This window comes from Acetobacterium sp. (assembly GCF_039830195.1).
GTDB lineage: Bacteria > Bacillota > Clostridia > Eubacteriales > Eubacteriaceae > Acetobacterium.
Genome location: NZ_JBDODG010000034.1, coordinates 1 through 57,671, shown reverse-complemented (window position 1 = coordinate 57,671; position 57,671 = coordinate 1). Strand labels below are relative to the sequence as shown.

At 46.5% G+C, this 57,671-nt stretch carries 54 protein-coding genes, 1 tRNA gene and 1 other RNA gene; 47 read left to right on the top strand and 9 right to left on the bottom strand.

Going from position 1 to position 57,671, the window contains the following annotated elements; translation table 11 throughout:
- Positions 1–181 precede the first annotated feature (181 nt).
- From ABGU93_RS10585 to ABGU93_RS10455, 27 genes are all read left to right on the top strand, one after another.
- Positions 182–1,939 (top strand): GGDEF domain-containing protein, encoded by a 1,758-nt coding sequence (locus ABGU93_RS10585; protein ID WP_347413427.1) that lies wholly within the window; start codon positions 182–184, stop codon positions 1,937–1,939.
- 132 nt (positions 1,940–2,071) lie between these two features.
- Positions 2,072–3,049, top strand: a complete 978-nt coding sequence (locus ABGU93_RS10580) for a DUF523 and DUF1722 domain-containing protein (RefSeq protein WP_347413426.1) — start codon at positions 2,072–2,074, stop codon at positions 3,047–3,049.
- 91 nt (positions 3,050–3,140) lie between these two features.
- On the top strand, positions 3,141–3,440 hold the full coding sequence (locus ABGU93_RS10575; protein WP_347413425.1) for a cupin domain-containing protein: 300 nt from the start codon (positions 3,141–3,143) through the stop codon (positions 3,438–3,440).
- A gap of 73 nt (positions 3,441–3,513) precedes the next feature.
- On the top strand, positions 3,514–4,197 hold the full coding sequence (locus tag ABGU93_RS10570; protein WP_347413424.1) for a CDGSH iron-sulfur domain-containing protein: 684 nt from the start codon (positions 3,514–3,516) through the stop codon (positions 4,195–4,197).
- Positions 4,166–4,318, top strand: coding sequence for a hypothetical protein (locus ABGU93_RS10565; protein WP_347413423.1), 153 nt, complete (start codon positions 4,166–4,168; stop codon positions 4,316–4,318). The genes ABGU93_RS10570 and ABGU93_RS10565 overlap by 32 nt, the downstream gene beginning before the upstream one ends.
- 49 nt (positions 4,319–4,367) lie before the next feature.
- Positions 4,368–6,773 carry an HD domain-containing phosphohydrolase gene (locus ABGU93_RS10560; protein WP_347413422.1) on the top strand — a complete coding sequence of 802 codons (2,406 nt, stop codon included), beginning with the start codon at positions 4,368–4,370 and terminating at the stop codon, positions 6,771–6,773.
- 359 nt (positions 6,774–7,132) lie between these two features.
- Positions 7,133–8,392 carry a UV DNA damage repair endonuclease UvsE gene (gene uvsE / locus ABGU93_RS10555; protein ID WP_347413421.1) on the top strand — a complete coding sequence of 420 codons (1,260 nt, stop codon included), beginning with the start codon at positions 7,133–7,135 and terminating at the stop codon, positions 8,390–8,392.
- 70 nt (positions 8,393–8,462) lie between these two features.
- A complete protein-coding gene (locus ABGU93_RS10550; RefSeq protein WP_347413420.1) occupies positions 8,463–9,464 on the top strand; it encodes a diguanylate cyclase in 1,002 nt (333 codons plus the stop codon).
- Between the two features lie 37 nt (positions 9,465–9,501).
- Entirely contained in the window at positions 9,502–11,433 is a 1,932-nt protein-coding gene (locus ABGU93_RS10545; protein ID WP_347413419.1) for an HD domain-containing phosphohydrolase, read from the top strand.
- 49 nt (positions 11,434–11,482) lie between these two features.
- Entirely contained in the window at positions 11,483–12,316 is an 834-nt protein-coding gene (locus tag ABGU93_RS10540; RefSeq protein WP_347413418.1) for a CheR family methyltransferase, read from the top strand.
- A gap of 136 nt (positions 12,317–12,452) precedes the next feature.
- Entirely contained in the window at positions 12,453–15,446 is a 2,994-nt protein-coding gene (locus ABGU93_RS10535) for a response regulator (RefSeq protein ID WP_347413417.1), read from the top strand.
- Between the two features lie 117 nt (positions 15,447–15,563).
- Positions 15,564–16,133: a carbonic anhydrase gene (locus ABGU93_RS10530; protein WP_347413416.1), complete on the top strand. Its 570-nt coding sequence runs from the start codon at positions 15,564–15,566 to the stop codon at positions 16,131–16,133.
- An 81-nt stretch (positions 16,134–16,214) separates the two neighbouring features.
- Positions 16,215–17,480: a serpin family protein gene (locus tag ABGU93_RS10525; protein WP_347413415.1), complete on the top strand. Its 1,266-nt coding sequence runs from the start codon at positions 16,215–16,217 to the stop codon at positions 17,478–17,480.
- Positions 17,481–17,666: 186 nt separating this feature from the next.
- Positions 17,667–18,215: a TetR/AcrR family transcriptional regulator gene (locus ABGU93_RS10520; RefSeq protein ID WP_347413414.1), complete on the top strand. Its 549-nt coding sequence runs from the start codon at positions 17,667–17,669 to the stop codon at positions 18,213–18,215.
- A 9-nt stretch (positions 18,216–18,224) separates the two neighbouring features.
- Positions 18,225–20,285, top strand: a complete 2,061-nt coding sequence (locus ABGU93_RS10515; protein WP_347413413.1) for a proton-conducting transporter membrane subunit — start codon at positions 18,225–18,227, stop codon at positions 20,283–20,285.
- Positions 20,286–20,298: 13 nt separating this feature from the next.
- Entirely contained in the window at positions 20,299–21,249 is a 951-nt protein-coding gene (locus ABGU93_RS10510) for an NADH-quinone oxidoreductase subunit H (RefSeq protein ID WP_347413412.1), read from the top strand.
- A 2-nt stretch (positions 21,250–21,251) separates the two neighbouring features.
- Positions 21,252–21,908 (top strand): hydrogenase, encoded by a 657-nt coding sequence (locus ABGU93_RS10505; RefSeq protein ID WP_347413411.1) that lies wholly within the window; start codon positions 21,252–21,254, stop codon positions 21,906–21,908.
- 4 nt (positions 21,909–21,912) lie between these two features.
- Positions 21,913–23,385, top strand: a complete 1,473-nt coding sequence (locus ABGU93_RS10500; protein WP_347413410.1) for a hydrogenase 4 subunit F — start codon at positions 21,913–21,915, stop codon at positions 23,383–23,385.
- Positions 23,386–23,389: 4 nt separating this feature from the next.
- The gene (locus ABGU93_RS10495) at positions 23,390–24,973 is read left to right on the top strand and encodes an NADH-quinone oxidoreductase subunit C (protein WP_347413409.1); all 1,584 of its coding nucleotides are present in this window, start codon (positions 23,390–23,392) and stop codon (positions 24,971–24,973) included.
- A 9-nt stretch (positions 24,974–24,982) separates the two neighbouring features.
- Positions 24,983–25,771 (top strand): NADH-quinone oxidoreductase subunit NuoB, encoded by a 789-nt coding sequence (gene nuoB, locus ABGU93_RS10490; protein ID WP_347413408.1) that lies wholly within the window; start codon positions 24,983–24,985, stop codon positions 25,769–25,771.
- A 191-nt stretch (positions 25,772–25,962) separates the two neighbouring features.
- Entirely contained in the window at positions 25,963–26,793 is an 831-nt protein-coding gene (locus ABGU93_RS10485; protein ID WP_347413407.1) for an undecaprenyl-diphosphate phosphatase, read from the top strand.
- 39 nt (positions 26,794–26,832) lie between these two features.
- Positions 26,833–27,657 (top strand): nitroreductase family protein, encoded by an 825-nt coding sequence (locus tag ABGU93_RS10480; RefSeq protein ID WP_347413406.1) that lies wholly within the window; start codon positions 26,833–26,835, stop codon positions 27,655–27,657.
- Between the two features lie 45 nt (positions 27,658–27,702).
- Positions 27,703–28,320, top strand: coding sequence for an ATP-binding cassette domain-containing protein (locus ABGU93_RS10475; RefSeq protein WP_347413405.1), 618 nt, complete (start codon positions 27,703–27,705; stop codon positions 28,318–28,320).
- Complete coding sequence (locus ABGU93_RS10470) at positions 28,320–29,093, top strand: ABC transporter permease (RefSeq protein WP_347413404.1); 774 nt, start codon at positions 28,320–28,322, stop codon at positions 29,091–29,093. The genes ABGU93_RS10475 and ABGU93_RS10470 overlap by 1 nt, the downstream gene beginning before the upstream one ends.
- A gap of 109 nt (positions 29,094–29,202) precedes the next feature.
- Complete coding sequence (mtnK, locus tag ABGU93_RS10465) at positions 29,203–30,489, top strand: S-methyl-5-thioribose kinase (protein WP_347413403.1); 1,287 nt, start codon at positions 29,203–29,205, stop codon at positions 30,487–30,489.
- 139 nt (positions 30,490–30,628) lie between these two features.
- Positions 30,629–31,048, top strand: a complete 420-nt coding sequence (locus ABGU93_RS10460; protein ID WP_347413402.1) for a hypothetical protein — start codon at positions 30,629–30,631, stop codon at positions 31,046–31,048.
- A gap of 29 nt (positions 31,049–31,077) precedes the next feature.
- Complete coding sequence (locus ABGU93_RS10455) at positions 31,078–31,506, top strand: hypothetical protein (RefSeq protein WP_347413401.1); 429 nt, start codon at positions 31,078–31,080, stop codon at positions 31,504–31,506.
- Positions 31,507–31,548: 42 nt separating this feature from the next.
- Here the strand turns inward: ABGU93_RS10455 and metA are convergent, their stop codons facing one another.
- Both metA and ABGU93_RS10445 read right to left on the bottom strand, forming a co-directional pair.
- Positions 31,549–32,469, bottom strand: a complete 921-nt coding sequence (gene metA, locus ABGU93_RS10450) for a homoserine O-succinyltransferase (protein WP_347413400.1) — start codon at positions 32,467–32,469, stop codon at positions 31,549–31,551.
- 30 nt (positions 32,470–32,499) lie between these two features.
- On the bottom strand, positions 32,500–33,783 hold the full coding sequence (locus tag ABGU93_RS10445; protein WP_347413399.1) for an O-acetylhomoserine aminocarboxypropyltransferase/cysteine synthase: 1,284 nt from the start codon (positions 33,781–33,783) through the stop codon (positions 32,500–32,502).
- A 596-nt stretch (positions 33,784–34,379) separates the two neighbouring features.
- On the opposite strand from ABGU93_RS10445, the gene aroF reads away from it, so the two are divergent.
- The 16 genes from aroF (at position 34,380) to ABGU93_RS10365 (ending at position 47,615) form a co-directional block, all read left to right on the top strand.
- On the top strand, positions 34,380–35,390 hold the full coding sequence (aroF, locus tag ABGU93_RS10440; protein ID WP_347413398.1) for a 3-deoxy-7-phosphoheptulonate synthase: 1,011 nt from the start codon (positions 34,380–34,382) through the stop codon (positions 35,388–35,390).
- Positions 35,390–36,283 (top strand): prephenate dehydrogenase, encoded by an 894-nt coding sequence (locus ABGU93_RS10435; RefSeq protein ID WP_347413397.1) that lies wholly within the window; start codon positions 35,390–35,392, stop codon positions 36,281–36,283. Before aroF ends, ABGU93_RS10435 begins: the two co-directional genes overlap by 1 nt.
- Positions 36,284–36,488: 205 nt before the next feature.
- Positions 36,489–37,070, top strand: a complete 582-nt coding sequence (locus ABGU93_RS10430; RefSeq protein ID WP_347413396.1) for an FUSC family protein — start codon at positions 36,489–36,491, stop codon at positions 37,068–37,070.
- Between the two features lie 320 nt (positions 37,071–37,390).
- Positions 37,391–37,978 (top strand): aminodeoxychorismate/anthranilate synthase component II, encoded by a 588-nt coding sequence (locus ABGU93_RS10425; RefSeq protein WP_347413395.1) that lies wholly within the window; start codon positions 37,391–37,393, stop codon positions 37,976–37,978.
- The gene (pabB, locus tag ABGU93_RS10420; protein WP_347413394.1) at positions 37,972–39,342 is read left to right on the top strand and encodes an aminodeoxychorismate synthase component I; all 1,371 of its coding nucleotides are present in this window, start codon (positions 37,972–37,974) and stop codon (positions 39,340–39,342) included. Before ABGU93_RS10425 ends, pabB begins: the two co-directional genes overlap by 7 nt.
- Before the next feature lies 1 nt (position 39,343).
- Complete coding sequence (locus ABGU93_RS10415) at positions 39,344–40,153, top strand: aminotransferase class IV (RefSeq protein ID WP_347413393.1); 810 nt, start codon at positions 39,344–39,346, stop codon at positions 40,151–40,153.
- A gap of 276 nt (positions 40,154–40,429) precedes the next feature.
- A complete protein-coding gene (locus ABGU93_RS10410) occupies positions 40,430–41,008 on the top strand; it encodes an HDIG domain-containing metalloprotein (RefSeq protein ID WP_347413392.1) in 579 nt (192 codons plus the stop codon).
- The gene (locus ABGU93_RS10405; protein ID WP_347413391.1) at positions 40,998–42,332 is read left to right on the top strand and encodes an HD domain-containing protein; all 1,335 of its coding nucleotides are present in this window, start codon (positions 40,998–41,000) and stop codon (positions 42,330–42,332) included. The genes ABGU93_RS10410 and ABGU93_RS10405 overlap by 11 nt, the downstream gene beginning before the upstream one ends.
- Positions 42,326–43,108 carry a TatD family hydrolase gene (locus ABGU93_RS10400; RefSeq protein ID WP_347413390.1) on the top strand — a complete coding sequence of 261 codons (783 nt, stop codon included), beginning with the start codon at positions 42,326–42,328 and terminating at the stop codon, positions 43,106–43,108. Before ABGU93_RS10405 ends, ABGU93_RS10400 begins: the two co-directional genes overlap by 7 nt.
- Positions 43,109–43,201: 93 nt before the next feature.
- Positions 43,202–43,276, top strand: a tRNA-Gln gene (locus ABGU93_RS10395).
- Positions 43,277–43,383: 107 nt separating this feature from the next.
- Positions 43,384–43,593: a (Fe-S)-binding protein gene (locus ABGU93_RS10390; RefSeq protein ID WP_347413389.1), complete on the top strand. Its 210-nt coding sequence runs from the start codon at positions 43,384–43,386 to the stop codon at positions 43,591–43,593.
- Positions 43,594–43,726: 133 nt separating this feature from the next.
- On the top strand, positions 43,727–44,413 hold the full coding sequence (locus tag ABGU93_RS10385) for a 4'-phosphopantetheinyl transferase superfamily protein (protein WP_347413388.1): 687 nt from the start codon (positions 43,727–43,729) through the stop codon (positions 44,411–44,413).
- A gap of 11 nt (positions 44,414–44,424) precedes the next feature.
- On the top strand, positions 44,425–45,018 hold the full coding sequence (locus ABGU93_RS10380) for a chromate transporter (RefSeq protein ID WP_347413387.1): 594 nt from the start codon (positions 44,425–44,427) through the stop codon (positions 45,016–45,018).
- Positions 45,018–45,599, top strand: coding sequence for a chromate transporter (locus ABGU93_RS10375; protein WP_347413386.1), 582 nt, complete (start codon positions 45,018–45,020; stop codon positions 45,597–45,599). The genes ABGU93_RS10380 and ABGU93_RS10375 overlap by 1 nt, the downstream gene beginning before the upstream one ends.
- 212 nt (positions 45,600–45,811) lie before the next feature.
- Positions 45,812–46,720 (top strand): FMN-binding protein, encoded by a 909-nt coding sequence (locus ABGU93_RS10370; RefSeq protein WP_347413385.1) that lies wholly within the window; start codon positions 45,812–45,814, stop codon positions 46,718–46,720.
- A 391-nt stretch (positions 46,721–47,111) separates the two neighbouring features.
- The gene (locus tag ABGU93_RS10365) at positions 47,112–47,615 is read left to right on the top strand and encodes a GNAT family protein (protein ID WP_347413384.1); all 504 of its coding nucleotides are present in this window, start codon (positions 47,112–47,114) and stop codon (positions 47,613–47,615) included.
- A gap of 56 nt (positions 47,616–47,671) precedes the next feature.
- Here the strand turns inward: ABGU93_RS10365 and ABGU93_RS10360 are convergent, their stop codons facing one another.
- From ABGU93_RS10360 to ABGU93_RS10330, 7 genes are all read right to left on the bottom strand, one after another.
- A complete protein-coding gene (locus ABGU93_RS10360) occupies positions 47,672–47,884 on the bottom strand; it encodes a 4Fe-4S binding protein (RefSeq protein ID WP_347413383.1) in 213 nt (70 codons plus the stop codon).
- Positions 47,877–49,892: an aldehyde ferredoxin oxidoreductase C-terminal domain-containing protein gene (locus tag ABGU93_RS10355; RefSeq protein WP_347413382.1), complete on the bottom strand. Its 2,016-nt coding sequence runs from the start codon at positions 49,890–49,892 to the stop codon at positions 47,877–47,879. Before ABGU93_RS10355 ends, ABGU93_RS10360 begins: the two co-directional genes overlap by 8 nt.
- Positions 49,889–50,122 (bottom strand): MoaD/ThiS family protein, encoded by a 234-nt coding sequence (locus tag ABGU93_RS10350; protein ID WP_347413381.1) that lies wholly within the window; start codon positions 50,120–50,122, stop codon positions 49,889–49,891. Before ABGU93_RS10350 ends, ABGU93_RS10355 begins: the two co-directional genes overlap by 4 nt.
- The gene (locus ABGU93_RS10345; RefSeq protein WP_347413380.1) at positions 50,122–51,357 is read right to left on the bottom strand and encodes an iron-containing alcohol dehydrogenase; all 1,236 of its coding nucleotides are present in this window, start codon (positions 51,355–51,357) and stop codon (positions 50,122–50,124) included. The genes ABGU93_RS10350 and ABGU93_RS10345 overlap by 1 nt, the downstream gene beginning before the upstream one ends.
- Positions 51,358–51,627: 270 nt before the next feature.
- Positions 51,628–52,062 carry a desulfoferrodoxin family protein gene (locus tag ABGU93_RS10340; RefSeq protein WP_347413379.1) on the bottom strand — a complete coding sequence of 145 codons (435 nt, stop codon included), beginning with the start codon at positions 52,060–52,062 and terminating at the stop codon, positions 51,628–51,630.
- A gap of 29 nt (positions 52,063–52,091) precedes the next feature.
- Positions 52,092–52,943, bottom strand: a complete 852-nt coding sequence (locus tag ABGU93_RS10335; RefSeq protein WP_347413378.1) for a 2-oxoacid:ferredoxin oxidoreductase subunit beta — start codon at positions 52,941–52,943, stop codon at positions 52,092–52,094.
- 1 nt (position 52,944) lies between these two features.
- Positions 52,945–54,621, bottom strand: coding sequence for a 2-oxoacid:acceptor oxidoreductase subunit alpha (locus ABGU93_RS10330; RefSeq protein WP_347413377.1), 1,677 nt, complete (start codon positions 54,619–54,621; stop codon positions 52,945–52,947).
- A gap of 138 nt (positions 54,622–54,759) precedes the next feature.
- Here ABGU93_RS10330 and ffs point away from each other — a divergent pair.
- The 4 genes from ffs (at position 54,760) to ABGU93_RS10310 (ending at position 57,552) form a co-directional block, all read left to right on the top strand.
- An RNA gene (gene ffs, locus ABGU93_RS10325) (signal recognition particle sRNA large type) lies at positions 54,760–55,025 on the top strand.
- Positions 55,026–55,254: 229 nt separating this feature from the next.
- Positions 55,255–56,394 (top strand): 1-propanol dehydrogenase PduQ, encoded by a 1,140-nt coding sequence (locus ABGU93_RS10320; protein WP_347413376.1) that lies wholly within the window; start codon positions 55,255–55,257, stop codon positions 56,392–56,394.
- A gap of 133 nt (positions 56,395–56,527) precedes the next feature.
- Complete coding sequence (locus ABGU93_RS10315; protein WP_347413488.1) at positions 56,528–57,004, top strand: permease; 477 nt, start codon at positions 56,528–56,530, stop codon at positions 57,002–57,004.
- The gene (locus ABGU93_RS10310; RefSeq protein ID WP_347413375.1) at positions 57,001–57,552 is read left to right on the top strand and encodes a permease; all 552 of its coding nucleotides are present in this window, start codon (positions 57,001–57,003) and stop codon (positions 57,550–57,552) included. The genes ABGU93_RS10315 and ABGU93_RS10310 overlap by 4 nt, the downstream gene beginning before the upstream one ends.
- Positions 57,553–57,671 lie beyond the last annotated feature (119 nt).

Below are 57,671 nucleotides of genomic sequence, written 5' to 3'. Positions count from 1 at the left end.
AACAGTTGAATTTGGATCTGTAAACATTGCGGTGGCTTGAAATATTGTACTCAAATAAAGGGATTGTCTATACTAAGTACCCGCGTCCGATGAAAATTAACGCAAATTTTACACGTTGATAATATTAATCATTGTCTCCCTTAGTTATAATTTGTGACATTACCAACAGGGAGGAATGTGCTTGAATATCAATCATAATAATGAAGAAGAGCGGTTGAGAGGGGAGCTCTTAGAAATACTTTATCAGAAAAAAATAAAGACCGTTTTTCAGCCCATCGTTTCATTGCTGGATGGAACCGTCCATGGTTATGAGGCGCTCAGCCGGGGACCGGTTGATTCGCTGCTCCATGCACCGGATATGCTGTTTAAATGTGCGCAAAAATTTAATAAACTCTGGGAGTTGGAATTTCTTTGCCGTTCAAAGGCCTTTGAAGCGGCTTTTAAAATAGAAAGTGAATTCAAACTTTTTTTAAATGTTAATCCGAATATCATGCAGGACGTCAAATTCAGAAAAGGATTTACCCGGGAGTATCTGGAAAAATTTGCCATTGATCCCAAACGGATTATCTTTGAAATTACTGAGAGCGAGGCCATTAATCATCTTGCTGATTTTATCAAAACCATTGACAATTACAAGGAACAGGATTATCGGATCGCCATTGATGATGCCGGCGCGGGTTATTCAGGACTTAATTTAATTTCGGATATTCATCCCAATTATATTAAGCTGGACATGAAACTGATCCGGGATATCGACAAAGATATGACCAAACAATCGCTGGTAAGATGCTTAAACGAGTTTTCCGAATATACCGAAACTTCGCTGATTGCCGAAGGGATCGAGACAAAAGAAGAATTGCTGACACTGATCGACATCGGCGTTCAGTATGGACAGGGATATTTCATTCAAAAACCCAATGGAATTCTAAATTCAATCTCAAAGGATGTGGTTGAAATCGTCATGGAAGAGAATGCCAATAAAAGAAAACTGCTGGATAACCGGGTGCTGGATGACCGCATTGAGTCCATCTGCAAAATGGAGAAAACCATCACGCCGGATATCCTCGTTTCTGAGGTTCATGAAATGTTTAAAGAAAATGAAAGGCTGTCCGGGTTTTGTGTGGTGGAAGACCGGATTCCGATTGGGGTGATTACCCGAAATGCCCTTTATAAAAGGATTAGCGGACAATATGGGTATATTCTTTATGCCAATAAACCGGTTCGCAATATTATGGCGACGGATTTTATGCTGGTGGATTACCTGGCTACCATTGATGTCGTCGGCAAGAATGCTATGCAACGGGATTTCGATAAAATTTATGACTTTATTGTCGTTACCCGCCAGGATCAGTTTCAGGGAACGGTGACGGTCAAAAACCTGATGGAAAAATTGATCGAAATTGAATTTGTCTATGCCAAGCATCTGAATCCGCTGTCCGAACTGCCTGGCAATCTGATGATTGAACAACAGCTGGAAAAGGCACTCAAATCCAAAGATAAACGAACCATTCTTTATTTCGATCTGGACAATTTTAAAGCTTACAATGATCTTTACGGGTTTGAAAATGGGGATCGGGTGTTAAAGGAGTTTGCTGAAATCTTAAAAACCCGGATCCCGCCCGAACATTTCATTGGTCATATTGGCGGCGACGATTTTATTGCCATTGTTCCCAAGAAGAAAACCGAACAATTGTGCAGTAGTATCATTAATACTTTTAATGACGCCGTAGTAAAATATTATCATAAAGAAGATATAGACAAAGGCTATATCACCTCCAAGGACCGGAAAGATGTGGAGGAGAACTTTCCTTTTCTCTCGGTTTCAATTGCCGGGGTGGCCAGCGACCACAGTAAAACCATCTTTGAATTGGCGGAAACCGCGGCAAAAATAAAAAAGAAATGCAAGAAAAAACTGGGCAGTAACTACCTGTTGAATTAATTTTGCAAACAAAAAAACAGATGCGCATGGCGTGTCTTTTTTTGTTTGGGAGCGGTTGCCGGGGCCCGGCTGATTGAAGCTTTCCGAAAATGGGTAAGAAGGTTACAAATCAAGTAAGCGAGGAGAGCGAAAATGAATCAAGAATTAAGACCCCAGGTTGTGGTCAGTAAATGTATGGGCTTTGATGCCTGCCGCTATAATGGTCAGACCCTGCCCGATAAGTTTGTCGAAAAACTGAAAGATTATGTGGATTATGTTCCGGTTTGTGCTGAGGTGGAAATTGGCTTGGGGGTACCTCGCAACCCGATTCGCCTGGTGATGGAAAACGAGCAGATTGTTTTGTATCAACCGGCATCGGACACCGAATATACCAAGGAAATGATCGCTTTCAGTCACGATTTTTTTGACAGTCTGAAAGAGGTGGATGGTTTTATCTTAAAAGGACGCTCACCGTCTTGTGGAACCAAGGACGTTAAGGTTTATCTGGGCAAGTCTAAAACCACCGGTTCGATCAAAGGGCAGGGCATCTTTGCCACGCAGGTTTTTAAACGGTATCCCTACCTGGCGATTGAAGAAGAGGGTCGGCTAACCAATTTTAGAATACGGGAGCATTTTCTGGCCAAACTTTATACGCTGTGTCGCTTTCGCCAGGTGGAAAAAGCTGGAACCATGGCAGCACTGGTTAAATTTCAGGCCATTCATAAATATTTGCTGATGGCTTATAGCCAGAAGGAACAAAAAATACTGGGGCGCATTGTGGCCAATCATGAAAAGCTGATCGTTGAGATGGTCATCTACAACTATAAAGAGCATCTGGGCATTGCTTTTTCTAGAATTCCCCGGTATAGTAACTATATTAATGTGATGATGCATATTTTTGGTTATTTTTCGGAACATCTTTCCAGTGGCGAAAAGACTTTTATTCTGGACAGTTTTGAAAAATATCGAAACGGAAAAATTCCGCTGAGTGTTCCCATTAATATCCTAAAATCATATGTCATTAAATATAACGACCCCTACCTGTTGGAACAGAGTATCTGGGACCCCTTTCCGGAAGAACTGATGGACATCAGTGATTCTGGTCAAATGGAAGATCTGATCAGCAAATAAATGAAATTTTCTTTGGTTGAAACGTTTCAAATTTATAAGCAGAACTTTTTTCCAGTCCAATTCTATGATATGATTTATCAATGAGGTAAAAATGAATATTTATGAAATGCCCAAGTTACCGATAGATGACGAAGTGATATCGGTTCTGGCCCAGAATGAAAGGGTCCGGATCGAACGGATCATCAGTACCGGTCAGCAATCTGACTGGTATGATCAGGAAGAAAGTGAATATGTGATTTTGTTGGAGGGAAGAGCGCAACTGGCTTTTGAAGAAGGCCGGACAATTACGCTGGAAAAAGGCGATACGCTGCTAATCCCGCCCCACCAGAAGCATCGCGTCACCCATACCTCGGCCGAGCCGCCCTGTATTTGGCTGTGCGTCTTTTATTGAGAATAACGGTAAGGTCAATAACCTAAACTGCAAAAATAGATTCAATACGATCGGATAAGCACGGAGATTGATAATGGAGAAAGAAATAATCGGAAAAATTAAAATTCTAAAAGATGGGCCCTATGTGGTTACCGGGAATATCAAGCTGTCAGAGAAAATTATCGCTTCCCAGGGCAAGGGCTATGTTTATCGGGTCGGGCGAAACCTTCCCCAGGCCAAAACCTATACCCTATGTCGGTGCGGAAAGTCAAAAAATCCGCCGTTTTGTGATGGTGAGCATACAAAATGTGATTTTCATGGCGAAGAGACGGCGTCGAAAGCTGATTTTGAAGATCGCGCCGAGTTTCTTATCGGAGCGGATCTGGATATGATGGATGATCATCGCTGTGCCTTTGCCAGATTCTGTCACCGCAACGATGGTACTGCCTGGGAGTTGATTAGACAGTCAGATGATCCCAAACTCAAAGAAGAAGCCATTAAAGCGGCTAACGAATGTCCGGCCGGTCGTTTAGTGGCGGTCGAAAAAAACGGAACCGCCATCGAACCCGATTATACCCCGGAGATTGTTATTCTTCAGGATCCTGAGCGGGGGGTGAGCTGCGGTATCTTTGTCAAGGGCGGTATTCCGCTGCAATCGGCAGATGGCAGTTTGTACGAAAGTCGCAATCGGATGGTTTTATGTCGCTGTGGCGAATCGGTTAACAAGCCCTTTTGTGACGCCACCCATGTTCACATCAAATATCTGGATGATCAATAAGCCGGGGACGGAAATACCCGGTACCGTTAAAAATTCATACCAGACAAAGGTTCGCTTAACCTTTGTCTGGTATGATGTTATTTCAGCCAAGAATAGTTTAGTTGTATATAGTATGGGTTGATCTGTGAGGGGGCATAATTTAGCGGCTGCTCTCCGGAATGAGGAAGTGTATGAACCTTCAAAATGTTTTGTTGAATTTTATCGTGTATGCATTGCCAATCCTGGCTATTATTTACATTTTTGTGGGAATCAAGCTTGTAAAACAAAAAGTGGATGGACGGTTTAACTATTTTTCCGTACTGATGTTTTCCGCGGCCATTTATGCATTTGGTTATTTTCTTTCGCTCAATTCCCAAAATATCGAAATGATGATCTTTGCCCGGAACTTTGAGAATCTGGGCGTCATCTTTATTCCCACATTTGGGATATTATTTGTTGCTCAATTTGTAAAAAGAAAAATATCAGAGCAGATAAAATATTTATTAGTTGCCGCCTCCGGTTTCTTATGGATCCTTTATATCACCAATCCGATTCATTATTTAGCTTTCCATTGGGTGAAATTGACAAAGGTTAACGGCTTTTCGGTAGCCAGTACCTCAAAAAACATCGGGTATTACCTGATTCTAGCTTACTATGCAATTTTTATTTTATTTTCAACGATTGAATTGGTAAAAGGGCTTAAAAAATCAAAGTCCCCGAGTCTGAAAAAGAGCTATCGCTTTGTGCTCTTATCACAACAAGCATCCTGGATTGCGGTGTTCGTGATTCTCAGCGGTTATGACAAATTTATTGACCCCACCCCAATCGTGATTCTGTTTATTTTAGCCATGATTGGGATGAATGAAGTTAAAAATGATCTGTTTGAGCTGGAAATCAATCGCTGGAAACAAACTTTCTGGAATATTGGTGAGGTGGCATTTTTAATTAATGCCGATCATGAAATTATTTGCATGAATCCGGCAGCAAAACTGTTTTTTGACGAGCAAAAACAAAGTGTTTCAGAAATATTAAAGATTCTTGATCGGGGCGATCACAAGCGCAGTCCGGTAAAGATCAGGGCTGATGAAGCGGCGCACTGGTTTTATGTGAATAAAAATGATTTTGATCTCAAGCGAAAGCTGGTCAGTTATATGTTGGTGGACTTTACCGATCGCCACCAGGCTGAAATAGCCTTAAAAGAAAGTGAAGAACGACACCGGTTGCTGATTACGCAAATGGCGCAGGGGTTGGCGGTGCATGAGGTACTCTTTGATCAATCTGGAAATCCGGTGGATTTTCGGTATCTGGATGCCAATGACAGTTATGAGAAGTTAGTTGGTTTGAAACGGGCAGATATCATCGGCAAAACAGCCCTGGAAGTCGCTCCGGAAATGGATAAAAGCTGGATCGAAAAATATGGACAGGTGGCAATGACAGGGCAGCCGATCCATTTTGAGTTTTATGATGAGCATGTGGATAGATACTTTGAAATAGTTGCCTATTCACCCAGATTCAAACAATTTGCGACCATTATTTCGGAAGTATCGGAACGAAAAAAAGCAGAACAGGAAATTCTTTATCTAAGTTACCATGATTATCTTACCGGCCTTCACAATCGACGGTTTTATGAAGAAGAATTGGGACGACTGGACATCCCCGTTAATTTACCTATTACCCTGATTATGGCGGATGTCAATGGCCTGAAACTCATTAACGATTCCTTTGGCCATGCGATGGGCGATAAACTATTAAAAAAATCGGCTCGGCTGATTACTGAAGCCGTTCCTGAAAGCAGCATTGTTGCCCGGTTGGGCGGGGATGAATTTATCGTGATTCTGCCGCAGACCGATATTTTTCAAGCCGTTGAGGTAATTAATAACCTGAAAGCCAAAACAGCAAATGAAAAAATTGGCGCTTTTGAAATTTCAATCTCCTATGGCTATGAAATCAAGGAAATGGAAGATCAGGATATTCAGGAAATCTATAAGCGGGCAGAAGACGATATGTATCGGCATAAACTCTATGAAAGTGCCAGCATCAAGAATAAAACCATTGAACTGATTATGAATACCCTTTATGAAAAGAGCAGCCGGGAAATGCTTCATTCCCGACGGGTGAGTGAGATTTGCAAGACCATTGCTGTTGAAATGGAGCTGAGCAAGGATGCCGTCAATCAAATTGGGGCGGCCGGTTTGATGCATGATATTGGGAAAATGGGTATTGATGAAAAAATTCTCAACAAAGAAGGGCTCCTTAATTTTGAGGAATGGCAGGAAATCCAGCGCCATCCTGAAATTGGTTATCGGATTTTGAGTTCATCCAATGAATTTTCTGAGATGTCCAAATATGTTTATGAACACCATGAAAGATGGGATGGGAAAGGTTATCCCAAAAAACTGAAACAGGAAGAGATATCCATTCAGGCAAGAATTATCGGCGTGGCGGATGCCTATGACGCGATGACCTGTGATCGCACCTACCGTAAAGGACTGAGTCGGACGGAAGCCATTCGCGAGCTGAGAAAGAATGCCGGAACCCAGTTTGATCCCGAAGTAACACGCATCTTTGTGGAAAAGGTTCTGGGTGAAGAGGTTTGAATGCCCCCCCCGCAATAAGAACCGAGCATTTAATGAAAAACGTTCGAAAAAAGATTAATAACTAATCCTGTCGGGAATTGTCCGACCAGCTGAAGGAGTCTGAAATCAGGCTCTTTTTTGTTTGGAAAATTAACCGGGATGTCATTGATTTTACGACCAATTCGCTGTATCTTCAGATTCATTTCTGATATAATGAACAAAACCATTGGGTATTTCGTATCGAGCTGATTTTATGCGTGTAACATAAGGGGATGTTGGATGGAGATTTGTGATAATGGTTATTTTTTAAGGCACTGATGATCAGGTCGTAAGCGAAAAAAGTGATTAAATTGTGTGAATGGATAGGAAAGAAGGTTGTTATGAGGATAGGATATGCATGTTTAACGGTAGGGGTGCTGAATACTGAACTGAAAACGTGCTTACTTAAAAATGCGTCCGATGAAAAATTGACTGAATTGATCAAGCATAATTTGAACGCGCTTGAAAATATGATTGATTACAATATTGACAATAAGGTTGAATTGTTTAGAATCAGTTCAGCACTGATTCCTTTTGGATCAAATCCGGTTAACCGGATTATCTGGTGGGAAGTGTTTGAAAAGCAGTTAAAAAAGATTGGAAAGAAAATTGCCAAAAGCGGGATGCGGGTTTCCATGCATCCGGGACAGTACACGGTGTTAAACTCTGCAGATGAAAATATCGTGACAAACGCCATCGCTGACCTGAATTATCACGCCCGTATCATGGACAGCCTGGGGCTGGGTCCGGAAAATAAGATTATCCTCCACGTGGGTGGGGTTTATAACGATAAGAAACAGGCAGTTAAACGGTTTCTGAAAAATTACGAACGGTTGGATGAAACCGTCAAGAAACGACTCGTCATTGAAAATGATGATAAATCCTATACCATTAAAGATGTGCTGATCATTGGGAAAGCTCTGGATATACCAGTGGTCTTTGATAATCTTCATCACCAGGTGAATTCCGGTGATGAAGATCAGCCGGATTGTTATTGGATTGATATCTGTAAAACCACCTGGAAAAGCCAGGATGGCAAGCAGAAGATTCATTACTCCCAACAAAACCCGGAAAAAAAAGCGGGATCTCATTCCAAAATCATCGGGATTAGCGAATTTATGGCCTTCTATCAGGAATTGCACGACAGGGATCTGGATATTATGCTGGAAGTCAAAGACAAGAACCTGTCAGCGATTAAATGCATTAATTGTACAACCACGAAAAAAGAAATCAATCGATTGGAACATGAGTGGAGCAAGTATAAATATGCCGTGTTGGAAAGATCACCTTTGGATTATCTGGAGATTCGCAAACTGCTTAACAATAAAGACAGCTACCCGAGTATGGAGTTTTATAATCTAATCGAAACGTCTTTTCAAAAAGAACCGACGATCGGGAACTCGATTAATGTGGCGCAGCATATTTGGGGATATTTCCGAACGCTTGCATTACCCAGCGAAAAGAAGTATTTTTTAAAACTCCTGAATCAATATGAAAAAGGAGAGGCTTCCATCAAAAAGGTGAAGAAAAATTTGTGGAAAATGACCGTTAAATACGAACAGACCTACCTGTTGGACTCATACTATTATGTTATTATTTGATTAAAATGAAGTGGATGGGATTATTGAAGTTGTTTTTCAATAAACAATCAGAAAGTGGTTAGGAAAGATCATGGTAAATGTCGAAATCAGAGAATTGATTAAATATCTGAAAAATATTGTTGCGGACGAGAAGCCAGAGAATGATGTTTTAGAAAAATATGGGAAAGATCCCGATTTTGTTGAGCTCGATGGGATGGTGCGGGGCATTCGAAGTGCCTGCAAAAAGCATTTTGAAATGATTTTTGACTTATTTCCGGATCCGACCATTATTACCACCATGGAAGACGGGAAATTATTTGCCTATAACCGGGCCTTTTTAAAAATGATTCGGACCAGGGGAAAGACCATCATTGATGAATCTTTTAATATCCACGATTTATATTTCGAACTGGATAAACGAGACCAGTTAATCGCCGAATTGAAACGAACCGGTGTCAGTGAGAATATGGAAATCATGGTGAATGACGAGAATAATGAAATGTTTGTTGGTCTGGTTTCAGCCCAGGCCATTAATATTGACGGCGAACCCCATATCTTAAGCGTGATCCGGGACATTACGCAAATCAAGCGATTAGAAGAGGAAATTGCCAAGTTGTCGATCATGGATAAGCTGACCCAGGTATTTAATCGGCCAAAACTGGATGATTTTCTACAATGCGAACTGGAACGGTCCGAACGGACAAAGGCTACCTTTGCAATTATTCTGGTGGATGTCGATTCACTCCGAAGTATCAATGAGTCCTACGGAAATCCGGTGGGTGACGACCTGCTCGTGGCAGTCGCTGCGATGCTTCAAAACAATGTTCGGGTGACTGATATTGTCGGAAGATGGAGCGGTGAAGAATTTTTAATTATTCTTCCGGATACCGATGAAAAGGGTGCCGTTACACTGGCAGAAAAAATCAAGACGATCGTTGAAAATACAAATTTTAAGATAGTTGGGAAATTGACCGCCAGCTTTGGGGTATCCGCCTATCGCAAAGATTTGCTACCGGCAACTCTAATTTCCCGGGCGCTTGCGGCCCGAAATCGGGCCAAAGAAAAGGGCCAAAACCGGGTTGAATGTCAGTAATGAAAGATATGAAGGAAAAATGAGAACGAGGTGACCTGTGGAAACGAGACAATTAAAGATTTTAGTGATTGATGACAACCGGGATAATGTGATTGTCTTAAAAGCCATGATCCATGATGCCTTTCCGGAGGCTCTTGTTTTGATGGCTTTTGATGGTAACAGCGGATTTGAAATGGCCGTATCCGAAGAACCGGATATTATTTTTATGGATATTATTATGCCGGGGATGGATGGTTTTGATGTGTGCCGAAAATTAAAAGCCAGAGTCGATCTGGCCGATATCCCGGTGATTTTTGTGACGGCCTCCCGGGGCGATCGGGAACATCGGATCCTCGCCCTGGAATGCGGCGGAGAGGGCTTTCTTTCCAAACCCATCGATGAACAGGAGTTGATTTCTCAAATCAGGGCCATGGAAAAGATCAGATGGGCCAATATTCAAAAACGCAATGAAAATAAGCGGCTTAACATCCGGGTCAGAAAACAGACCGAGGCATTAAAGGCAGCTCATGCCCGGACCCTCAAACTGCTGAAATCCCTGGAGAAGGAAAATGAAGCCCGGAAAAAAAGCGAAAAAGCCCTGGTTGAAGCTCAGAAGCTGGCTCATTTGGGGAGTTATGAGTTTGATTTTGAAAATGATAACGTCAATTGCTCCGAAGAAGTTCTGAATATCTTTGGGGTTGCGTCCATCGCAGCCGTGAATACCAAAGAACGGCTTCTCAAATTTATTCATCCGGATGATATTCCTGGCGTTCTGGAAAATATCGAAAGGGTCATGGCCGAAAAAGCCACGGCCGATTTTATTTACCGGATCCTCCGTCAGGCTGGTGAAGAGCGAATAATCAATATGCGGATGATTCCTCAATTTGACGAAAATAAAAAGCATATCGCTAATTTTGGGACGATTCAGGACATCACCCGAATCAGAAAGACCGAAGAGGAAATCCGTTATCTGAGCTATCATGATTATCTGACCGGCCTGTTTAACCGGCGCTTTTATGAAGAGGTTCTGATTAAACTGGATACTGAAGAAAATTACCCCTTAACCCTGGTCATGGCCGATGTCAATGGTTTAAAAATGATCAATGACTCCTTTGGTCATGCTGTCGGCGATCAACTTTTACAGAAAGCTTCAAATGTCATTAAAAGCGGCTGTCGGGAAAATGATGTGATTGCCCGACTGGGCGGCGATGAATTTGTGATAATTTTGGCCCGAACCGACGCGGAAACAGCAGCACTGATTATCAAAAGACTGGAAATGTTGGCAGCCCAGGAAAAAATTAGAGGACTGAAACTCTCCATTGCTTTTGGCAGCCGAACCAAAACCCGGAAAGAAGAGAATATTCAGAAAGTGCTTAAAAATGCCGAGGATGACATGTATCGACATAAGCTCTACGAAAGCGCCAGCATGCGGAGCAAGACCATTGAACTGATTATGAACACCCTTTATGAAAAGAGCAACCGGGAAATGATGCATTCAAACCGGGTGGGTCTGATCTGCGAAAAAATCGGTATGCGGATGAAGCTGGATCAGGATGAAATCAATCAGATCCGCACCGCGGGACTGATTCATGATATCGGCAAAATGGGGATTGACGAAAAAATCCTGAATAAACCGGGATCCCTCAGTGATGATGAATGGAAGGAGATTCAACGACATCCCGAAATCGGTTATCGGATTCTCAGTTCGGTCAATGAATTTTCAGAAATGGCCAACTGTATTCTGGAACACCATGAGCGCTGGGATGGTGGAGGCTACCCCAAAGGTCTGAAGGGCGAAGAGATTTCGCTGCAGGGCCGAATTGTGGCGGTAGCAGATTCCTTCGATGCCATGACCAGTGATCGGACCTATCGCAAAGGTCTGGCTCAGGAGGATGCGGTTGCCGAAATCAGGCGCTGCGCCGGAACCCATTTCGATCCGCTGGTGGCCAAAATACTGGTCGATGTGGTCCATTCGGAAATGATTCATTAGGAAGTACCGGCAGGTTACGACAACCAGCCGGATAGACAAGGGGATACTAATGGGAACGCAGATAGATTACTTTACATTCGAGATAATCGGGATTATGAAAGAGACTTACAAAAAAGATCTGACCATTTATGATGACGCGTTTCTGGTAAAATCGCTGGAGCGGCGGATGACAAGCATCAATGTCAGTAAGTCGGACTACCCGTTGTATTTACAGGAAAGCCTTCATGAAGCAGATGGTCTAATGGCATCTTTTCAGATTACCTATAGTCAGTTTTTCAGAAATTCCCTGACGTTCGCAGTGCTGGAGCAGTTGGTTTTACCGCATCGGCTTAGCCAGAAACCGGAAAACGGCGAAATCAGAGTGTGGTCGGCAGGCTGTTCCACCGGTCAGGAAGCCTATTCTATCGCGATCCTGCTGGAAGAGTTGATCCAGGCATCATCAAAACCGATGCGGTTTCGAATTTTTGCCACCGATCTTTCCCGGGATGCCCTTGAGTCAGCCCGAACCGGTATTTATGACGAGGACAGCGTTGCCAATATCCGGTTAAAATACCTGAAAAAATATTTTACAAAACAGGGGAACGCCTATGCCGCTGCCCCCGGATTAAAAGCAAAAATTGATTTTTCAGAGTATGATCTATTGGATCCCCACTCCAGTAATCCACCGGAAAGTATTTTTGGTGATTTTGATATCATTTTTTGCTGTAATCTGCTTTTTTACTACCGCGGTGATGTCCGCAGGGCAATTGTCAGGAAGCTGAAACGTTCGCTGGCTGAGGGGGGCTATTTAGTCACCGGTGAGGCTGAATCTATCATTATCGGAAAAGACGAGGAGCTAAAGATACTGTCATCAAGTGCTCCTGTTTTTCAAATCAATCTGTAGCGGAGTGGGAATCACGTGTTTTGAACTCATTAAATTGACGCATGCAAAAAATGCATACAATAAACTAAAAACAAACAACCATTGTGCTGTGTTTCCAGAATTGTTGCACTTCATATAAATGGTCCAGGGAGAAAATATGAACATCAAAAATTTAAAGGTAAAAACACAGCTCGTGATCGGTTTTTCGATCATTCTTTTTTTAGTTGCATTATTGGGGATTTTGGGTTATATCCAAACCAATACCATTGTTAAACAGGCCGAAACCATGTACAATCACCCTTTTCAGGTGACCAATGCAATTGACCGTCTGGAGGCCGATATTCTGACGATGCGGGTGGGCGCAAGAGATCTGATTTTGGCCAACACGCCGGAAGACCGGGACAAAGCGATCGAATTGATGGAACAATATAATGCTGATATCCAGATCCAATTTGAGATCTTACGGGAGCTGTATCTGGGCCCGGAACAGGATGTCGATGAGGCCTATAAAGCTTATATCAACTGGGAAACGGCCCGGGCTGAAATTGTCGCACAAACTCTGGCCGGGGATCTGGAAGCGGCAAAAAAAAGTTTGTTGCCGGGAGAAAAGGTCGGAATTTATCGCGAAACATTAAATGAAAAAATGGCCGAAATAAAAACCTTTGCCGGTAATAAAGCCGATGAACTGTATCAGGGTTCACTTGACTTATATTCAAAAATTAAATTGCAGTTGTCGATGCTTGTGATCGGGATTATTGTTTTATCGGTGCTGATCAGTTTTATTACCCTGAGGATGATTCAGGAACCTTTAAATGAGCTCACCAGAGTAACGGATGCATTTCAAAATGGTAATCATAATGCCAGGAGCAACTATGATTTCGAAAATGAATTTGGAATTTTATCCAAATCCTTTAATGCGCTGGCTGATAATATTCAGAAAAACATCGAGCTCAATGAACAAACAACCAATTTTATCAAGATTATGCTGGGTGAAGAAGACGCCCGAAAATTCTTCAAAAAAACCCTCAATTCCCTGTCCCGGTACACGGATTCTCAGGTTGCCGCCGTTTATCTGCGCCATGCCAATAACAATCAGTTTGAACATTTTGAATCCATCGGTCTAGCCGAAAAAGGCCGGGCCGCGTTTGGCGGGGATACCCTGGAAGGAGAATTTGGCGCAGCGGTAGCCAGTGGCCGATATACCCATATTAAAGATATTCCGGAGGATTCGCGGTTTGCTTTTTATACGGTCAGCGGTAAGTTTATCCCCCGGGAAATCATCACCATTCCCATTATTTTCGGGGGCGAAGTCGTTGCGGTGGTGTCCCTGGCATCGATCAGCAAATATAATCAAAAAGCCATTGATTTTATTGAAAAAACCATCAGTACAATGAGTACCAGAATTGAAGGAATTCTGGCCTATCGTACCATTAAAGAGTTTTCTGAAAAATTGGAGCACCAGAACCGGGAACTGGATGCCCAAAAGAACGAAATGGAAGAGCAGTCAGTGGAACTGATCCATCAGAATATCGAACTGGAAATGCAGAAAAAAGAACTGAATGATGCCAATCAGCTAAAGACCAACTTTTTGTCCAACATGAGCCATGAATTGCGCACGCCGCTTAATTCGGTCATTGCACTGTCTGGAATTTTAAACCGGCGACTAAAGGATGAGATTCCCGACGAAGAATACAGCTATCTGGAAGTCATCGAACGCAATGGCAAGAATCTATTGGCGCTGATTAATGATATTCTGGATATATCCCGGATCGAGGCCGGCCGGGAAGAGGTTGAGATCACTACTTTTAATGTCAACCAGTTGATTAATGAGGTGGTGGAAATGCTGGCACCCCAGGCCAATGAGAAAAATGTGAGCTGTATCAACAGGGTCAAAGACACCGCCGTTTATATCAACAGTGACAGTGATAAGTGCCGGCACATTCTGGAGAATCTGGCCGGGAATGCTGTTAAATTCACTGAAAAAGGTCAGGTTGAGCTATCGGTAGGGCAGTCCGGTGAGAACATTGAAATTCGCGTTAAAGATACCGGAATCGGGATTGAGGCAAACTATCTGCCCTTTATATTTGATGAATTCAGACAGGGGGATGGCAGCACCTCCCGTAAATTTGGCGGAACCGGACTGGGCTTGGCGATTGCCAAAAAATTTGCCAACCTGCTGGGTGGAACTATCAGTGTAAAAAGTGTGGCGAATGCGGGCTCGGAATTTATCCTTTCACTGCCGATCAATTATTCCCCCGAAAACAAGGTCATGGAACCAGCATTTGAAACAGAACGGGCCGAATTTAAACAAGCAGTAAAAGCAGCAGTACCGAATTTGTCCGGTAAACCAGCGTCTGATCGCGCGGCCAAAACCCTGCTGATGGTGGAAGACAGCGAACCGGCAGTGATTCAGATCCGGGATCTGCTGGAAGAAAGCGGTTATACGATTAAAGTGGCCCGGGATGCCAAAGAAGCCTTTAAAATCATGGAAGAAGTCATTCCTGATGCCATGGTTCTGGATTTAATGATGCCGGGAATTGACGGGTTTGAACTGCTCCATACCCTCCGGGAAGCCGAACCTACTGCCCATGTGCCGGTGTTGATCCTCACTGCCAAACATATTACCAGAGATGAACTGAAAGATTTGACCAAAAACAATATTCACCAATTGATTCAAAAAGGTGATGTCAACCGAGATGAACTGAAAAAGGCCATCGCTTCCATGCTTTATCCGGAGACCCGGGAGAAAACGGTCAAACGCTGGGAAGCCCGAACCGATCAGCACAAGCCTCTGGTCCTGGCAGTGGAAGATAACCCCGACAATATGATTACAGTAAAAGCTTTGCTTAATGATCATTTCCGGGTTCTGGAAGCGGCTGACGGTCAAGAGAGTATTGAATTGGCAAAACAATTTAGACCCGATCTGATTCTGATGGATATTGCGCTGCCGGGAATTGATGGCATCCAGGCCTTTAAAGCGATTCGGAACCTGCCGGGGTTGGAAAATACCCCGGTTATTGCATTAACAGCCAGTGCCATGACCCAGGACCGGGAAGGGATTTTAGCCCAGGGGTTCGATGCGTTTATCCCTAAACCGATCATTGAACGGGAGTTTTTGAAAGTAATTCAAGAGGTGCTTTATGGTCGATAGCAGGTTGAAAAATAGGGCCAATTAATTAAAAACACAGGAATAAATAATACACTATGAAAGTATTAGAGGATAATCATTTTCCTGAATTAAAATTATGATAGGAGAGTAAGCTTAAATATGCGTAAAATAGCGATCAATACGATAGAAGAGGCTTTACAGGCGCTGATTCAGGGAAATAATAATTTTGTAGCGGCTCAAAAAAGCGGTAGTGTTTTAAAAGAAATAAACCCCATATCAGCAGCCGACGGCCAGCAGCCTTATGCTGTAATTGTAACCTGTTCAGATTCCCGAGTGCCAGCAGAATATGTTTTTTCGGCGGGGATCGGCGATCTTTTTGTGATTCGGACAGCGGGTCACGTGATTGGCGAATTTGAATTGGGCAGCATTGAGTACGGGGTCAAATACCTTGGAGCCAAAGTGGTGTTGGTGCTTGGTCATAACCATTGTGGAGCGGTGCAGGCCGCCATGGGCAGCCATGGACATGGCTACGTAAAAAAAATATTGGATGAGATCATTCCGGTGATTACCGGCGAAGATGATGTGGAAATCTGCGAGCGCTTGAACATTGATAATAGCATCCGTCGGATCATGGCCAGTGAGCTGATCAAGGATGAGGTTGCTGCCGGGCACTTGCGGGTTACTTCGGCAAAGTACGACATTGAAAGCGGCCGGGTAGATTTTTTTTAGGAAAGCGGCTGAATAATGACTGGTGAGACCCTTAGCCGGGTATGAACAAGATAATCAGAATTAATTCAAAGGGGGTACGATATGAAATTGAAACGAACAATTCTGGTGGGATTATTGATTTCATCGTTAATGCTGACGGGATGCCAGTATTTTGTAAACCAGGGTCAGACCATTCCCAAACCCGATGACAGTATTTTAGACGCTTTCCAGGTTGCCATCGTCGAGCAGGGTAATGATTTTGGCTTCGAGACATACAAGCTGCTGGCAAACAGCCAGGAAAACATGATGATTTCACCAGTCAGCATCGGGATGGCGCTGGACATGACCTATAATGGCGCTAAGGGAGAAACCCGGGAAGCCATGGCTGCAGCGTTGAAAATTCAGGGGATTGATATTAAAACCCTGAATCAGAATAATCAGGCTCTTTTATACTTATTGAGTACTGCCGACTCCAAGGTGACGTTGGACATTGCTAATTCACTGTGGCTGCGGGATGGTTTTGAATTGAATCAGGAGTTCAGCGAGCGGGTCGAAACCCATTACCTGGCTACCCTGCAGACCCAGGATTTCAGTGATCCCAAGGCGGCGGCAGTGATTAACAACTGGGTCGACGAAAATACCAGGGGCATGATCGAAGAGATCGTCACCCCACCGATTGATCCGGCAGCAGTGATGTTTCTGATCAATGCGGTGTCTTTTAAAGGCGAGTGGACCAGCCCCTTTGATAAGGAACTGACCAGTGAGCAGGACTTTAAAACTGGTGCTGGTCAGACGGTTCAAGTTCCGATGATGTTTCAGCGGGGCTCCTTTGACTATTTAAAAGCCGCCGACTTTCAGGCCGTACGGCTGCCCTACGGTGAAGCAGACCGGATGGCGATGTACCTGTTCCTGCCCAACGAGGATGCGAATCTCGTACAATTCCAGGAGCAGTTGAATCAGGTCAACTGGAAAAGCTGGTTGACGCTTTTTGAGAGTGGCGAAGGCAGCGTGATGCTCCCCCGTTTTACGATGGAATATGAGCAATCGCTGAATCCGGTATTGACTGATTTAGGGATGGGCATTGCTTTTGAAGCCGGAAAGGCTGACTTTTCTGATATGACGGCGGTTGAAACCAGCGATCATGAACTCTATATCAGTGAGGTGAAACACAAGACCTATATTCAGGTGGACGAGGTGGGCACCGAAGCCGCAGCCGCAACCTCGGTGGAGATCGGGCTGACGAGTATGCCGATTTATGATTTTGAACTAAAATTTGATCGTCCGTTTTTCTATGCCATTCAGGATAAAGAGACGGGAGCCATCCTTTTCATGGGTTCGGTCGGAGATCCGAGTCAATCGAAAAAATGAAAAATTGTGGCTGACAAGCATCAATAGGATTGAGAGTTATTTCTTGGTCCTATTTTTTATTGCCGGAAATTTGATTTCTGCAATCGTATAAACAGAGGAATTTGGCCAGATGGCTTGACAAAAAATAAAATTGCACTATGATGAATAGGGACTACCTAACGATAGGTAGGTAAAAGGGGGAGCAAAATGGAAACAAAGCAAAAAATTATGAACTCAGCCTTCAGACTATTTGCCGAAAAAGGAAATGAATTTTCATTGACTGAGGTCGCCAATGAAGTGGGGATCAAAAAAGCATCAATCTATGCGCATTTTGCCAGCAAAGAGGTCCTGCTTTATGAGGTGATTGATCAGGAAATTTACGAGTATTTTTTTGAGATCGACGAAAAACGCCGCGATTTAAAGAGTACCTTCGATATGATATTGAATTATTACAGCCGCTCTAAAACGAAGCGTTATTTCTGGAAACGGCTGCTGCTTTTTCCGCCAGCAGCTTTTGAAATGACATTGATGCAAAAAATAACCCGGTTGACTGAGCAACGTTACGAAATCATCAGAGACCTGATCCAGTCGGACATGGACAATGGCATGATCCGGCGGCAGGCTCCGGAAACCGTGTTATATTCTTTTCTGTCAATGATTCATGGGTTGGTATCCATTACTATTATTTATGAATCGGAGGATTTGAAAATCAATCAGGATGATATCTGGCAAAATTTTTGGAATGGGATTAAATAAGGAGATTAAATGTTACTTGCACTAAAAAACATCGGCGAACAAAATAATTTATTTCTTGCTGCGGTGCTACTTTATCTTATCGCCGCGGTACTGGCTCTGGCCTTGATGAAGCATCACAAAATGGCCAACATTGTCACCAATACTATCTGTATGGCAGCAGCGCTGACCGGGATCGCAGCCTCAATCTTAAGGCTTTCAGCTGAGACCATGCTGGCACCGGTCACGATTTTTCAGTCCCGGATTCCCTTATTGTTTCTGGAAATAAAAATTGATCATCTTTCAGCCTTCTTTGTCCTCTGTCTGTCAATCCTGGTCTTATGCGTTTCAATCTATTCCATCGGCTATAATGCCCACTACTATCAAAAAAGAAATGTCGGCTTTTTCAATTTTCTATACGCCTCATTTATTATGTCGATGTTGCTGGTGATCATTTCCGGGAATGCCATCTTTTTTTATCTGGCCTGGGAAGCGATGGCACTGGTTTCTTATTTTCTGGTTATTTTTGAGTCCGAATATGAAGAAAACCGGCGAGCCGGTCGGTTGTATCTCATTATGACCCATCTAGGCACGGCCTTTCTGCTGATCGGCTTTATGATGATGTTTGCCTATACGCACTCCTTTGATATGTTTGGCAGTTCCGAACTGATTCCTGCAACCGCCAAAAATCTGATCTTTATTTGTTTTCTGATTGGCTTTGGAACCAAGGCTGGCGTTATTCCGCTGCATATCTGGCTGCCTTATGCCCATCCGGCGGCACCCAGTAATGTTTCCGCGCTGATGTCAGGCTTTATGATTAAAACCGCGATCTACGGTCTGATCCGTTTTGTGTTTTGTTATCTGCAGGTTCAACAGGTGTGGTGGGGCGCCGTCATCCTGGGGATTGGGGTCGTTTCAGCGGTATTGGGGGTTGCCTACACCCTGATGGAGCATAATATCAAAAGACTGTTGGCATTTTGCAGTGTTGAGAACATCGGCATCATTCTGATTGGCCTGGGAGTATCCTTCATTGCGGCGGCGCAGCACAACGATTTTCTCAGTGGCCTGGCGCTGGTGGCGGCGTTACTGCATACCTTCAATCATGCGCTATTCAAAGGCGGGCTGTTTTTGGGAGCGGGATCCCTGCAATATGCGACCCACACCAAAGACATCGAAAAGCTGGGCGGACTGATTCACAAAATGCCGGTCACAGCCGTGCTGGTGTTGTGCTTCTCGCTGGCAATTTCGGCCATTGTTCCCTTCAACGGCTTTATCAGTGAATGGCTGATTTATCAGTCCTTATTTTTAAACATTAATATCGGTACGGCGGGGTTGAATATTCTGTCGATTCTATCAATCGCCGCGTTGGCACTGTCCGGAGCTTTAGCAGCGGCCGCTTTTGTCAAACTATTCGGGATTTCATTTTTAGGGCTGCCCAGAAGTGACGCCGCGGCCCAGGCCCAAGAGGTGCCAATGGCCATGAATATCGGCATGGGAGTCTTGGCTGGGTTCTGCCTGATCATCGGGATTTTTCCGGCCGCTTGTGTGAAACTTGCCGATCAGGTCGCTTTCAGTATCCTGGGGTCGACCGTTGCCGCCACCCTGGAGTCCGGTTTTATGGCAGCGACGATGCCGCTGGCTGTTTCCGGCAACAGCATTGCCCCGGGAGAAGTTCTGATTGCTTTGGCGGTGGTGATTCTGGTGCTGCTGCTGATGCTGCGGTTATTTTTTGGTAAAGTGCAAACCCGGAAATACGGAACCTGGGATTGCGGGTTTGAAAATATTAATGCTCGAATGCAGTACAGCGCCACCGGTTTTTCCAAACCGATCCGCATCGTTTTGAGCATTTTGTACCGACCCGGCAGAAAAGTTGTCATTGAAAAGGGCGATTCGGATTATTTCCCTAAATCCGTCAAATATCAGATCTGGACCGAATCGATTTTTGAAAAGTACCTGTACAATCCGGTTATCCAGGTGTTGAAAAGGGGATCGGAAAAAATGATCTACCTGGTTCAGACCGGCAGCGTCCATGTTTACCTGTTGTACATTTTCATATCAATCCTCGCATTGATGTTTTATAACCGCGTGGTATAGGAAGGATTCAGCTATGAGTGACACGATATTATTTTTCATTGTTCAAACCGGTTTTGTTATTTTAGCGGCGCCGCTGGTCAACGGCATCATTAAAAAGATCAAGGCCTTGACCCAAAAAAGAACAGGCGCACCGTTACTACAGATGTATTATGATTTGTTTAAATTATTCAAAAAAACCAGTGTCGTATCGGATGTATCATCCTGGATTTTTCGGGTGACACCGTACATTGTCCTGGCAACCGCGTTAGCGGCAGCACTGATCGTTCCGGTTACGACCCAGATTAAACCGGCCTGGAATAATGGCGATGTGATTCTGCTGGTCTATGTTCTGGCCCTGGGCCGATTTTTTATGATGTTGGCAGCGTTGGATACCGGCAGCACGTTTGGGGGGATGGGTGCCAGCCGCGAGGCGATGATTTCAGCCTTGATTGAACCCTCAATTCTGGTGTCACTGATTACCGTGGCCTTGATTGCCAAATCGACAGCGGTGTATGCGATGATGACCTTTATGCAGACGGTTCACAGCCCCTTGATTCATCCGGTTTATCTGCTGATATTTTTCGCGCTGGTGATTGTCATTATGGCAGAAACCGCCAGAATCCCGGTTGATGACCCAGCAACTCATCTTGAGTTGACAATGGTTCATGAGGCTATGTTATTGGAGTATTCGGGGCGAAGTCTGGCGTTAATGGAACTGGGAGCAGCGATCAAACAGCTGGTTTTTATTACGCTGCTGGTCAATTTATTTCTACCCCACGATCAGCTTATCGGCAGCTCTGGCGTTACTGCTATCGCGATTTCGCTGCTGCTCTATCTGGCCAAGGTTGTTATGGCGGCGGTTCTGATCGGGATTGTGGAAGTCAATACGGTTAAACTCAGACTGTTCAGCATTCCCAATCTGGCGGCCTTATCATTTATCCTGTCCTTTATCGGATTTTTGCAGTTTTTTGTATTTGGAGGTTGACGATGACAAATTATCTTGACGCACTATCGGTATTATTATTGGTATCAGCCTTTATTCTGATGGGAAATAAAAGAACCGGATCTTACATCAAAACCTTTCAGTTTCAATCGGCACTGGTAGCTTTGTTGACCGGGATGATTGGAATAACCAGTTTTACCGCAGATGGACGGATCGATGTGCTGATCATCTGCGCGATTGTCGTTGGTATTAAGGTGGTATTTATTCCGTATTTGCTGAAAAAAACCTATGCCAAGGTTGCTCATCGGGTTGAAAAAGACTTTTTTTTAAATATCCCGCTGCTCGTCATTATCTGCTGTTTCATTGTCGTTTTCTGCTATTTTGCGATTGCCGAAACGACGGGAATCAACGCGGGAATCATCAATAATCAGATTGTCAATTCAGTTTCGGTCATTATGATCGGCCTGTTCTTTATGATCAGCCGGAAGAAAGCGATCGGACAGATTGTCGGATTTCTGGTGATTGAAAACGGCATTTTTGTAACCGCCCTGTTTGCCACTCACGGGATGCCATTTATCGTGGATATCGGAATCCTGATGGATATTCTGGTGGCGGTGGTCATTATGGGGATGATGGTGTTCAGAATTGATGAAAAGTTTGGCAACATTAACGTTGATAAAATTAAAGATTTGAGAGGATAGAATAATGGGATTTGTTTTACTGGCAGTACCAATCATGGCAGTGATGCTGTTTTTTGTTTTAACAAAAAGGCCGCTTCAGCATGCCGTCAGTATTGCCGCTTCCGTGACCCTGATGATTGCGGCCGGATTTTTAACCGGGGCCGTTCTCCAGAGTGGTTTTGTTGAATATGCAACATGGGGCGGATTTTTTCGCGTTGATGCGCTGAGTATCATTGTGATCGATATTGTCGTGATTATCAGTCTGATGACCAGCATTTTTTCGATCGGTTATCTGGAAAACGAGATAAGTCATGGCAAACTGACAACCGACAGAATGCGGATTTATTATAGTTTAATGTATGCGTTCATCTTCACGATGCTACTGGCTTTAACGGTAAAAAACATCGGCATCATGTGGATCGCCATTGAGGCGACGACGTTGGCATCAGCCTTTCTGGTGGGTTTTTACAACGGCAAGGAAGCCATCGAGGCAGCCTGGAAGTATATCATCATCTGTTCCGTGGGGATTGCCATTGCCCTGCTGGGCATCATTTTTCTGCAGTTTTCATCACTTACCGTGCTTGACAGTGCGCAATTTTTGGATTGGCCGGCAATGATTGATCGGGCGACGGAATTACAGGGTCCAACTTTGCGGTTGGCATTTATCTTTATTCTGGTTGGCTTTGGGACCAAAGCCGGTTTGGCACCAATGCATACATGGCTTCCTGATGCCCACAGCCAGGCACCTTCGCCAATTAGTACGCTGATGTCAGGGGTACTGCTGAATGGGGCCATGTATGGGATCATCCGGATCGTCGCGATTGTTAACCGCAGTTTTGGCAACAGCGAGTTTGTCGGCCGAATTCTGATCGCAGTGGGGATCCTGTCGGTGGTGACGGCAGCGGTTTTTATTTTTTCACAGAAAGACTACAAAAGGCTGCTGGCCTATTCCAGCATCGAGCATATGGGTATTATTGCCATTGCGATTGGATTTTTTACGCCGGTCTCAGTTTTCGGCGGACTGCTGCACATGATCAATCACTCGTTTACCAAGTCGATGCTGTTTTTAGCCACCGGAAATATCCTGCAAAAATACCATACCAGAGAGATTTCTAAAATCAGCGGCCTGTTTAAAATGCTGCCGGTTACCGGTGTTGTTTTTTTGCTGGGCTTGTTTGCAATTGGCGGAACTCCGCCGTTTAGTGTTTTTGCCAGTGAAATTGTGGTGATCTCGGCCATCTTTCAGGAACAGCGTTTTTTTGTGGGCGGACTGCTGATTTTGCTGCTGGCGATCATTTTTACCGGCCTTGTTGTGACCCTGTTCAAGATGTTTTACGGCAAGAACATCTCCAAGGAAACCCCGCCGGGAGAATTGAATATTCCCGGTCTGGTAGTAATTGCCATTTTGCTGGGAATCATCACCGTGATGGGGTTATACATTCCCGCAGAATTAAGAACATTGATCGACCAGGCAGTGGAAATTGTAATTGGAGGATAAACTATTGACAGCGATTGAAATGGAAAAAAAGCTGATTGAAAATTTCAGTGATAATATCATCAAAACCGTGAAAGCAGATAGAAGTGAACTAACCATCGAAATAAAACCCGATAAAATACGGGTGCTTAGTGGCTATATCAATCACGAAATGGGGTACCCCCTGGTTTCGCTGTTTGCCAACGATGAAACCTCATTGACCGGCATGTATGCCATCTATTATGCCTTTGCCGACCGTGTTTCCGGCGTCTTACTGAACCTTAAAATTGGGATTGAACCCGAGCAAATGACTTTTAAGTCGATTACCGGCACGGTTCATGCGGCGGCACGATACGAAAGAGAAATTAAGGATCTATTCGGGTTGAACCCGGTCGGGCATCCTAATTCCAAGCGGTTGGTCTTTCACAGCAACTGGCCCCGGGAGACTTTTCCCTTGCGCAAAGCCTATGATTTTAAGCATCAACCCGTTTTTGCCAAAGAGAAAATAAATTTTACGAAAGTGATCAGCGAGGGCGTCTATGAGATTCCGGTTGGTCCGGTTCATGCCGGTATTATCGAACCCGGACATTTCCGCTTCAGCGTTGCGGGTGAACCGATTATCAATCTGGAAGCGCAATTATATTTTGTCCATAAAGGGATCGAAAAAATGTGTGAGGGCGAGAGCCTGGAAAAAGGACTCTTTGTGGCCGAACGCATTTCTGGAGATGAGAGCTTTACTAATTCCCATGCCTATTGTCAGGCCATTGAAAAGATTGCCGGGCTGAAAATCCCGGAACGGGCCGAGTATATCCGGGTTGTTTTTGCTGAGCTGGAACGATTGACCAGTCATCTGGGCGATCTTGGGGGAATCTGTCTGGATGTGGCCTATGGATTTGCGGCTTTCCAGTTTCGAATGATGCGGGGCTGGGCCTATGCCATCGCCGATGAACTCTGTGGGATGCGTTTTCTAAGAGGAGTGAACCGGCTGGGCGGGGTCAGAAAAGACTTTGTCGCGGGAAAAGAGGTCTCCCTGATCGAACAGCTTAAAAAAATCCGCTCAGAGTTAGAAGATACGGTGGCAATCATAAAAACCAACAGCCTTTTTATCGACCGGGTCGAAAATACCGGCATCCTCAGTGCTCGAATAGCGGCGGATTTAAATGCGGTGGGGCCGCCGGCCCGGGCGATCGGAATCGAATGGGATGTGCGGAAAAGTTTTCCCTACAGTGCTTACAACCAGCTGTCATTTGCGATCCCCGCCCATCATAATGGTGACGTCAACTGTCGGATGAATGTAAAAATTGAAGAATGTTATCAGGCCATCGACTTGATGCTGGCCGCCATTGACAGCATGCCAGCCGGCCGGATCAGAGAACCGATCCCAACGGTGGCACCTTATCAGTTTGCCTTTGGCATGACGGAGGCACCCCGGGGCGAAAATATCCACTGGGTAATGACCGGGGAAAACAATACCATTTTCCGCTATAAAATCAGAACCCCTTCATTCTGTAACTGGCCGGTACTCTGTCATGCGGTCAAGGGCAATCTGGTCCCGGATTTTCCACTGATCAATAAGAGTTTTAATCTGTCCTATGCAGGAAATGATTTATAAGGAGCGACAATGTTCAATACCATTAAAAAGATAATCAAGTATCCGAATCTGACCCAGAATTATCCCCGGAAAGCACCGTTGTCCTTGCCGAACACCGGTAAAACGGTCATCGATATCGAAAAATGTACCGGCTGCGGCGAATGTCTTAAGCGCTGCCCGTCCCAGGCGATTGTCCGGGATGCCAATACCGGAGCCCTGGGAATAAACCTCGATACCTGTGTGTTTTGCACCCTCTGTGAAGAAATCTGCCCATCCGGGGCAATTGCGATGACCAATCAGTTTGAGCTGGCGGAGCAAGAACGGACAGCGCTTCGCAGCAGCCCCCTCATCATCGCCGCAGATCAGAAAATTGCCATGCCTGATGAGGCAATCTGTGCCGAACTTGTCAAGCGGATCGGCAAGACCTTTGGCAGAAGTCTGAATATCCGCGAGGTCGATGCCGGATCCTGCAATGGCTGCGATTATGAAATTAACGCCCTGAACAACCCCTTTAACGATGTGGAAAGACTGGGGATTCATTTTGTCGCTTCGCCCCGGCATGCTGATATGCTGTTGGTGACGGGAACAGCCACCCGGAATATGCAACTGGCATTGATCAAGACCTATAACGCGACCCCCGATCCGAAACTGGTCGTGGCGGTTGGTGCGTGTGCGTGTAGCGGCGGCATCTTCAGAGATTCATACGCCACCAGTAACGGGATTGACGGCATCGTCCCGGTTGATGTCTATGTTCCGGGATGTCCCCCGCGACCTCAGGCAATCCTTTACGGTATTTTAAAGGCCATCGAAAAGCTGTAAAAACAGAATGGCTGGTGCGTGAAACTTCGCTGTGAATTCAGAATAAAAGTCTTAATTCTGCGAAAAAAAGTTGTAATTTAGCCGGATTAAAAGTAAGATTAATACTGAACGTGATCCTGACGGAGCATTAGGAACGATCGGCATCAAAGGATCACGGAAGACATTAATTTTAAGGCAAAAGAGAGGGTAAAATGGGATTTTTGGAAATTTTAAAAGCAATCGTTCTGGGGATTGTGGAGGGTGTAACCGAGTGGCTGCCAATCAGCAGTACCGGGCACATGATCTTGGTGGATGACATCATTAAATTGAATATGTCGGAGCCATTTATCGAAATGTTTTTGTATGTTATACAATTAGGGGCAATTTTAGCGGTTGTTTATATTTACTGGCATAAACTGGTGCCGTTTTCCTTTAAAGATAAAAAAATAATGATCCGAAAAAACACCGTGATTCTGTGGTCGAAAATTGCGGTCGCCTGTATCCCGGGGATATTAGCCTATTTGCTGCTGGACAGCATTTTTGACACCTACTTTATGAATTCAATAACAGTTTCTGCGATGCTGATTCTGTATGGGATTCTTTTTATCGTGATTGAAAATTACAATAAAAAACGCAAGCCGGAGGTCGTCAAGTTATCGGAGCTCAGTTATAAACGGGCCCTTCAGATCGGAGCATTTCAGGCCTTGTCAATTGTACCGGGAACATCCCGTTCTGGGGTAACAATCCTGGGTGGAATGATTTTGGGAACATCGCGAACCGTGGCTGCCGAATTTACCTTCTTTATGGCCGTGCCGGTGATGTTTGGGATCAGTTTATTAAAATTGATCAAATTCGGCTTTGCCTTCACCCTTTGGGAAGTAGTTATTTTATTAGTTGGGATGATCGCAGCCTTTATCACCTCGGTTCTGGCGATTAAGTTTTTAATGACCTATATCAAAAAGCATGACTTTAAAATCTTCGGTTGGTACCGGATTGTTTTGGGTGTGATTGTCTTGCTGTATTTCTTTGTCACCGGGAACTAGGCGGCTTTGAAATGCAGCTTAAATTGAAAGGAAGAAAAAATGATTAAAATTGATCAGGAAAAATGTATTGGCTGTAGCGCCTGTGTTGATGATTGTTTTACCCGGGATCTTGTCATTGCCGATGACAAGGCCCAAGCCCTTAATAAAACATGTATTAAATGTGGTCATTGCATCGCCATCTGTCCAGTTGATGCCGTCAGTATAACCGACTATGATATGAACGAAGTGAAGGAGTACGAAGCCGCAGACTTTGATATTGAACCGGAAAAACTGCTGAATTTTATAAAATTCCGCCGGTCAGTCCGTCAGTTTAAAGATCAGCCGATAGAAAAAGAAAAGCTGGCAGCAATTATTGAGGCCGGCCGTTTTACACCAACTGGGGGAAACCGCCAGCCGGTATCTTTTGTGGTGGTACAGGAGCAACTTTCAGAGTTGACCGGGCTGGCCCTGGAAAGCCTTAACAGTCTGGGTAAAACGTTGCTGGCTGATACCGAAAAGACCCCGCCTCTGATTGCCTATTATGCGAAGCGATGGCTGCAGATGTATGAAGGCTATCTGACCAATCCGGAAAAACCCACCGATTTGTTTTTTAATGCCAAAGCCGTGATGATCGTCATTTCCGAATCACCCATCGATGGCGGCCTGGCTGCGTCCTCGATGGAACTGATGACCCATGCCCAGGGATTGGGGATGTTTTACAGTGGCTTTTTTGTCCGGGCAGCGGCCAACAGCCCGGAACTGAGACGTTTTCTGGGGATAGCAGACACGAACAAACAGGTCATTGCCTGTCAGGTGATGGGATATCCCAAGGTTTCCTATCAGCGCACCGTGCCCCGAAAAAAACCGGAAGTATCCTGGCGCTAAGGCCATCAGTCTGGCATGATACGGAATTTAAACATGAGGTGAAAGATGGCTTATCTGGAATTCCGAAATATTCAGTTGAAATATGATCAGCGGCAGATTTTTTCAGGTTTCAATCTGGAAATTGAACAGTATGAAAAGGTTCTTTTTTGTGCGCCTTCGGGCCGGGGAAAGACCAGCCTGGTTAAAATGCTGCTGGGCTTTGTGGTGCCGGAGGCCGGTGAAATATTTGTCGATGGGATGAGTCTGTCCGGAGAAACAGTGAATACCATTCGCCGCAAGATCTGCTATGTCAGTCAGGATGCTGATATTCCCAAAGGGATTGTCAGGGATGTTTTTGCGGCGGTTTTTAAATTTCCGGTTAATCGTCATATCAACTATCAGGAAGCGGTTTTGAGGCAATGGCTGGAAACCATGGCGCTGCCACAGGACACCCTGGAAAAAAGCGTCGACGCCCTTTCTGGCGGCGAACGGCAGCGGCTGGCCCTGATCATGGGGATCCTGCTGGATCGCGAGATCTGGGTCCTCGACGAAATCACCACCGGGTTGGATCTGGCCCTCAAGACAAAAATGGTGGAACTGCTGTTGAGCTATAATAAAACCATTTTAGTGGTTTCCCACGACGACGTTTATCAAAAGCGGGGACTAAGGGAGGTGAGCTGGTAATGGGCGTTCAGGAAATACCTTTTTATACCCCGTTTTTGCTGCTGATCTTTGTGCTGCCGATGGTGATTATCAACTATAAGCTGGGAATTGGGCTCAATAAACGGATCATTTATTCTTTGTTCAGAATGACGATCCAGCTGGTGCTGGTGGGCTTTTTTCTGCAGTACATCTTCTTGTTCAACAACCTTTGGGTCAATTCGGCCTATGTTTTGTTTATGATTGGGGCGGCGGGATTATCCACCGTTAAAACCTGCGGATTGACCATTAAAAATCAGCTTTTTCCGATTCTGATTGGCTTTGGCGTTCCCAATCTGGTGATGATTCTCTTTATCAATCAATTTGTGATTGGTCTGGACAATATCTTTAATGCCCAGTACTATATCCCCCTGATGGGTATGCTGTTGGGCAACAGTCTCAGTGGCAACATTATCGGGATCAATACCTTTTACAACGGCTTAAGGCAAAATGAACGGCAGTATCAGTATCGGCTGGCGTTGTCAGCCAATCAGTGGGAGTCCACCCTGCCCTGGTACAAAGAGGCTATCATCGCCTGCATGAATCCGATTATTGCCTCCACCGAAACCATTGGTCTGGTTTCCCTGCCGGGAATGATGACGGGTCAGATTCTCGGTGGTTCGATGCCGATGACCGCGATTGTCTATCAGATTGTGATAATGGGTGCGATTCTGATTTCCCGTTATTTTGGGATCCATTTTTCGATTCTGTTAACCCGGAAGCAGGCTTTTGATCCTTATGATCGCTTGATCCTCTAGAGAAACGCAAAAAATTCCCGTTACTCAAATAATTAGTTCATTTATTTCTACTTATCGTCGTGATAAAATGTAAAAATATGAAATCCGTTTAAAAATCGCGAGGTAGAAAATGTCCTTTAAAGATCTAACCCCCAGTACTGTCATTGAATATATCAAAGCATCCACGGATATTTTTCCGGCCGCGGCCCGGCTTGAGGTTTATGAGGTTGGTGGTGGTGAAGACGACGGCGATGGCTTTGTCAACCATATTTATCGGGTCTGGGATGAAACCGGAAAATCGGTTATTCTCAAACAGGCCAAACCCTACCTGAAGCTATTTGGTGAAGGGGTACCGCTGACCGCCAAGCGCAATCAGCTGGAATCCGAAATCATTAAACTGCGATCGGCTATCACCCCAGAGTATCTGCCGGAGATGTATCACCTCGATCCGGATAATAATCTCTTTATTTATGAGGATTGCGGACGGCTGAAAATTATGCGTTTCGAATTGACTAAAGGCAAACGATTCCCCCAATTTCCCAAACAGATGGGCGAATTTTTGGCTAAATCAAATTTCTATACCTCCGAGATTTATCTCGACCAGATTGCCCATAAAGGGTTGGAATGCAAATTTATGAATCCCGAGATGCGGGTGATTATGGAGACAATCCTGTTTTTACGGGAGTCTTTTATTGAAGGCGAAGTCGATTTACCGGCGGGTGATCCCAATCATCTGGCGATGAGCGATCTGCTCTGGGAAAAACGGGAACTGCGGGTGGAACTGCTGAAGCTGCGAGGCATTTTTATGAAGAAAAGCGAATGTCTGGTTCATGGCGATCTGCATACCTCCAACATTATGATTGACGAAAACGAGATGAAAATCATCGATATGGAATATCCTTTTATGGGCCCGTCCTCATCGGATACCGGCTATCTGCTGGGCAACCTGGTTTATGAATATATTGCCTGGTTTCACCATGAAGAAGGAAGCAAAGCGTCCCGGAAAGCCTATCGTCAGGAAATTCTGGACTATATCCGTGATTTAATGAGCGAATATCAGCGGGTTTACTGTGCGTGCTGGGATCAGGATGCCAAGCCGATGTATCGTGAGTACACCGAGTATCGCGATGATCTGCTACGAACCTATATCAAAGAGGTCTGCGGCTTCACCGGCTGCCAGATTGTCAGTCGGGTGGGCGGGATTGTGCCGTTGCCGGATTTTGATGTGCTCAAGAATCCGGTCAGCCGGAACTGTGCCCGGCGGCTGTCGCTGCTGATTGCCGATGCGTTGGTTATGAAGCGGGAAGAGATGGAATCGGCGGACGACATCATTTCACTGATCGAAACCATTACCTATCGCTATTTTGACGTGATGAAGGCGTTAAAAAACCGGAATAAGGCCAGTGAGACAAATTAGGAAGATGATAAAAACTCAAGTGATTTTTTCGCTTGAGTTTTTTGTTTGTGAAAAGCAGAAGTTTGGATGTTTATTTAAAAAAAAATGTGGTAATATAACTACAAATCTAACAAAATTATCATTCAGGAGGAAAAAGGTCATGAAAAAAAATAAATTAATGCTGTATCTTTTGGTCATAACCATGATGATGGTTTCAGTGCTCTTTATGGGGGCCAGTTGCAGTTCAACCACCGCCAATGTCAGCAATGCGGTGATGACAACCGGAGTGGATGACAGTTCCATGCCGATTGATGAGGTCACCTCATTTCCGGTTAATACTGATGTTTATGTGGCTGCTGAATTACATAACGCCCCGGATGATACCGATATTACCTTTATCTGGTATCTGGAAAATCAGGTAGTCGACTCTGTTACCATCAATAACGGTGATGTCAGTGATGCCCCACTGTGGGGGATTCTCCCGGCCGAATTGGTAACGACTCCGGGGAACTATGCTGTTGAAATTTATATTGATGACCGCGAAGATCCCGATACCGTCAGCGAATTCGTCGTTAAATAAAGCAGTGGCAGTGAGGAAACGAGTGAATTATGGAAAAAAATGAAATCATTTACAGTATTGTCAGACAGTATGAAGAAATCGGAATTACTTGCAATGTTGGTGGGGCAACCGATATTTCGGTAGATCAGGAATTGCTGGATGCCAAACACCCAACCGGTAAAATAAAGATTCATTATGAAAATGCCATCCTGATGAGTGAAAAGGATCAGACCATTTATTTTTGGGAGTTGACCAAAGAAATTAAAAGCGGTTTTTCCCTCGGATTCAGCAGTGAGAGCTTTTCTCAAAGCGGGTCAACCTTATCCCGTAAGGTAAAGGCGGTTCAATACAGTACCGATGGGAAGGCTTATGAATATGATTTTGATCTGGGTAAGTTAAATCAAATCGTTAAATCAACAGCCAAAGAAAACGGCTGGAAATTTAAGGTTGTGCTGTCAAAGAAAAAAGCATTATATTAAAATAAAGAAGCGCAGGCAAATGCTTGCGCTTTTATCATGGCCTTAAAAGGCTGCTTCAGATAATTCAAACGGTGTTTCCTGATAAACGTAGTAATTCAGCCAGTTGCTGAATAACAGGTTGGCATGGCCCCGCCAGCGCACTACCGGGGGTTGGGTGGGATCATCATTGGGGTAGTAGTTGATCGGGACATTAATGGATTTACCCTGGGAAACATCCCGGTCATATTCGCCTTTTAATGTTTCGGGATCGTATTCGCTATGACCGGTGACAAATATCTGCCGGCCGTTTTGAGCGGTGGCGATATAGACCCCGGCATCATTGGAGGCGGCCATGACCTCCAGATCCGGGTGGGCATCAATTAGTTCCCGGTGAATCCCAGTGTGCCGGGAATGGGGAACGTAGAAGGTGTCATCAAAGCCCCGGAAGAGTTTGACATAAGCTTTTTCCAGGTGGTGTTCAAAAACACCAAAGGCTTTTTCTGGTAACAAATACTTTTGAATCCCATAATGATAATAAAGACCGGCTTGGGCACCCCAGCAGATATGCAGGGTAGAGAAGACGTTAGTTTTGCTCCAGTCCATGATTTGGGTGAGCTCATCCCAGTAGTCCACCTCTTCAAATTCCAGGGTTTCAATGGGGGCGCCGGTGATAATGAGGCCGTCAAAGCGCTGCTCCCTGATATCTTCAAAATAGCAATAGAAGGAGCCCAGGTGTTCGGAAGAGGTGTTCTTGCTCTCATAGGTTTTGGTTTGCAACAGGGTCACCTCAATTTGCAGCGGGGTATTACCCAACAGACGCAAAAGCTGGGTTTCGGTGGAAATTTTGGTGGGCATCAGGTTAAGGATGGCGATTTTCAAGGGCCGGATGTCCTGGTGACTGGCCCGGTCGGCATCCATCACAAAGATGTTTTCATTGGTCAGAATCTGACTGGCCGGCAGGTCGGTGGGTATTTTGATTGGCATCGGTTCACCTCCGGGTGATTGATTAAAAAATTAAAGGGCTTTGGTTAAGGCCTGGTCGAGATCGGCGAGGATATCGTCGCTGTGTTCCAGACCGATGGATAAACGGATCATATCTTCGGTGATGCCGGCGGCAATCAGGTCATCACCAGACAATTGCTGGTGGGTGGTGGTAGCCGGATGGATCACCAGCGATTTGGCATCGGCGACATTGGCCAGATGCGTAAACAGGGTCAGACTGTCAATAAATTTCCGGGCTGCGGCGATACCGCCTTTGATGCCAAAGGTGAAGATCGAGCCAGGGCCTTTTTTAAAGTACTCGTCTGAAAGGGCCTTGTAAGGGTTGTCGGGAAGTGACGGGTAGTTTACCCAGGTAACTTGAGGATGATCGCTTAAAAAAGCGACAACTTTTTGAGTGTTTTCGAGATGGCGATCCAGGCGCAAGGACAGGGTTTCCAGACCTTGTAACAGCAGGAAGGCATTAAAGGGACTGATGCAGGCGCCGGTATCCCGGAGCAGTTGCACCCGGGCCTTGACAATAAAGGCCGCAGCGCCAATATCGGTGGCGTAGGTAATACCGTGATAGCTGGCGTCCGGGGTGGTAAACACCGGGAAGCGGCCGCTGCCGGCCCAGTCAAAGGTGCCGCCGTCAACGATGATGCCACCGATGGTGGTGCCGTGTCCGCCAATAAATTTGGTAGCCGAATAAACGACGATGTCGGCACCAAAATTCAGGGGTCTGAATAAGTACGGGGTGGCAAAGGTATTATCGACGATCAGCGGTAAGCCATTATCGTGGGCGATTTGAGCCACGGCTTTAACATCAACAATATTAATGGCCGGATTCCCCAGTGATTCGATATAGATGGCCTTGGTATTCTCGTTGATGGCAGTGCGGAAATTTTCGGGGTCATCTGGGTTAACAAAGGTTGTTTTAATGCCGAGCCGGGGCAGCGTCGCGCTTAAGAGATTATAGGTACCGCCATAAAGGGTGGATGCCGCAACCAGTTCGTCACCGGTGCCGGCGATATTGAGAATGGTGGCGGTAATGGCGGCCGAGCCGGAAGCAAAGGCTAGGGCGCCAACGCCGCCTTCCAGAAGCGCCATCCGTTCTTCCAGCACACTGGTGGTGGGATTCATGATCCGGGTATAGATATTGCCCGGTTCTTCCAAGCCAAAAAGCCGCTGGGCGTGTTCGCTGTTGTCAAAAACATAAGAGGTGGTCTGATAAATGGGAACCGCAACTGCATGGGTAGTGGGATCAGGGGTTTGTCCCCCATGGAGCTGGAGCGTTTCAAATTTTCGGGTATCCTTCATAATCGTATCTCCTTATATCATTATTAATAAATTACATATCATTCCAGTAGGAATTATAAGTAATATAACATAAACGATAGGATCTTGTCAATACGTAAAGCAAAGAATGAAAAATTAACACTCTTTTAATAACTATTCGTTTGACATTGATAAAAATTAGGTCTATAATAAATCAAAATACACGTTACAGTTCAACAAGGTTGTGGAGAAGTTCATTTTCTCAGCTGCAAGGTGTCCTGAGAGGAATATCATGGAAGAGTTAAGAAGAAACTTAAATGAATATTATTACGTTAACACCCAAAGCTATTGGTTCTTTAGCTTTGGTTACTTTGCGTGCAATCAATTAAGTTCCTTTGAGAATCCCAACCCATGAGAAATTTTTAGCGATACAAGTGTATTGAATAAAAGTTGATTTTTAGGAGGCTTCTTAGGAAGTCTCCTTTTTTTTTCGCAAAGCAAAAGCCAAGAATCATGCTAGCAAATTGGCGGCTGCCTGCGAATCACGGGAAATGCAAGGGCAGATTCTTGTGGTCTTCGGTGCACAGAAGATAAAAAATGGGGCTGAGTGGTCAGTGATTAAAATAATGGAGGAAGAAATGATAATAGTAGTTAAACCCAACACCAAAGAAGAAGATATTCAGAGGTTAATCAAGATGATTGAAACACAGGGATTAAGCATTCATTATTCAAAAGGTGTGGATCACACCATTCTAGGAATAGTAGGGGATACAACCTTGGCTGATGTGGAAAAAATCCGTTCGAATCGTATTGTGGAAAATGTGCTCAGAGTACAGGAACCCTATAAAAAAGCCAATCGTCTTTTTCATCCCGATGACACCATTATTACTGTCAAAGGCCGCAAAGTCGGCGAGGGTACTATCAGTGTTATGGCCGGACCCTGTTCGGTGGAAAGCGAAGAACAGATTGTCTCGATTGCCAAAAGCGTCAAAGCATCCGGCGCTACCTTTCTGCGGGGCGGGGCCTTCAAGCCGCGAACCTCACCCTATGCTTTCCAGGGCCTGGGATATGAAGGACTGGAATTGTTAAAGATCGCCAGAAAAGAAACCGGACTGCCAATCGTCAGCGAGCTGATGTCATTGGAACATCTGGCGGCCTTTGAAGACGTGGATATTATCCAGGTAGGGGCCAGAAATATGCAGAATTTTGATTTGCTTCGGGAATTGGGGAAAATTGACAAGCCGATTCTGTTAAAACGGGGGATGTCATCGACGATGCAGGAATTTCTGATGTCGGCTGAATACATCATGAAAGAAGGGAATGATAAGGTCATTTTGTGTGAACGGGGAATCCGGACCTTTGAAACCGCCACCCGCAATACTCTGGATATCAGCTGTATCCCGGTGCTCAAACAAAAAAGTCACTTGCCGATTATTATTGATCCCAGCCATGCCACCGGACTGTCCTGGACGGTTGAAGCTTTGACTAAAGCGGCCATTGCCGCCGGTGCCGATGGGGTGATGATCGAGGTCCATAATAATCCCGAAGAAGCGCTGTGCGATGGCGAACAGTCAATTACGCCGGAACAATTCCATAAAATCATGATTACGGTCAAAAAATACGCCGAATTTGAGAACAAGGTGATGTAATGAAAAAACGTGAAGACTCCATCGTTGGCTTTATCGGCCTGGGTCTGATGGGCGGGGCGCTGGCCATGGGACTCAGGAAACAGGGGCCCAGAGAAATCTGGGGCTATGATTTAAACCCGGCGGTGATCGAAACCGCCCGGGTTCAGGGTGTGATTGATGAAGGGGTCTGGGATTCGGCGGGGCTTCAAAAAATGCTGCCCCAATGCGATCTGGTGTTTATTTGCCTGACCCCGATGGACACCCTGGCTTTTTTAGCCCTTTATATGGAAGACTTCAAACCGGGAGCCGTTGTCACGGATATTATCGGGGTCAAAGAAGTGGTCTTTAAAAATCTCGGTAATCTGCTGCGCAAAGATATTGATTATATTCCCGGTCATCCCATGGCAGGCAGTGAAAAAGAGGGGTTCGGCGGGGCTGATGACCGGATCTTTAAGAATCGGAATTATATTCTGACCCCCTTACCTTCCAATCAACCAGAAAATATTCAGTTAATCCGGGACATCGTGACCGATCTGGGATTTAACCATATTGTCGAAACCACCACCGAAATTCACGACCAGAAAATAGCCTTCACCTCCCAGCTCTGCCATGTGATTGCGGCAGCCCTGGTGGATTGCGAGGATGATCTCTCGATCACTGATTTTGAGGGCGGCAGTTTTGGTGATTTGACCCGGATCGCCATGATCAACGCCCCGATGTGGACCGAGTTGTTTATGTGTAACCGTAAAAATCTACTTGATCAGATCGAAAAATTTGAGGCCAGTCTGGAAGCGATGAAGGAAATGATCCGTTTGGATGAAAAGGAAGAATTGATCGACCGGCTTAAGTCAGTTCGCGAAAAACGAGTTGCCATGGGGGAGATCCGGGAGGCGAAAAACTTAAAAAATCTGTGAGTTTGCTTAAGAGATGCGCTGTGAAAACAGTTACATCAGTCTGAAAATGATTACGCTATTGACTTAATTTTATATGGGAGTATACTCTAGATAAAGAAACATTTTGAATCACGATTTTTGGTGGGAACAAAATGATGAGGGTAAAAGTTAAATAAAAAATTGGAGCAAAAAGATCATGAAATTATGTCATCTGCCATCTCTTGGTATGAGAAACATAAAAACGGTACTGGCAGTATTCATCTGTGTGATGGTATTTGCAATGATGGGACCGGAGTTTAATCCACTGTTTGCTGCAATTGCAGCGGTGCTTACCATGGGGCCGAGCATTGAAAATTCCATCGAAACCGGCTGGAATCGGATATTGGGAACCATCTTTGGTGGAGCAGCGGGACTGCTGGGCATTTTTGCCGCTAACTTAATCCCCTATGAATTTGCCTATGTCGCCATTATTCCTCTGGGTATTATGACGCTAATTTACTTATGTAATAATTTTAATAAGGCTGGGGCCATTGTCATTACCTGTGTGATGTTTCTCAGTGTCATGACCACCTATCCCCAGGACGCTGGCAGCTACATGCTGGCAATGTTAAGACTGCTGGAAACAGCGTTTGGGATCATCGTAGCGTTTTTAATCAATCGTTTTATCAAGGTGCCGGAATGCACCAAAAAAGCAACTGATGAGGGATCAGAAACGGAAAAAGAGCTGATCACCATGGCAGAGAAGCCGGTCAACGGCCATCAGAAATTTAAAGTATCAAGCATTCTTTATATGATATTCAAACCCTAGATTTTACGTTTTTTCTGGATTTTTGTGACGTCTGGACAAACTAAAATATAATTACCCCTCCCCTTAAAAAAGAGACCACCGCATACCAGGTGGTCTTTTTTTAAGGGGATTTTTAATAACGGGAGAAGCTTTATCAAGAAAAAAACAAAGCAGGAAAACAAGCCTGGGGATTGGGGGTAAATTATGGAGGGACAGAACCCCGAAATAAACCGGATCGACCGAAAATTCAAGCCAAATATTCCAGCTATAATTCATTGTACTGGACCCTTGGAGTATGATACAATACAGCTCAAAATGATTAATACTATGAGGTATAAAAATTGATTCTAATGATCGACAACTATGATTCTTTCACCTATAATTTAGTCCAGTATCTGGAAGGACTCAATGAAACGGTGATGGTAAAAAGAAATGATAAAATCACCCTTGACGAGATTGCTGCGATGGCGCCGTCGATGATTGTTTTATCACCGGGGCCATGTACCCCCAACGAATCCGGCATCTGTCTGGATGTTGTCCACCGTTTTAAGGGTGAAATCCCGATCCTGGGTATCTGTCTGGGCCATCAGATCATCGGCCAGGCTTTTGGCTGCAAGATTACCAAAGCCCTGGAGCCGGTTCATGGCAAGGTCCATGCCATCGCTCATGACAATGCCGGGGTCTTTGATGGTCTCAATAATCCCCTGAAGGTGACGCGGTACCATTCACTGGTGGTCGAAAACCAGGAAATTCCCGACTTTTTTGAGATTACCGCGCGAACCGATCAAAATGAGATCATGGGGATGCGACACAAAGATTACCATATCGAAGGGGTGCAGTTTCATCCCGAAGCGATTCTCACCGAAATGGGTATGGAATTATTGGACAACTTTTTTCAAGCGACAAAAGAAAATGGTGTAAGATGCTGATACAAGAAATAAAAACCGACTTAACAAGTTTTGAAAGCTATCTTTTATTTAAAGATGAGCCCTACAGTTTCTTCCTGGACAGCGGAAGAGACCCGGACAGCCTGGGACGCTATTCATTTATCGGTGGGAATCCATTTCTGGTCTTTACCAGCAAAGCGGATGCCATCACCATTACCACGAAAACCGCAACGAAAACGGTTACTGGTGATCCTTTTGCTGAACTGCAAAAGTTATTAAAACAGTATAAGATGGACTATCCCTCGCCGTTTCCGTTTATCGGCGGGGCAGTGGGTTATTTTGGCTATGACCTTTGTCACCATCTGGAAGAGTTTCCCCGCAGCGCCGTGGATGATGTCAATATTCCCGACTGTTTTATGGGTTTTTACGATGGCATTGTGATCATCGATCACAAAGAAAATAAAACCTATGTAGCCGCCCTGGGGATCGAGGAAAGCGAAGCCGATATTGTCAGCCGCTTAGCCGTAAAATTTACCGGTGATCCCAAGGTCGCCATCCGCTCGGATTTTAAAATCAATGAAAATCTGGAATTCCGGGGCAACTTTACCAAACCCGAATATCTGAAAGCCCTGGATGCGGTTCACGAATATATTTTGGCCGGGGATATTTATCAGACCAACCTGACCCAGCGGTTTAACGCTGATTTACAACTTAGCCCGTTGGAATTATATAGCGAACTACGAAAAATTAATCCAGCTCCCTTTGCCAGCTATATCGATTTTGGGGTTGGCCAGATTGTCTCCAGTTCACCGGAGCGTTTTATTCTGGTGCAGGGCCGACAGATTGAAACCCGACCGATTAAAGGCACCATGCCCCGGGGCAAAACCCCGGCCGAAGATGCCGCCAATCGGGAGACGCTCGTCAACAGCGAAAAGGATAAGGCGGAGCTTTTGATGATTGTCGATCTGGAGCGGAATGATCTTGGGAAAATTGCCAAAACCGGCACCGTTAAGGTTCCGGAATTGTTTAAGCTGGAAACCTATCAGACCGTGTTTCACCTGGTCTCAACGGTTACCGCCGAGCTGAAAGACGATCTCGATGCCATTGACTGTGTTAAAGCCACCTTCCCGGGCGGTTCAATTACCGGGGCACCAAAGATTCGGGCGATGGAGATTATAGACGAACTGGAGCCGACTCAGCGAAACATTTATACCGGTTCGATCGGCTACATTAGTTTCAACGGCGATCTGGATCTCAATATCGTCATCCGCACGATTGTCTGCAAGGATGGCAAAGGTTATTTTCAGGTCGGCGGCGGGATCGTTTGGGATTCTGACAACGAGTCTGAGTATCAAGAAACCTTCGATAAGGGTCGCGCCCTGATGGATGCGTTGAAACGATATTAAAATGGACTACGTCAGTTATAACGGGGAAATTTCAAGAAAGCCCCAAATACCTCTGGATCAGGGCTTTCTTTATGGCTATGGGGTGTTTGAAACCATCAACGTGGCCCAGGGGAAACCGGTTTTCTTTGCGGATCATATGGAGCGATTGAAGCAGAGTGCCCTGGTGATGGGTCTTAAGCTGACCAGCCATCCCGATCAGATCCGGACCGAGTGTTTAAAGATTATCGCCAAAAATGAGATGATTCGGGGCGGCCTGCGGGTCACCCTCAGCAAGGGGCTAAAAGCGGATAACCTGCTGATCACGGCCCGGGAAAATCATTATGACCGCCAGATGTTTGAGCGGGGCCTGAAAATCTGCACCAATGATGGGGTCCGCAATGAAAAATCCCGGCTGGTGACGATTAAGTCCAACAACTATCTGGAAAATCTGCTGATTTTAAATGAGGCCAAAGCCCGGGGTTTTAGCGAAGCGATTTTTTATAACACCCAGAGCCATCTGGCTGAGGGCTGTATGACCAATATCTTTCTGATCAAAAACGGCAGGGTCGGCACCCCGGCAAAGGATTGCGGGCTGCTGGCTGGCGTTGTCCGAAACCGGGTGATCCAGCTGCTAAAAGCCAATCACATCCCAATCGAAGAGGGTCACTACAGCAGCGATCAATTGCTGGCAGCTGACGAGGTTTTTATCACCAATTCGCTGATGGAAATCATGCCGGTGAATCAGGTCGATGAATGGTGCTACGGGATTGGACCGGAAACGCTGACCGCTCGGATCGATGTGCTATTTCATCAAACCTGGGGCCAGCGTTAAAACTTTGCATAAACTGAATTCGCATAATCGGAATTAACAATAAACGAAAAATTAAACACCAGCCTTGCCATGGATCCAAAAATCTGCGGCAGGGCTTTTTGTGAGCGGTGAAAAGCCGAAGAAATTGAAACAGGCTTTGTCAGTGAACGGCAAACTGTGTTAGAATACACATAATATAAAGAAGATAATTCGCGAAACCGACAGCAAAGCAATTTTAGTTTTTTGATAATAAAGTTGCAAGCTGCTATTAATTTAGAAGAAGAACGAGGAGATATAATGAGTACACAATTGGATCGAGAAAAAGCATTGGCATTGTTGAAGGAATATAATGAAAGCGAATCCCTGGTCAATCATGGCCTGGCGGTTTCGGGCGTGATGGCGCATTTTGCCAGGCTGGAAGGAGAAGACCCGGACTACTGGGGCATTGTCGGGCTGCTGCACGACCTGGATTATGAAAAATATCCGGACCAACACTGCGTCAAGGTGGTCGAAATCCTGGAAGCTAACGATTACGAGAAAGCCTTTATCAATAGCGTCGTCAGTCATGGTTTTGGTCTCTGTGCCGATGTCGAGCCCACCCACCAGATGGAAAAAATTCTCTATGCCACTGACGAACTGGCCGGATTGATTACCGCCTGCGCCTATATGCGGCCTTCCAAAAGCGTCAACGACCTGGAACTGAAATCGGTGAAAAAGAAATTTAAAACCGCCAGTTTTGCCGCCGGGGTTAATCGTGAGGTGGTCACCAAAGGTGCCGATATGGCCGGTTATTCCCTGGATGAGCTGATGCAGGAAACGATTTTGGGCATGCGGGCCGTGGCCGACGACATCGGCTTGGGAAGTAATGAAGCTTAATCTCCCGGTTCCGGTAGAAAAGGCCTTTAAACAACTGGAAAGCTGTGGATTCTGTGGATATCTGGTGGGCGGCTGTGTCCGGGATTTTCTGCTGGCCACCCCGCCGACAGACTTTGATATGACCACCGACGCCACCCCGGATGAAATTATCGCCTGTTTTGCCGGCCATCGGGTTGTTGAAACCGGCATCCGCCACGGTACTGTGACGGTCATGATTGAAGGGATGGCGATTGAAATAACCACCCACCGGATCGAAGGCGATTATTCGGACAATCGTCGTCCGGATACGGTTGCCTTCACCCGAAATCTGGCCGATGACCTGGCTCGGCGGGATTTTACCATCAATGCGATGGCCTATCATCCCCACAAAGGTTTGATTGATCTGTTTGGGGGCAGTCAGGATATTAAAAATAAAATCATTCGCTGTGTCGGCGATCCTTTCAAAAGAATGGCCGAGGACGCCCTGCGAATCCTCCGTGGTCTGCGTTTTGCCGCAGTTCTGGGCTTTGATCTGGATGGGGAAACCGGCGCCGCAATCCGGCAGAATTGTGGACAACTCCGTCATATTTCAGCGGAGCGAATTGCCGCCGAACTGGATAAACTGATTTGTGGAAAAAATGCCAAAACGATCATCCTGGCCGAAACCGCCGTGCTGGGGGTGGTGATCCCCGAGCTGTTACCGGCCAAAAACTTTGATCAGATGAATCCCCACCATTGCTATGATGTCTTGACCCATACGGCGGTGGCGCTGGAAACCCTGGTGCCGGTGCGGCGGTTGCGGTGGGCAATGCTTTTTCACGACCTGGGGAAACCCCAGACCTTTACCCGGGATGCTGCCGGTGTGGGCCATTTTAAAGGTCACAGCAAGTGTTCGGAAGCGATGGCCCGGGAGCGCTTAACCGCCCTGCGGATCAGTAAAAATACCATTGATCAGGTCTGTCTGCTGGTGAAATACCACGATACCCTGATTGCGGCCGATAAAACCTGCGTCAAGCGCTGGCTGAATCGCCTGACAGAGCCACTGTTTCGCGATCTGATCGCAATAAAGCGGAGTGATAACCTGGCCCAGGCGCCGGAGTATCGTGACCGGTTGGCGTCGCTGCAAAGACTGGAAACGCTGCTGGATCAGGTGATTGCCGAAAAGGCCTGTTTTTCGCTGAAAGATCTGGCTGTCAACGGCCATGATCTGATTGGCCTGGGGATCACCAACGGAGCCGAAATCGGCCGGATTCTTAAGTTGCTGTTGGAAGGCGTCATCGAGGAAACATTTCAAAACGAAAAAGATATTTTAATTGAAAAAGCAAAGGAGATGCATAGATGTTAATTGACAGCCATGCCCATATCGACGATCAAAAATTTAATGAGGACCGCGAAGCGGTGCTGGAAAACGCTCGGGCCGCCGGGGTGGAGCTGATTATCAATCCCGGCGCCGATGAGGCCTCCAGCTTCCGGGCCGTGGCAATGAGTGAAAAATACCCGATGGTTTATGCCACCGTGGGGATTCATCCCCATGATGCCAAGGATTACGATGCCCACAAACATGACGCCATGTTAACGGAATGGGCCAGCAAAGAAAAGGTGGTGGCCATCGGCGAAATCGGTCTCGATTACCACTATGACTATTCCCCCCGGGATGTGCAGCAGGAGGTCTTTATCCGCCAGCTGATCATCGCCAAAGCGGTGGCGCTCCCGATTGTGATCCATAACCGGGAATCGATGGAAGATATGGTTAGGATCTTAAAGGAATACTTTGTGCCGGAGTACGGGGGCATCATGCACAGTTACAGTGGCTCGGTGGAAATGGCGAAGGTTTTTCTGGAGATGGGTTTTCATCTGTCGATTTCCGGGCCGCTGACCTTCAGCAATGCCCGGAAACTGCCGGAAGTCGTCGCGATGATGCCGTTGGACCGGTTGCTGATTGAAACCGATAGTCCTTATCTGACGCCTACTCCTCATCGCGGCAAACGGAACGAGCCGGCCTATGTGCGTTTCGTGGCCGCCGAAATTGCCCGGATCCGCGGAATCGCGGTGGAAGAGGTAGCCGAGATTACGACTGCGAATGCTAAAAGAGTGTTCAGTATCAGCGAAAAGACAAAATAAATAAAAAATGTAAATCAATTATTCATTTTCCTTGACAATTAATACAAATTTAGATAAAATATTTAGCGTACCTTCGGGACAGAAAATGAATAAAGGGGTATCGCCAAGCGGTAAGGCAATGGACTCTGACTCCATCACTCGCAGGTTCGAATCCTGCTACCTCTGCCAAAAGAATATTTAACCTGCTCTTTAAGATCTCTTAAAAAGCAGGTTTTGTCATATCTGCTTATGTTGATGACAACAATCATCAAATCGTGAAAAAACAGGAGAAAATCATGTCGGATCAGGAAATCAGCGTCTTTGATATTTATGAATACCTGCCCCATACTAATTGTAAAAACTGCGGCGAAAATAACTGTATGGCCTTTGCCGAAAAGTTATTGCAGGGAAAAAAAACCATTGGCGGATGCTCAGCCATCAGAGAAGATATCTATGAAAAGAATCGCCAGGAAATTCAGGAATTAATGGGTAACAATCGGGACTAAAGAGTAGGCAGACAATAACGACTTGTTTGCCTGCTCTTATCTTTTTTATAGTATAATGTAATCAAATGGACGACAGAAGCCGGTTGCAAGCTGGAATGGCAAATCCCGGAACAGTCAATAAATGGAGAAAAAAATGGAAGCCACAAAAACCCGAATTTTTATCGCGGATGTTCGTGTATTGAATGAACCCCACCGCTTGGCCGCGGCAATGCAAGTGGTCTCCCGAGCCCGGCGGGAAAAGGCCGAGCGGCTTAAAACACCGGAAGCGAAAGCTTTATCAGTTGGCGCTGAAATACTCCTTCAACAAGCGGTGGAACGCGTCCATGGCATCAGTGGATCGCTGAGGATAGCACCAGGAGAAGATGGCAAACCGATGTTGTCAGATTATCCGGACATTCATTTTAATCTGTCTCATTCGGGCCACTATGTAGTCTGTGGTCTGGGGGTACAGGCGGTGGGGGTGGACATCCAAAAAATGGAGCGACCGAATCTAAAACTGGCCCGGCGATTTTTTGCTTCCTCAGAGGCCGATTGGCTCTGGGCGCTGCCGGCCGAGCAACAGATCCGGGGTTTTTATGATCTCTGGACCCTTAAAGAAGCTTATATGAAGTACACCGGGAAGGGATTCAGACTACCACTGCATTCATTTCATGTTGACTGTCACCATGGAGAGTCAATCAATCCTGGGACGGCCATCATCTTAGACGAAAAAAGTGTGCCGGTGGTGATTAAAAATTATCCCGATCTGGAAGACTATGTTATATGGAGTGTCACCGATACGGTCGGTTTTCAGGAAAAATTGGAATGGATCAGCTTATAGGAGGGAATCAAGTGGAATCGACGACGAGTCAAAAGGAAAAACTGTTAACCGTATTTATCACCTTTTTTAAAATTGGCCTGTTCACCTTTGGCGGCGGCTATGCCATGATTCCGCTGATTGAATATGAAACTGTGGAACGACATCACTGGATTGACGGTAAGGATATCCTCGATATCTTTGCCATTGCCGAAGCAACCCCCGGGGTCATTGCCATCAATACGGCGACCTTTGTGGGCTATAAGGTGGCCGGCTTCTGGGGGTCGCTGTTGGCCACCCTGGGGGTGGTGATCCCCTCACTTACGATTATCAGTTTGATTGCCCTGTTTTTCCAGGAGTTTCAAAGCCTGGAGTGGGTGAGCTATGGCTTTCGGGGAATTCGGGCCGGCGTGATTGTTTTAATCCTGGGAGCCGTGGTTAAAATGGGCAAAAAGGGAGAATACACGCCGTTAACGGTACTGATTTTATTGCTGGCCTTTGGGCTGGCTTCATTCACCGAGATCAATGTCATTTATCTGCTACTGGGTGGTGCTGTAACCGGTCTTTTTTATCAGCTTTGGCAGAACCGAAAAATTTCGAGCAAAAAAAAAATCGGGGAGGATAAATAATGTATCTGGAGCTATTTATCACCTTTTTTAAAATTGGCTTATTTACCATCGGTGGTGGCTACGCCATGATTCCGCTGATTCAGCAGGAAGTGGTGGCCCATGGCTGGTTGACCCTGCTGGAACTGACCGATTTTATTGCGGTGGCTGAGTCAACCCCCGGGCCATTTGCGGTGAATATTGCCACTTTCGTGGGGATGGAAATGGGCGGGTTTGCGGGAGCGCTGGTCGCAACCACAGCGGTGGTGCTGCCCTCATTTATTATCATCCTTTTCATTGCCAAAGCGTTTACTAATTTTCAGCAGAATAAATGGGTACAGGGAGCCCTTTATGGCATGCGACCAGTGGTGATTGGTCTGATTGCCTCGGCGGTGCTGCTGTTGATGTCCACCGGGTTTATTGGCGAGGGGGTCAAAATCCACTCGGTGGGTGATTTTTTTGCCAGTCTCCAATATCTGGAAATTATTATTTTCATCATTGGCAGCTTTGTCTATTTCCGGTTCAAACTACATCCGATTAAATTAATTCTGATTTCAGCCGCTTTAGGGATGTTGTTTTTTGGCGTATTGCCGATGTTTTATTAATTGATAGGATCTATTTTTCAATAGATCTTATTTTTTTTATTTTAGAGAGAGAAATGTAAAACGCAAAGACTTCTTTTTAGGAATCAGCTTAAATAATAATTAAGCGGGTGGTCTCGTCACACGATCATCACAAAAGGATGATAAACTGATAAAAAAATGACACCAAGATGTCATAATCGTCTGCTATGATAAGAAAAAAAGGAGGGATTGAGATGACCGTTATCATTAACGTAATGACTGCCTGGTTAAGTGTCATTTTTGCCGTTTTACTAACAATCATCTACTTATTGCGAATCGTCAATAAGGGAACCAGAAAAAATAAATTCATCGCCAAGATAAACCGAAATTTGAGAAATTCACATAAAACAATGGGAATCGCTTTTGTGATCACCGCCTGCATCCATGGTATCTTTTCCTCAGGTGCCATTCTGTCATTTAATTATGGAACCCTGTGTATGGTAACGGGGATTTTGTTGGGACTTACTTATCTGCTCAGAAAATTGTTGCCCGGAAAATGCACCTGGATCAAACCACATCGCTGGTTAACCGTGGTGCTGATCGTCTTTCTGGGTATTCACCTCTGGGAAGTTGGCGGAATCATGGGGCCGGATGTTTTTTTTAACAGTTCGTTAAAGGAAGTGGAGGCTTCGGTAGAGAAATTGTATGGAACCCAAACGGTGCCAGCAACAGCAGTAGCAGAACAAACCGAACCAGTAACTGCTGAAAGCTCAAGTACTGCCACGGCAGAAAGCGCACCAACAACAATGTCGGATTCAACCGTGACTGATACGGTGGTAACCAAAGCCAATCTATTTTTGGGCAGCGTCGATCTGAAGGATGGGACCTATACCGGGGTGGCCGAAGGTTACGGACCGGAGCTGACGGTTAGTGTCACCGTGACTGAAAACGTGGTTACCGCTGTTTCGGTGGTCTCTCACAACGAAAATAATGTAAAGTATTATGGCAAGGCCATCGATGCGGTACCGGCAGCCATTGTCGCCGCCCAGAGCCCGGTGGTTGACACGATTTCCGGCGCGACCTATACATCAAACGGGATCATGCAAGCAGTCATTAATGCCCTGGCACCAGCAGTGATTTCGGGAACCCTGCCCAGCCTGTAAAATTTCAGAGCATCATATTAAACGAGTATCTTGACAAAAATGTGGAATCAAGATATGCTATTTCGCTCATTGAAACATTTCAATGATGTTACTGAACGATTAGACGCCCATACCGGTAAATTTGCCTGCGAAGTCAAATTTACCGGTATGGGTGTCTTTTTTTAGGTTAATAAACATTGATTCAATATTTGGGTGAAAAAGGGGTAGAATACTTAAAAAGCCAGTTAGTTTGTGATGGATTTAAACGATTTGATTCAGGTGAATGATTAGATGTTGTGTCGGTTCTCAGATCAAAATTGTCAGCCCGCATGTTGCAGTCAGGCCAATCATCGGCAGATGTCAGGTGTTCGGTTTGACAGATCATGACTTATTCTATACAGGAGGAAGAAAGATGAAATTTGAATTAAGAGATTGGAAACTGGATGATGCGGAAAATCTTGTGCGTTATGCCAATAACCCCAAGGTAGCCTGTTTTTTGCGAAATACGTTCCCATCACCCTACACCTTGGACGATGCGCATATGTTCATTGACAAGTGTATGCACCGGGACCAGACCAAACAGTCAATTAAAGCCATTGTCATTGATAATGAGCCCATCGGTTCGGTAGGATTGTTGCTTCAAGACGATGTCAGTTGTAAGACGGCCGAGTTGGGATACTGGCTGGGTGAACCATTCTGGGGCAAAGGGATTATGACCAAAGCGATTATTCAAACCTGTGAAAACGGCTTTGCCAATTTTGATATTTTCCGAATTTATGCCCGCCCCTTTGTCGATAATATCGGCTCTCGAGCAGCATTGGAAAAAGCCGGATTCCAACTGGAAGGAATCTGCAAGAAAGCGATTTATAAAAATGGAAAGATCACCGATTATTGTATGTATGCACTGATTAAGTGAAAGTGAACAATGAAAAAAGCAGCTGGATGATCTAAAAATCATTCAGCTGCTTTTTGTCATATCATCCGGATCGCCTCCATCGGGCAGGCTTTGGCGCAGCGGGTGCAACCGGTGCAGCGGTAGTACTCATCCAGCACCGGGTAGGCTTTCTGGTAGCGGTCGATATCGGTTTTGCGCAAAACGATGCAGCTCAGGGGACAATCGCCGGAGCAGATACCGCAAGCCATGCAGAGCTCATAATCGATGACAGGTTTTTTCTGATCAGCCATGGGTTACGCCCTCCATTTCCAGATCGCAGAAGCCCAGGTCCGCCAGGGCGGTTTTGGTGGGGATGCCGGTTTTTTTGTCCCAACCCATAAACTGGTAGTGAATACTCATCATCGCATCCAGATCAAAACTTTTTCCTTTCAGGGGACCTGCGGTCAGGGGCGGGTTGCCACTGAGCCGTTCATTCATTTTAAAGTCCCGGGGGTTGATTCCTTCCCGGACATTAAAGGCCTGGCGCAGGGTTTGCATCCGCAGACCGATGGTCATGTATTCGTTGGCGGTTTTCTGCCAGCCGGTGGCAGCATTGAGATAATCAAAAAGCTTAAAGTGATTGAGTCCGCTGACCAGCGCAAAAAAACAGCCGCCGGAGCCATCGAGAATCTGTTTGATGCAGGCATTGATCATGGATTTCAGGCCGACCTGATTGGTGGCCTCGTAGTCGTCGTTTTTATCTTCCCCCAGTTTGACCTTGGGCGCCCAGGTCACATCTTCCCAGATCCGCATATAGGTGTAATAGTTGCCGGCGCCGATGGTGTGGCGGCCGGGGGTGGGGTCGCAGGAATAGTGGATACCGAGGATCGGATCCAGCCGGGGGTCATGCATGCCCGGTTCCTGTCCGCCGGCGTGGATGGCCAGGGGCGCGGATTCAATCCCGAGAATGGCACTGGCTTTTTTAACGCCGTGCTGCAAAACAGCACCAAAGCCGACTCCGGCAATCATTTGTTCGACCAGAGTGATGATTGCCTCGGCATTGCCCCAGGTGAGCTCCAGTCCACCGGTGACTTCCGGGCTGAGCCAGCCTTTTTCATAACACTCCATGGCAAAGGCAATGGTATTTCCGGCCGAAATACTGTCCATTCCGCCGCGGTTGAGCAGTTCGTTGATCATAAAAATGGCATCGCGATCTTTATTTAACAGCAGTGACCCAAAGGCGGCGACGGTTTCGTACTCCGGCTTGTGAGTGTGCGGAAAACGGCCTTTTGAGATGGCGCTGATATCGCAGACCCCGCCACAGCCAATGACGCAGGAATAACAGTGATACTTTTTGGTTTCGTGTTTCTGGATCTGGTCGGGATTCATATGGCGGTACTGGCGATAGGGAAAATCGGCCACCGAACCCTTCCAGTTTTTGACCGGGGTATCACCCATGGTCATGCCCATGGTGTTGGTAAAGCCGGTGCCCCATTTTTTGATGATGGCCGTGGATAACATCCCGTCAATGGGGATGGCCTTATCAGTCGCCACCATCGATTTTCCCATCATCGGCAGCATCGCCCCGGTGGCCAGCGGGGGCAGATTGGCAGCCTTGACTTTTTGGGCGTAGTCCCGGCTGATGGCTTTGATGGCCTGGGGATCCTGAGAACGGATCATTTGCGAACCGGCCAAAACCACGGCTTTGAGTTTTTTTGAGCCCATTACAGTGCCGACCCCGGAGCGGGCCGCCATCCGGCCGCCATCGTTGGAAATTCCGGCGATCAGCGACTGGTGCTCACCGGCCGGGCCGATGGTGGCAATGGCCAGTTTTTTGTTCGTGGTGATTTTCTGATTGATGGCGGCTTCGGTGACCACTGTGTCCAGACCCCAGAGATCAGTGGCATCCATCAGCTGGGGACCGTTATTATCGATAAAGAGCATTTTGGGGGTGGGCGCCTGGCCCTTTAAAAAGATACCGTCATAGCCGCTTTGCTTGAGCGCTGGAGAAAAGGTGCCGCCGCAATTGGCATCGCCGAAGCCGCCGGTCAGGGGCGACTTGCAGACGGCCAGCCAGCGTCCGGTCATAAAACTGCCGGTGCCGGTGAGGAGTCCGCTGACAAAGCCGAGGATATTATCCGGCCCCAGGGGATCGGCGCCCTGGGGAATATATTTATAGAGGATATAGGCGCCCAGACCCACCCCGGAAAGAAAATGTTCGTAAATCACATCGGGGATTTTGATTTCGTTAAAGGTGGAATCGGAAAGATCCACCATCAGTATTTTGCCGCAATAGCCTTTCAAAAAATTACCTCTCATCCTCCAGCAAGGGGGAGCATAAAACTGATCACATCTCCATCTTTTAACTGGGTATTCAATTTCACCCGCTGGTAGTTGACATGGCAGATCACCAGCGGCTGTAACACCAGAGGGATTTTCAGCCGTCGATAAACGGTGAACAGCCGGGCCCCCGGAGTCAGTACCATCATGCCATCCTCGTCCAGATTGGTGAGGCTAGCAAAGGTTGGGGGATAGACCTGCACCTTCATTAAGCTTCGGGCGCTGTTTCCGGACATAGCTGGGTCAGGATCTCGTAGCATTCCTGATAATGCATAATCCGGGGCACCGGGTAGGTGGGGTTGCCTTCTTTAAGAATCCGTTTGGCCAGTTCGGGAATATCCTTTTCCTTCAGGGCATAAATGGTGGTGGGAATACCCATGTTGGCATTCATCGTTTTTATTTTTTCAATCAGCAGCTCAGCCAGAGTTTCATCGTCGTTCATGGCTTCGCCCAGACCGGCATAAAAGGCCAGCTCAGCCATTTTTTTCTGGGCGGCTTTTTTAGAAAATTCGAGCACATAAGGCAGGATAATGGCATTGGCCAAACCGTGGGGAACCCCGTAAAAACCACCCATGGCGTGGGCGATGGCATGGACATAGCCAACATAGGCCCGGGTGAAGGCCAGTCCGGCATCAAAGGCGGCCTGGGCCATTTTCAACCGGAGCCCCAGGTCCTGGCCGTTGTGATAGCTGTTTTCCAGATTATTGATAATAATTTCGCTGGCATTGAGGGCTTTTTCTTTGACAAAAGCAGTATCATATTTTCCGATATAGGCTTCCACCGCATGGGTCAGGGCATCCATCCCGGTAGTGGCTGTCAGCGAAGGCGGCAGTCCGACCATCAGCTCGGGATCGAAAACCGTGGCCAGAGGCACCAGCTTGGGATCGTTAATGGCAAATTTTTCATGGTTTTTAAGGTCGGTGATCACAGCGCAGATGGTTGCTTCAGAACCGGTTCCGGCGGTGGTGGGGATGGCAAAAAAAGGCGGCAGCCGGCGGGTCAGTTTAAACAGTCCGCGCATCTTTTCGATGCTTTTGCGGTTGGTGACCTTGGCGGCAATGATTTTAGCGCAGTCGATTGGAGAGCCGCCACCGAAGGCCACCACGCCCTGGCAGTTGCTGCGGTAATACAGGGCCAGACCGTCTTCCACATTTTCGAAGGTGGGGTTGGGCTGAACCTTGTCAAAAACGATGGCATCGATGCCGTTGGTTTCCAGAGCGCATAAAAAAGAATCGAGTAAACCCATGGAATAGAGGGGTTTGTCGGTGACAACCAGAACCTTGGTTACCCCGGAAATCGCAATGATTTCGGGAAAACGGCGGACCATGCCAGGGCCCTGAAGAACCGGGGGAATCGGCAGTGGCAGCACCTGGACGACTTGCTTCATCACTAACTGGGAACTGCGGTAGGGAACATTTTGAATGGTCTTAAGTACTCTTTGCATCAGGTAACCTCCATTTTGTTACAGTAGCATTGATTAGATTATTCGGGACAGGTAAGCACAAGGTCAAGTTTATTATCGTTCATGAATCATCCTTTTGCTTAAATGTTTTATTCATTATATCACAACTGAAAACAAAGAAATTAAAAGGCTGAATTTTAAGTTTTTATAAAGATTTTTGCTGATTACCGCATAAGGCCCCGGGATCTGGTCGGTTGTAACCCAGAACCCGGGGACGCAAGATCAGCCGTAACGCCGGAGCAAGCGGTCCACTTATTCAATACAGCCCTGGGGGAACTCTGGTGAGCAGACCATTTCTTCGTAATCCAGCTCGGCATTGTTGACCATCCAGAGGCCATGGACATCGCAATAGGCATAAACCCGGACAACATCCAGCGGTTCCACAGAAAAGAACGTTTCCGGAGCATTTTCCGGGGTCAACTGAACATATTGGCCGCCGCTGCGGGTCTGGACAAAAATCCACAGAATCGAGTGATCGGCAGTCATCGGGTGGGGCACGCTGCCGACTTTAACCTGGAGCTGGTGGTCGCTAAAAACAAGCACCGGGACGTGTTTTTCTTTGGCGGCATCCGCCGTATTCGGCTGTAACAGGGCCTGGGAATGATGGCAGTACTCGGTCAGGGTACCGTTCAGTTCCAGCAGCACGGAGTTACAATCGTTGCACTGGTAAAATAACCTGGGATCCATAAGATTACCTCTTTTCATATTAATTCTTATTAGATATAGCTGTTAATCAAGGCCTGGACAGCACTCAGGGGAACCTGTTTATCAACCAGGGGGACGGTATCGAACAGTTCGGGGCGCTTGGCGGCGTAGGTTGGAGCCGGTGCCTGATAGAGGATGCCAATCGGGATGATGTCGCCGAACTGCATCGCTGTTTCGATGGCGGCCAGTTTATTGGTGGGGTCATAGCGATCATCCAGGGGTTTAACCCGCTGTTTGTAATAGGCAAAGGTATTGGTCTTATTAAAGCTGACGCAGGGCTGGAGGATATCCACCAGGGCGTAGCCGGGATGGCGGATGGCCGCGGCCATAATTTGGGCCAGATGGGCTTTGTCGCCGGAAAAGGAGCGGGCCACAAAGGTGGCGCCGGCGGCAATGGCAATCAGCAGCGGATTAAAAGGGGCCCCTATATTGCAGGCGTTGGTTTTGTGGCGGAGATCGCAGGGATCGGAGGTGGGTGAGGGCTGGCCCTTGGTCAGGCCATAAATCTGGTTGTCATGGACAAAATGGGTGATATCGACATTACGGCGGATATTGTGGAGAAAGTGATTGCCCCCTTCCCCGTAGGAATCGCCGTCGCCGGTATTGACAATCACCGTCAGGTCATCGTTGGCAATTTTAATGGCAACCGCCGCCGGCAGGGAGCGGCCATGGAGACCGCTGAAGCCGTTGGCGGTGAGATACTGGTTGGTTTTGGCGGCCTGGCCAATGCCGCCGACCAGGACAACCTGATGAGGCGGTGTTTCCATTTGGTTCAAAACGCCGGTGAGGGTTTCGAGAATGGCGTAATTACCACAGCCAGGGCACCAGGCCGTTTCAGAGGTGGTGAATGGTGAGTTGTTCATATTAGAAACCTCCCTTGAGATTTTTTATGCCGGTTAGGATATCATCCACCGATAATTGCCGGCCGTCGTACTTGAGAATGCTGTGTTCGCAGCAGATCAGGGCTTCCTCCCGGAGCAGTGCCGCCAGCTGACCGGTGGCATTTTGTTCGACGTTGATAATGTCTACCACCTGGGCGGCAAAATGCCGGAGTTGTTGGGTGGGCAGGGGGTAGATATCCCCGAACAGCAGGGCGCCGTAATTTTTATCTTCCTGGTTGAGGATGTCAACGGCTTCTTTGATGGCGCCGCTGGTGGAACCGAAACCAACCAGTAAGGACTGACATTGCTCGGCTCCCCAGAACTCCGGTTCAATCAGTTCCGCTTTCAAGCCTTCCAGCTTGTTCATCCGTTTTTCGACCATCTGGTTGCGGACAGCGGCAGATTCGGTAATCTGGCCCCATTCATCATGTTCATCACTGTCGACCCGTACCAGGGCTTCCGATTTGCCGGGGATGCGCAGCGGTGAGATGCCGTTTTCGGTGAGGGCGTAGCGACGGTAAGGCTGATCTGGGGTTAGAGCCGCCGCTTCCGGTGCGCTGAAGCGGACAATTTCACTGGCATCAAGCAGCGGGATGGTGGTGGTCGCATCGGCCAGATATTGATCGCTTAAGAGGATCACCGGGAGCTGATATTTTTGGGCCAGGGCCAGACTGCGGGCCGTCTGGTAGAAGCAATCGGCATGATCCCGGAGGGCAATGACCATCCGCGGGAATTCGCCCTGGGAGGCGGAGATCACAAATTTCAGATCACTTTGTTCGGTTCGGGTGGGAAAGCCGGTGGCCGGTCCCGGGCGCTGGACATCCACTGCCACCAGCGGGATTTCGGCAATGCCGGTAAAGCCCAGGGCTTCCACCATCAGTGAAAAACCGCCGCCGGAGGTGCCGGTCATGGCGGTGGCCCCGGCATAGGAGGCCCCAATGGCCATGTTGATGGCAGCAATCTCGTCTTCAGCCTGTTCCACGGCAATGGCCATGGTGGTGCTGTGGGCGTTAAAGAAGTCCAGCAGGCTGGTTGAGGGGGACATCGGATAGGCTGAATAAAATTTCAGGCCGGCGGCGACAGCCCCTAAGCCAATGGCGGTATTTCCGGAGAGGAGCAGGTGTTCGGAAGTTTGGCTCAGTGGAAATTCATAATTTGAGTCCACCAAATCGTAGCCCCTGTTAAAGGCCGCTATATTGATCTCGGCCAGGTCAGCCCGGAGCTCGGCCTGGATAATAGCAGCGGCGTGAGCCAGGGGGATATTAAAGAGCTTAAGCAACGCTCCGGACGCCACACTGCTGATCACTTTGGGGTTGCCAAGCTTGGTGGCGATCGCTTTCAGGGGCAGTTTGATGGCCCGGAAATCGTCGATCGGCAACGACTCGTCACATAAAATAAAACCATCATAAGAAAGCTGGGGCTGGTGTTCCCGATAGGTTGTTTCATCGATGGCAAAGAGACCATCGAGGGTATCCCGGTGGGCGTGCAGCGGTTGGTTACCGAACCGGATCTGGGTAAAATTATGGCCGCCGCGGACCCGGGACATAAAATCACGGATTGTAAAAAGATGGCAACCCGATTGTTTCAGCATTTTTTCAAGTAGTGCGGACATTGTTTCAATGCCGTCTCCGGCGGCTCCGCCTAAAAGGATGTTATACATACAGAACCCTCCATTCAAAGATAATAGCCAGGAATTGACATGGCTCTTTAATACTTACCCAATTAAAGACAATTTCATCTTTCTTAAAGGATTTATTTTTTCTTGTCAATTATAAATTAATAGGCTATAATAACTAAGTCGTGCTAGACGGAGAGTTAGCGGTGCTTTGTAACCTGCAATCCGCTGTAGCAGGGTTGAATTCCCCATCGAGGCGCCAGGGTTTGAGGTCAGCCAGAGGAAAGTGGCGTTGAGAGTTGGACCCTTCGCAATAGAAACTTATGAACCCCGTCAGGTCAGGAATGAAGCAGCGGTAAGTAAGACCTTCTATGTGCCGGAGGATCATCTGATTTGAGCTAACTACCTGTGTAACGCTTGGAAGTTGGTAGTCGAAGTGGGGTGCACGACAAAAAAGTCTATTGAATGCCAGACAGAGTTTGGTATTCAATAGACTTTTTGCGTTGCGGCAGAATCATGATACTTAATGGTCATCATGGAATAAAAATTAGGGATAATCTATATTTTAACAAGGATTCTTGCTATAATGAAAAAAGTTCAAGGATTATCCAAATTTGGATATTACCTTGGCGGAAAGAAACATTAAGCAAGTTAAATTTAGAATGTGAGGAAAAACCCATGCGATTTTTTCAAGTGAAGCCAGCAATTTATTATGGGGAAGGTTCCCTGAAACAAATTGAGAAACATAATTTCAAAAATGTCTGTATTGCCACTGACCAGGGGATGGTCAAGTTTGGCTTATTAAAAAAATTAACCGACGAACTGGATGCCAAAGGCATCACCTATCACGTTTTTGCCGATATTGAGTCCGATCCTTCCACTGAAATTGTCGAAAAAGGACTGATGCATATTATTATGAATAAGCCGGATGCCCTGATTGCCATCGGCGGTGGTTCGGTTATTGATGCGGCCAAGGCGATAATTTTCTATTGTGTCAATTTCAAACGGATCTTTTTTGAAGACCGCTATGTTCATAAACCAATGTTTATCGCCATACCGACCACTGCCGGAACCGGCTCTGAGGTTACCGAATACGCAGTAATTACCGATAAACAGAAAAATACCAAGATTCCTTTAACCGATATCCTGATGATGCCGGATGAAGCGATCCTTGATCCCCAGTTGATTGAAAGCGTCCCGGCTGGCGCCACCGCCGCCACCGGCATGGATGTTATGACCCATGCCATCGAAGCTTTTATTTCCACCAACAACAATCCCTTTGCCCGGTGTTATGCCAACAAGGCCGTGGAACTGGTCTTCCGCAGTCTCTACCCCAGTTATATAAACGGCTCAGATCTGGAAGCCAAGGGCAGCATGCAGATTGCTTCCTGTATGGCCGGGATCGCCTTTAACAGCGCCGGTCTGGGCATCACCCACAGTATTGCCCATGCCTTTGGCGCGATGTTCCACCTGCCCCACGGATTGGCCAATGCCATTGTCCTGCCCTATGTGATCCGTTTTAACGGTCAGGACGAAAAGGTTCAGCATCAGTATGCCCGGCTGTTAAGCGGTTCTGGGATCTTGAATGTCTCCGGCAACGCCACCGAAACCTTGTATAGCAGTGTGGTCGCCCTGAGTGCGTCACTTAATATTCCGGTTTCGCTACAGGCTTCCGGTGTATCGGAAGCTGATTATCTGGGGGCCCGGGAAGAAATGCTGGATAAGGCCATGGCCGATATCTGTACCACCACCAACCCGGTGGCCGTCACCCGGGAAAAAATGCAAGGCGTGATGGATCAGGCCTACTACGGCGTCTAAACGCATCTTAATAATCAAACTTGAGCTCCGGTGTTTTGCACCGGGGCTTTATTTTTGTTATAATAAATTACCGGATTTGCTGAAAAAAAGAAATGAACTAAGAATAAAAAGAAATGAGGAAAAAGAGATGACGATGACAATTGTTTTTTACGGATTAGCGGCCATTGGACTGATTTTTTCCTTGCTAAAAAGCCGGGAAAAAACAATAATGGCGTTAAAAAAAGCCTGGAAAGCTTTTGAAAATATTTTGCCCCAGTTTTTGGGGATCATTCTGCTGATTGGGGTAATCCTCAGTGTGCTGTCACCGCAGCAGATTTCCCAGCTGATTGGGGAGGACTCTGGCTGGGTCGGTGTGGTCATTGCCACGGTGATCGGCTCGATTACCCTGATTCCGGGCTTTCTGGCCTTTCCGCTGGCGGCGGCGCTGCTGGAAAATGGTGCCGGCTACATGCAGATTGGGGCTTTTATTTCCAGCTTGATGATGGTGGGGATCGTAACCATACCGGTGGAGTTTCTGTATTTCGGCAAAAAGGCGACATTTTTACGAAATGGCATGGGACTGGTCTTTTCGATTCTGGTGGCGCTGGTCATCGGTGGGGTGATGTCATGAAAAAGAAACAGTTGGAATTAGTGAAACGGTATCGTTTTTTTGCGATCATGATCGCGGTCACCCTGATTATTCTGGCGGTCAAACCGGCCATGGGGGTTCAGGTCTACAGTTTAGCCATTAGCAGTGTATTAGAAATGTTGGGTGTGCTGCCGCCAATTTTTGTCTTGATCGGACTGTTGGATGTGTGGGTAAAAAAAGAAACGATGGTCAAATATATGGGCAAAGATTCGGGAATTGTCGGCGTGTTACTGGGCTTCTTTCTTGGTGCGGCGGCGGCCGGTCCGCTTTATGCGGCCTTTCCGGTGGCCGGGGTTTTTCTCAATAAGGGCAGCCGGCTGGCCAACGTTTTTATTATTGTCGGGGCCTGGGCATCGATGAAAATCCCGCTGCTGCTGTTTGAAGTGGCGGCGATGGGCTGGCAGTTTACTCTGATCCGGCTGGTCATGGACATCCTGGGGGTGCTGGTGATTGCCTATAGCATGGAAAAAATCCTCACTGATGAGGATGAGCGGCAGATTTATGAACTGGCCCGTAAGATGAATCAATAAGTTACGGCTGTGCTGCAGCATAAAAAAGGCACCCATTCATTAAGATGAAGGGTGTCTCTTTATTTGTGCGCCCGGCATGGGCGCAATCTAACGGGTGAAAGTCCCGAGCACGGGTAGGT

What these genes read in the sequence shown, in the direction of transcription:
- ABGU93_RS10580 (WP_347413426.1), top strand. Translation starts at nt 2,072, where the DNA reads ATGAATCAAGAATTAAGACCCCAGGTTGTGGTCAGTAAATGTATGGGC.
- ABGU93_RS10575 (WP_347413425.1), top strand. Translation starts at nt 3,141, where the DNA reads ATGAATATTTATGAAATGCCCAAGTTACCGATAGATGACGAAGTGATA.
- ABGU93_RS10570 (WP_347413424.1), top strand. Translation starts at nt 3,514, where the DNA reads ATGGAGAAAGAAATAATCGGAAAAATTAAAATTCTAAAAGATGGGCCC.
- ABGU93_RS10565 (WP_347413423.1), top strand. Translation starts at nt 4,166, where the DNA reads ATGTTCACATCAAATATCTGGATGATCAATAAGCCGGGGACGGAAATA.
- ABGU93_RS10560 (WP_347413422.1), top strand. Translation starts at nt 4,368, where the DNA reads ATGAACCTTCAAAATGTTTTGTTGAATTTTATCGTGTATGCATTGCCA.
- uvsE (WP_347413421.1), top strand. Translation starts at nt 7,133, where the DNA reads ATGAGGATAGGATATGCATGTTTAACGGTAGGGGTGCTGAATACTGAA.
- ABGU93_RS10550 (WP_347413420.1), top strand. Translation starts at nt 8,463, where the DNA reads ATGGTAAATGTCGAAATCAGAGAATTGATTAAATATCTGAAAAATATT.
- ABGU93_RS10540 (WP_347413418.1), top strand. Translation starts at nt 11,483, where the DNA reads ATGGGAACGCAGATAGATTACTTTACATTCGAGATAATCGGGATTATG.
- ABGU93_RS10535 (WP_347413417.1), top strand. Translation starts at nt 12,453, where the DNA reads ATGAACATCAAAAATTTAAAGGTAAAAACACAGCTCGTGATCGGTTTT.
- ABGU93_RS10530 (WP_347413416.1), top strand. Translation starts at nt 15,564, where the DNA reads ATGCGTAAAATAGCGATCAATACGATAGAAGAGGCTTTACAGGCGCTG.
- ABGU93_RS10525 (WP_347413415.1), top strand. Translation starts at nt 16,215, where the DNA reads ATGAAATTGAAACGAACAATTCTGGTGGGATTATTGATTTCATCGTTA.
- ABGU93_RS10520 (WP_347413414.1), top strand. Translation starts at nt 17,667, where the DNA reads ATGGAAACAAAGCAAAAAATTATGAACTCAGCCTTCAGACTATTTGCC.
- ABGU93_RS10515 (WP_347413413.1), top strand. Translation starts at nt 18,225, where the DNA reads ATGTTACTTGCACTAAAAAACATCGGCGAACAAAATAATTTATTTCTT.
- ABGU93_RS10510 (WP_347413412.1), top strand. Translation starts at nt 20,299, where the DNA reads ATGAGTGACACGATATTATTTTTCATTGTTCAAACCGGTTTTGTTATT.
- ABGU93_RS10505 (WP_347413411.1), top strand. Translation starts at nt 21,252, where the DNA reads ATGACAAATTATCTTGACGCACTATCGGTATTATTATTGGTATCAGCC.
- ABGU93_RS10500 (WP_347413410.1), top strand. Translation starts at nt 21,913, where the DNA reads ATGGGATTTGTTTTACTGGCAGTACCAATCATGGCAGTGATGCTGTTT.
- nuoB (WP_347413408.1), top strand. Translation starts at nt 24,983, where the DNA reads ATGTTCAATACCATTAAAAAGATAATCAAGTATCCGAATCTGACCCAG.
- ABGU93_RS10485 (WP_347413407.1), top strand. Translation starts at nt 25,963, where the DNA reads ATGGGATTTTTGGAAATTTTAAAAGCAATCGTTCTGGGGATTGTGGAG.
- ABGU93_RS10480 (WP_347413406.1), top strand. Translation starts at nt 26,833, where the DNA reads ATGATTAAAATTGATCAGGAAAAATGTATTGGCTGTAGCGCCTGTGTT.
- ABGU93_RS10475 (WP_347413405.1), top strand. Translation starts at nt 27,703, where the DNA reads ATGGCTTATCTGGAATTCCGAAATATTCAGTTGAAATATGATCAGCGG.
- ABGU93_RS10470 (WP_347413404.1), top strand. Translation starts at nt 28,320, where the DNA reads ATGGGCGTTCAGGAAATACCTTTTTATACCCCGTTTTTGCTGCTGATC.
- mtnK (WP_347413403.1), top strand. Translation starts at nt 29,203, where the DNA reads ATGTCCTTTAAAGATCTAACCCCCAGTACTGTCATTGAATATATCAAA.
- ABGU93_RS10460 (WP_347413402.1), top strand. Translation starts at nt 30,629, where the DNA reads ATGAAAAAAAATAAATTAATGCTGTATCTTTTGGTCATAACCATGATG.
- ABGU93_RS10455 (WP_347413401.1), top strand. Translation starts at nt 31,078, where the DNA reads ATGGAAAAAAATGAAATCATTTACAGTATTGTCAGACAGTATGAAGAA.
- metA (WP_347413400.1), bottom strand. Translation starts at nt 32,469, where the DNA reads ATGCCAATCAAAATACCCACCGACCTGCCGGCCAGTCAGATTCTGACC.
- ABGU93_RS10445 (WP_347413399.1), bottom strand. Translation starts at nt 33,783, where the DNA reads ATGAAGGATACCCGAAAATTTGAAACGCTCCAGCTCCATGGGGGACAA.
- aroF (WP_347413398.1), top strand. Translation starts at nt 34,380, where the DNA reads ATGATAATAGTAGTTAAACCCAACACCAAAGAAGAAGATATTCAGAGG.
- ABGU93_RS10435 (WP_347413397.1), top strand. Translation starts at nt 35,390, where the DNA reads ATGAAAAAACGTGAAGACTCCATCGTTGGCTTTATCGGCCTGGGTCTG.
- ABGU93_RS10430 (WP_347413396.1), top strand. Translation starts at nt 36,489, where the DNA reads ATGAGAAACATAAAAACGGTACTGGCAGTATTCATCTGTGTGATGGTA.
- pabB (WP_347413394.1), top strand. Translation starts at nt 37,972, where the DNA reads ATGCTGATACAAGAAATAAAAACCGACTTAACAAGTTTTGAAAGCTAT.
- ABGU93_RS10415 (WP_347413393.1), top strand. Translation starts at nt 39,344, where the DNA reads ATGGACTACGTCAGTTATAACGGGGAAATTTCAAGAAAGCCCCAAATA.
- ABGU93_RS10410 (WP_347413392.1), top strand. Translation starts at nt 40,430, where the DNA reads ATGAGTACACAATTGGATCGAGAAAAAGCATTGGCATTGTTGAAGGAA.
- ABGU93_RS10405 (WP_347413391.1), top strand. Translation starts at nt 40,998, where the DNA reads ATGAAGCTTAATCTCCCGGTTCCGGTAGAAAAGGCCTTTAAACAACTG.
- ABGU93_RS10400 (WP_347413390.1), top strand. Translation starts at nt 42,326, where the DNA reads ATGTTAATTGACAGCCATGCCCATATCGACGATCAAAAATTTAATGAG.
- ABGU93_RS10390 (WP_347413389.1), top strand. Translation starts at nt 43,384, where the DNA reads ATGTCGGATCAGGAAATCAGCGTCTTTGATATTTATGAATACCTGCCC.
- ABGU93_RS10385 (WP_347413388.1), top strand. Translation starts at nt 43,727, where the DNA reads ATGGAAGCCACAAAAACCCGAATTTTTATCGCGGATGTTCGTGTATTG.
- ABGU93_RS10375 (WP_347413386.1), top strand. Translation starts at nt 45,018, where the DNA reads ATGTATCTGGAGCTATTTATCACCTTTTTTAAAATTGGCTTATTTACC.
- ABGU93_RS10370 (WP_347413385.1), top strand. Translation starts at nt 45,812, where the DNA reads ATGACCGTTATCATTAACGTAATGACTGCCTGGTTAAGTGTCATTTTT.
- ABGU93_RS10365 (WP_347413384.1), top strand. Translation starts at nt 47,112, where the DNA reads ATGAAATTTGAATTAAGAGATTGGAAACTGGATGATGCGGAAAATCTT.
- ABGU93_RS10360 (WP_347413383.1), bottom strand. Translation starts at nt 47,884, where the DNA reads ATGGCTGATCAGAAAAAACCTGTCATCGATTATGAGCTCTGCATGGCT.
- ABGU93_RS10355 (WP_347413382.1), bottom strand. Translation starts at nt 49,892, where the DNA reads ATGAGAGGTAATTTTTTGAAAGGCTATTGCGGCAAAATACTGATGGTG.
- ABGU93_RS10350 (WP_347413381.1), bottom strand. Translation starts at nt 50,122, where the DNA reads ATGAAGGTGCAGGTCTATCCCCCAACCTTTGCTAGCCTCACCAATCTG.
- ABGU93_RS10345 (WP_347413380.1), bottom strand. Translation starts at nt 51,357, where the DNA reads ATGCAAAGAGTACTTAAGACCATTCAAAATGTTCCCTACCGCAGTTCC.
- ABGU93_RS10340 (WP_347413379.1), bottom strand. Translation starts at nt 52,062, where the DNA reads ATGGATCCCAGGTTATTTTACCAGTGCAACGATTGTAACTCCGTGCTG.
- ABGU93_RS10335 (WP_347413378.1), bottom strand. Translation starts at nt 52,943, where the DNA reads ATGAACAACTCACCATTCACCACCTCTGAAACGGCCTGGTGCCCTGGC.
- ABGU93_RS10330 (WP_347413377.1), bottom strand. Translation starts at nt 54,621, where the DNA reads ATGTATAACATCCTTTTAGGCGGAGCCGCCGGAGACGGCATTGAAACA.
- ABGU93_RS10320 (WP_347413376.1), top strand. Translation starts at nt 55,255, where the DNA reads ATGCGATTTTTTCAAGTGAAGCCAGCAATTTATTATGGGGAAGGTTCC.
- ABGU93_RS10315 (WP_347413488.1), top strand. Translation starts at nt 56,528, where the DNA reads ATGACAATTGTTTTTTACGGATTAGCGGCCATTGGACTGATTTTTTCC.
- ABGU93_RS10310 (WP_347413375.1), top strand. Translation starts at nt 57,001, where the DNA reads ATGAAAAAGAAACAGTTGGAATTAGTGAAACGGTATCGTTTTTTTGCG.